Annotated in this window: 61 protein-coding genes, 2 riboswitches and 1 other annotated feature (1 of these 64 only partly in view); of the genes, 21 read left to right on the forward strand and 40 right to left on the reverse strand. The window is 34.7% G+C overall.

Annotated elements, in window-relative coordinates; translation table 11 throughout:
• The first annotated feature begins 196 nt into the window (after nt 1-196).
• Nucleotides 197-838, forward strand: a complete 642-nt coding sequence (gene cbpA, locus CAT7_RS02565) for a cyclic di-AMP binding protein CbpA (RefSeq protein ID WP_007721652.1) — start codon at nt 197-199, stop codon at nt 836-838.
• A gap of 49 nt (nt 839-887) precedes the next feature.
• Here cbpA and CAT7_RS02570 read toward each other — a convergent pair whose 3' ends face one another.
• The 16 genes from CAT7_RS02570 to CAT7_RS02645 all read right to left on the reverse strand — a co-directional run bounded on the left by CAT7_RS02570 (nt 888) and on the right by CAT7_RS02645 (nt 17084).
• Entirely contained in the window at nt 888-1379 is a 492-nt protein-coding gene (locus CAT7_RS02570; RefSeq protein ID WP_007721654.1) for a QueT transporter family protein, read from the reverse strand.
• A gap of 4 nt (nt 1380-1383) precedes the next feature.
• A riboswitch (PreQ1 riboswitch) is annotated at nt 1384-1429 on the reverse strand.
• Nucleotides 1430-1533: 104 nt separating this feature from the next.
• On the reverse strand, nt 1534-1884 hold the full coding sequence (locus CAT7_RS02575) for a type II toxin-antitoxin system PemK/MazF family toxin (RefSeq protein WP_007721658.1): 351 nt from the start codon (nt 1882-1884) through the stop codon (nt 1534-1536).
• 27 nt (nt 1885-1911) lie between these two features.
• Nucleotides 1912-2160, reverse strand: a complete 249-nt coding sequence (locus tag CAT7_RS02580) for a hypothetical protein (protein WP_007721660.1) — start codon at nt 2158-2160, stop codon at nt 1912-1914.
• Between the two features lie 294 nt (nt 2161-2454).
• Nucleotides 2455-2805, reverse strand: a complete 351-nt coding sequence (acpS, locus tag CAT7_RS02585) for a holo-ACP synthase (RefSeq protein WP_007721662.1) — start codon at nt 2803-2805, stop codon at nt 2455-2457.
• A gap of 324 nt (nt 2806-3129) precedes the next feature.
• The gene (locus CAT7_RS02590) at nt 3130-4713 is read right to left on the reverse strand and encodes a DEAD/DEAH box helicase (protein WP_007721664.1); all 1584 of its coding nucleotides are present in this window, start codon (nt 4711-4713) and stop codon (nt 3130-3132) included.
• A 488-nt stretch (nt 4714-5201) separates the two neighbouring features.
• Nucleotides 5202-5912: a Bax inhibitor-1/YccA family protein gene (locus CAT7_RS02595; RefSeq protein WP_007721666.1), complete on the reverse strand. Its 711-nt coding sequence runs from the start codon at nt 5910-5912 to the stop codon at nt 5202-5204.
• Between the two features lie 86 nt (nt 5913-5998).
• On the reverse strand, nt 5999-7387 hold the full coding sequence (locus tag CAT7_RS02600) for a UDP-N-acetylmuramoyl-tripeptide--D-alanyl-D-alanine ligase (RefSeq protein ID WP_007721668.1): 1389 nt from the start codon (nt 7385-7387) through the stop codon (nt 5999-6001).
• Nucleotides 7388-7489: 102 nt separating this feature from the next.
• Complete coding sequence (locus tag CAT7_RS02605; RefSeq protein ID WP_007721670.1) at nt 7490-8590, reverse strand: D-alanine--D-alanine ligase; 1101 nt, start codon at nt 8588-8590, stop codon at nt 7490-7492.
• A gap of 236 nt (nt 8591-8826) precedes the next feature.
• Nucleotides 8827-9594 carry a hypothetical protein gene (locus CAT7_RS02610; RefSeq protein ID WP_007721672.1) on the reverse strand — a complete coding sequence of 256 codons (768 nt, stop codon included), beginning with the start codon at nt 9592-9594 and terminating at the stop codon, nt 8827-8829.
• Between the two features lie 279 nt (nt 9595-9873).
• Entirely contained in the window at nt 9874-10149 is a 276-nt protein-coding gene (locus tag CAT7_RS02615) for a type B 50S ribosomal protein L31 (protein WP_007721673.1), read from the reverse strand.
• 139 nt (nt 10150-10288) lie between these two features.
• On the reverse strand, nt 10289-11584 hold the full coding sequence (gene rho, locus CAT7_RS02620; protein ID WP_007721674.1) for a transcription termination factor Rho: 1296 nt from the start codon (nt 11582-11584) through the stop codon (nt 10289-10291).
• A gap of 12 nt (nt 11585-11596) precedes the next feature.
• Nucleotides 11597-12868, reverse strand: coding sequence for a UDP-N-acetylglucosamine 1-carboxyvinyltransferase (locus CAT7_RS02625; RefSeq protein WP_007721675.1), 1272 nt, complete (start codon nt 12866-12868; stop codon nt 11597-11599).
• Between the two features lie 279 nt (nt 12869-13147).
• Nucleotides 13148-14005 (reverse strand): class II fructose-1,6-bisphosphate aldolase, encoded by an 858-nt coding sequence (gene fba, locus CAT7_RS02630; RefSeq protein WP_007721677.1) that lies wholly within the window; start codon nt 14003-14005, stop codon nt 13148-13150.
• A gap of 132 nt (nt 14006-14137) precedes the next feature.
• Nucleotides 14138-15736 carry a CTP synthase gene (locus CAT7_RS02635; protein WP_007721679.1) on the reverse strand — a complete coding sequence of 533 codons (1599 nt, stop codon included), beginning with the start codon at nt 15734-15736 and terminating at the stop codon, nt 14138-14140.
• Between the two features lie 254 nt (nt 15737-15990).
• Nucleotides 15991-16608 carry a DNA-directed RNA polymerase subunit delta gene (gene rpoE / locus CAT7_RS02640; RefSeq protein WP_007721681.1) on the reverse strand — a complete coding sequence of 206 codons (618 nt, stop codon included), beginning with the start codon at nt 16606-16608 and terminating at the stop codon, nt 15991-15993.
• Between the two features lie 44 nt (nt 16609-16652).
• Nucleotides 16653-17084, reverse strand: coding sequence for a DUF1934 domain-containing protein (locus CAT7_RS02645; protein ID WP_007721683.1), 432 nt, complete (start codon nt 17082-17084; stop codon nt 16653-16655).
• Between the two features lie 212 nt (nt 17085-17296).
• On the opposite strand from CAT7_RS02645, the gene CAT7_RS02650 reads away from it, so the two are divergent.
• From CAT7_RS02650 to yidA, 3 genes are read left to right on the forward strand one after another with little or no spacing between them, the layout of a single operon-like run.
• Nucleotides 17297-18166, forward strand: coding sequence for a lipoate--protein ligase family protein (locus CAT7_RS02650; protein ID WP_007721684.1), 870 nt, complete (start codon nt 17297-17299; stop codon nt 18164-18166).
• Entirely contained in the window at nt 18163-19557 is a 1395-nt protein-coding gene (locus CAT7_RS02655; RefSeq protein ID WP_007721690.1) for an HD domain-containing protein, read from the forward strand. The genes CAT7_RS02650 and CAT7_RS02655 overlap by 4 nt, the downstream gene beginning before the upstream one ends.
• Entirely contained in the window at nt 19554-20393 is an 840-nt protein-coding gene (gene yidA, locus CAT7_RS02660) for a sugar-phosphatase (protein WP_007721692.1), read from the forward strand. The genes CAT7_RS02655 and yidA overlap by 4 nt, the downstream gene beginning before the upstream one ends.
• A 56-nt stretch (nt 20394-20449) precedes the next feature.
• Here yidA and CAT7_RS02665 read toward each other — a convergent pair whose 3' ends face one another.
• Complete coding sequence (locus CAT7_RS02665; protein ID WP_007721694.1) at nt 20450-20629, reverse strand: 2-hydroxymuconate tautomerase; 180 nt, start codon at nt 20627-20629, stop codon at nt 20450-20452.
• A 165-nt stretch (nt 20630-20794) separates the two neighbouring features.
• Between CAT7_RS02665 and CAT7_RS02670 the strand changes: the two genes are divergently transcribed.
• Nucleotides 20795-21235: an organic hydroperoxide resistance protein gene (locus tag CAT7_RS02670; RefSeq protein ID WP_007721696.1), complete on the forward strand. Its 441-nt coding sequence runs from the start codon at nt 20795-20797 to the stop codon at nt 21233-21235.
• A 57-nt stretch (nt 21236-21292) separates the two neighbouring features.
• Here CAT7_RS02670 and CAT7_RS02675 read toward each other — a convergent pair whose 3' ends face one another.
• Nucleotides 21293-21757: an NUDIX hydrolase gene (locus tag CAT7_RS02675; protein WP_007721699.1), complete on the reverse strand. Its 465-nt coding sequence runs from the start codon at nt 21755-21757 to the stop codon at nt 21293-21295.
• Between the two features lie 1055 nt (nt 21758-22812).
• On the opposite strand from CAT7_RS02675, the gene CAT7_RS12265 reads away from it, so the two are divergent.
• Entirely contained in the window at nt 22813-22989 is a 177-nt protein-coding gene (locus tag CAT7_RS12265) for a hypothetical protein (RefSeq protein ID WP_007721705.1), read from the forward strand.
• Nucleotides 22990-23094: 105 nt separating this feature from the next.
• On the opposite strand, the gene CAT7_RS02680 is transcribed toward CAT7_RS12265, so the two are convergent.
• The 5 genes from CAT7_RS02680 to CAT7_RS02700 form a co-directional block, all read right to left on the reverse strand.
• Complete coding sequence (locus CAT7_RS02680; RefSeq protein ID WP_232208101.1) at nt 23095-23919, reverse strand: ABC transporter permease subunit; 825 nt, start codon at nt 23917-23919, stop codon at nt 23095-23097.
• A 22-nt stretch (nt 23920-23941) separates the two neighbouring features.
• Entirely contained in the window at nt 23942-24883 is a 942-nt protein-coding gene (locus tag CAT7_RS02685) for a hypothetical protein (protein ID WP_007721712.1), read from the reverse strand.
• Nucleotides 24884-25126: 243 nt separating this feature from the next.
• Entirely contained in the window at nt 25127-25675 is a 549-nt protein-coding gene (locus CAT7_RS02690) for a GNAT family N-acetyltransferase (protein WP_007721714.1), read from the reverse strand.
• 210 nt (nt 25676-25885) lie between these two features.
• Nucleotides 25886-26218 (reverse strand): hypothetical protein, encoded by a 333-nt coding sequence (locus CAT7_RS02695; protein ID WP_035019343.1) that lies wholly within the window; start codon nt 26216-26218, stop codon nt 25886-25888.
• 176 nt (nt 26219-26394) lie between these two features.
• Entirely contained in the window at nt 26395-27012 is a 618-nt protein-coding gene (locus CAT7_RS02700) for a stage II sporulation protein M (RefSeq protein ID WP_007721718.1), read from the reverse strand.
• Nucleotides 27013-27349: 337 nt separating this feature from the next.
• Between CAT7_RS02700 and CAT7_RS02705 the strand changes: the two genes are divergently transcribed.
• Nucleotides 27350-27565 (forward strand): hypothetical protein, encoded by a 216-nt coding sequence (locus CAT7_RS02705; protein ID WP_007721720.1) that lies wholly within the window; start codon nt 27350-27352, stop codon nt 27563-27565.
• Nucleotides 27566-27943: 378 nt separating this feature from the next.
• On the opposite strand, the gene CAT7_RS02710 is transcribed toward CAT7_RS02705, so the two are convergent.
• The gene (locus CAT7_RS02710) at nt 27944-28453 is read right to left on the reverse strand and encodes a DinB family protein (RefSeq protein ID WP_156780501.1); all 510 of its coding nucleotides are present in this window, start codon (nt 28451-28453) and stop codon (nt 27944-27946) included.
• Nucleotides 28454-28703: 250 nt separating this feature from the next.
• Nucleotides 28704-28853: a type II toxin-antitoxin system YafQ family toxin gene (locus CAT7_RS12670; RefSeq protein WP_007721723.1), complete on the reverse strand. Its 150-nt coding sequence runs from the start codon at nt 28851-28853 to the stop codon at nt 28704-28706.
• Nucleotides 28854-29163: 310 nt separating this feature from the next.
• Between CAT7_RS12670 and CAT7_RS12355 the strand changes: the two genes are divergently transcribed.
• The 3 genes from CAT7_RS12355 to CAT7_RS02725 all read left to right on the forward strand — a co-directional run bounded on the left by CAT7_RS12355 (nt 29164) and on the right by CAT7_RS02725 (nt 30377).
• Nucleotides 29164-29322, forward strand: a complete 159-nt coding sequence (locus CAT7_RS12355; RefSeq protein WP_007721725.1) for a hypothetical protein — start codon at nt 29164-29166, stop codon at nt 29320-29322.
• A gap of 560 nt (nt 29323-29882) precedes the next feature.
• A complete protein-coding gene (gene relB / locus CAT7_RS02720) occupies nt 29883-30104 on the forward strand; it encodes a type II toxin-antitoxin system RelB family antitoxin (protein WP_007721729.1) in 222 nt (73 codons plus the stop codon).
• Nucleotides 30105-30377 carry a type II toxin-antitoxin system RelE family toxin gene (locus CAT7_RS02725; protein ID WP_007721731.1) on the forward strand — a complete coding sequence of 91 codons (273 nt, stop codon included), beginning with the start codon at nt 30105-30107 and terminating at the stop codon, nt 30375-30377. It begins immediately after the preceding gene.
• A 367-nt stretch (nt 30378-30744) separates the two neighbouring features.
• On the opposite strand, the gene CAT7_RS02730 is transcribed toward CAT7_RS02725, so the two are convergent.
• Nucleotides 30745-31533: a GNAT family N-acetyltransferase gene (locus CAT7_RS02730; protein ID WP_198008038.1), complete on the reverse strand. Its 789-nt coding sequence runs from the start codon at nt 31531-31533 to the stop codon at nt 30745-30747.
• A gap of 489 nt (nt 31534-32022) precedes the next feature.
• On the reverse strand, nt 32023-32538 hold the full coding sequence (locus CAT7_RS02735; RefSeq protein ID WP_007721743.1) for a folate family ECF transporter S component: 516 nt from the start codon (nt 32536-32538) through the stop codon (nt 32023-32025).
• Nucleotides 32539-32579: 41 nt separating this feature from the next.
• Nucleotides 32580-32682: riboswitch (THF riboswitch) on the reverse strand.
• Between the two features lie 516 nt (nt 32683-33198).
• Nucleotides 33199-33454, forward strand: a binding site (T-box leader).
• Nucleotides 33455-33510: 56 nt separating this feature from the next.
• Here CAT7_RS02735 and CAT7_RS02740 point away from each other — a divergent pair.
• The 5 genes from CAT7_RS02740 (at nt 33511) to CAT7_RS02760 (ending at nt 40114) form a co-directional block, all read left to right on the forward strand.
• Entirely contained in the window at nt 33511-34584 is a 1074-nt protein-coding gene (locus CAT7_RS02740) for a methionine ABC transporter ATP-binding protein (protein WP_007721747.1), read from the forward strand.
• Between the two features lie 13 nt (nt 34585-34597).
• Nucleotides 34598-35278: a methionine ABC transporter permease gene (locus CAT7_RS02745; RefSeq protein WP_007721750.1), complete on the forward strand. Its 681-nt coding sequence runs from the start codon at nt 34598-34600 to the stop codon at nt 35276-35278.
• A 21-nt stretch (nt 35279-35299) separates the two neighbouring features.
• Nucleotides 35300-36121: a MetQ/NlpA family ABC transporter substrate-binding protein gene (locus CAT7_RS02750; RefSeq protein WP_007721752.1), complete on the forward strand. Its 822-nt coding sequence runs from the start codon at nt 35300-35302 to the stop codon at nt 36119-36121.
• A gap of 47 nt (nt 36122-36168) precedes the next feature.
• Nucleotides 36169-37365: an amidohydrolase gene (locus tag CAT7_RS02755; protein WP_007721754.1), complete on the forward strand. Its 1197-nt coding sequence runs from the start codon at nt 36169-36171 to the stop codon at nt 37363-37365.
• 199 nt (nt 37366-37564) lie between these two features.
• Entirely contained in the window at nt 37565-40114 is a 2550-nt protein-coding gene (locus CAT7_RS02760) for a vitamin B12-dependent ribonucleotide reductase (RefSeq protein ID WP_007721755.1), read from the forward strand.
• Between the two features lie 39 nt (nt 40115-40153).
• On the opposite strand, the gene mgsA is transcribed toward CAT7_RS02760, so the two are convergent.
• Nucleotides 40154-40582 (reverse strand): methylglyoxal synthase, encoded by a 429-nt coding sequence (gene mgsA / locus CAT7_RS02765; RefSeq protein WP_007721757.1) that lies wholly within the window; start codon nt 40580-40582, stop codon nt 40154-40156.
• A gap of 166 nt (nt 40583-40748) precedes the next feature.
• Between mgsA and CAT7_RS02770 the strand changes: the two genes are divergently transcribed.
• The 5 genes from CAT7_RS02770 (at nt 40749) to CAT7_RS02790 (ending at nt 48092) form a co-directional block, all read left to right on the forward strand.
• A complete protein-coding gene (locus CAT7_RS02770; RefSeq protein WP_007721759.1) occupies nt 40749-41273 on the forward strand; it encodes a type 1 glutamine amidotransferase domain-containing protein in 525 nt (174 codons plus the stop codon).
• 533 nt (nt 41274-41806) lie between these two features.
• A complete protein-coding gene (locus CAT7_RS02775) occupies nt 41807-44449 on the forward strand; it encodes a cation-translocating P-type ATPase (protein WP_007721761.1) in 2643 nt (880 codons plus the stop codon).
• Nucleotides 44450-44742: 293 nt separating this feature from the next.
• Nucleotides 44743-45564 (forward strand): glutamate 5-kinase, encoded by an 822-nt coding sequence (proB, locus tag CAT7_RS02780; RefSeq protein WP_007721762.1) that lies wholly within the window; start codon nt 44743-44745, stop codon nt 45562-45564.
• An 18-nt stretch (nt 45565-45582) separates the two neighbouring features.
• Entirely contained in the window at nt 45583-46827 is a 1245-nt protein-coding gene (locus tag CAT7_RS02785; RefSeq protein ID WP_007721764.1) for a glutamate-5-semialdehyde dehydrogenase, read from the forward strand.
• A 137-nt stretch (nt 46828-46964) separates the two neighbouring features.
• Nucleotides 46965-48092: an NAD(P)/FAD-dependent oxidoreductase gene (locus CAT7_RS02790; protein WP_007721766.1), complete on the forward strand. Its 1128-nt coding sequence runs from the start codon at nt 46965-46967 to the stop codon at nt 48090-48092.
• A 54-nt stretch (nt 48093-48146) separates the two neighbouring features.
• On the opposite strand, the gene CAT7_RS02795 is transcribed toward CAT7_RS02790, so the two are convergent.
• Nucleotides 48147-48977, reverse strand: coding sequence for a hypothetical protein (locus tag CAT7_RS02795; RefSeq protein WP_007721768.1), 831 nt, complete (start codon nt 48975-48977; stop codon nt 48147-48149).
• A gap of 234 nt (nt 48978-49211) precedes the next feature.
• Here CAT7_RS02795 and mscL point away from each other — a divergent pair, with 234 nt between their 5' ends.
• Entirely contained in the window at nt 49212-49622 is a 411-nt protein-coding gene (gene mscL / locus CAT7_RS02800) for a large conductance mechanosensitive channel protein MscL (RefSeq protein ID WP_007721770.1), read from the forward strand.
• Between the two features lie 116 nt (nt 49623-49738).
• Here the strand turns inward: mscL and rsmI are convergent, their stop codons facing one another.
• The 11 genes from rsmI to recR form a co-directional block, all read right to left on the reverse strand.
• Entirely contained in the window at nt 49739-50617 is an 879-nt protein-coding gene (gene rsmI / locus CAT7_RS02805) for a 16S rRNA (cytidine(1402)-2'-O)-methyltransferase (protein WP_007721772.1), read from the reverse strand.
• Nucleotides 50595-50951, reverse strand: a complete 357-nt coding sequence (locus tag CAT7_RS02810; protein WP_007721773.1) for a GIY-YIG nuclease family protein — start codon at nt 50949-50951, stop codon at nt 50595-50597. Before CAT7_RS02810 ends, rsmI begins: the two co-directional genes overlap by 23 nt.
• On the reverse strand, nt 50938-51690 hold the full coding sequence (locus CAT7_RS02815; protein WP_007721776.1) for a tRNA1(Val) (adenine(37)-N6)-methyltransferase: 753 nt from the start codon (nt 51688-51690) through the stop codon (nt 50938-50940). Before CAT7_RS02815 ends, CAT7_RS02810 begins: the two co-directional genes overlap by 14 nt.
• A gap of 92 nt (nt 51691-51782) precedes the next feature.
• On the reverse strand, nt 51783-52769 hold the full coding sequence (locus tag CAT7_RS02820) for an NAD(P)H-quinone oxidoreductase (protein ID WP_007721778.1): 987 nt from the start codon (nt 52767-52769) through the stop codon (nt 51783-51785).
• A 158-nt stretch (nt 52770-52927) separates the two neighbouring features.
• A complete protein-coding gene (locus CAT7_RS02825; RefSeq protein ID WP_007721780.1) occupies nt 52928-53272 on the reverse strand; it encodes an initiation-control protein YabA in 345 nt (114 codons plus the stop codon).
• 53 nt (nt 53273-53325) lie between these two features.
• On the reverse strand, nt 53326-54312 hold the full coding sequence (gene holB, locus CAT7_RS02830) for a DNA polymerase III subunit delta' (RefSeq protein WP_007721782.1): 987 nt from the start codon (nt 54310-54312) through the stop codon (nt 53326-53328).
• A gap of 11 nt (nt 54313-54323) precedes the next feature.
• Complete coding sequence (locus CAT7_RS02835) at nt 54324-54653, reverse strand: cyclic-di-AMP receptor (RefSeq protein ID WP_007721783.1); 330 nt, start codon at nt 54651-54653, stop codon at nt 54324-54326.
• Between the two features lie 22 nt (nt 54654-54675).
• The gene (gene tmk, locus CAT7_RS02840) at nt 54676-55311 is read right to left on the reverse strand and encodes a dTMP kinase (RefSeq protein ID WP_007721785.1); all 636 of its coding nucleotides are present in this window, start codon (nt 55309-55311) and stop codon (nt 54676-54678) included.
• A 103-nt stretch (nt 55312-55414) separates the two neighbouring features.
• Nucleotides 55415-56845 (reverse strand): aminotransferase class I/II-fold pyridoxal phosphate-dependent enzyme, encoded by a 1431-nt coding sequence (locus CAT7_RS02845; RefSeq protein WP_007721787.1) that lies wholly within the window; start codon nt 56843-56845, stop codon nt 55415-55417.
• A 22-nt stretch (nt 56846-56867) separates the two neighbouring features.
• On the reverse strand, nt 56868-57107 hold the full coding sequence (locus tag CAT7_RS02850; RefSeq protein WP_007721789.1) for a YaaL family protein: 240 nt from the start codon (nt 57105-57107) through the stop codon (nt 56868-56870).
• Nucleotides 57108-57133: 26 nt separating this feature from the next.
• Nucleotides 57134-57671: the 3' portion of a recombination mediator RecR gene (gene recR, locus CAT7_RS02855; RefSeq protein ID WP_007721795.1), read on the reverse strand. Its footprint extends 59 nt past the window's final position; only the last 538 of its 597 coding nucleotides appear in the window; the start codon falls outside the window, past its right edge; the stop codon is at nt 57134-57136.

The raw sequence follows: 57671 nt of genomic DNA on the forward strand, positions 1-57671 counted from the left end.
TCATTTCACTTATTTATTGAATTCTTTTTTTATTATAGAATGCCATTTACTTTCAGACAAGTTAATCTTACTATTATCTATCTGCTTTAGATCTCTAAAGAATTTCTTCATCCATTTCTAAAAGCATTGGATACCTTATCTACTATATGTTATTATCAAATTAAATAAACCAATCCTTAAAGGAGGATATACAAACATGCTTATAAAATCACTTTGCATTCCTAAAAAGAAACTAACTACAGTAAACGAAACTGTAACCCTTCAAGAAGCTATCGATATACTTGAAAATTCAGGTTTTCGATGTGTACCTATCTTAGATGAAACGGGAACAATCTTTAGAGGAAATATTTACAAAATGCATATCTATCGTCATAAAGCTAACGGTGGAGATATGAATTTACCAGTGACGCATTTATTAAAAAATGCTACAAAATTCATTTCTATAAACGCATCCTTCTTTAAAGTCTTTTTCTCAATTAAAGAATTGCCTTATATTTCTGTACTAGATGATGATAATCGCTTTTACGGAATTTTAACCCATAGTTCATTACTAAATATGTTGCAACAATCATGGAATGTTAACACAGGTAGCTATGTATTAACCATTGCTTCAACTGGTCTAAAAGGCGATTTAGCAAATATGACAAAAATCATTAGTCGCTATTGTTCTATTTCAAGTTGTATCACATTAGACGTTGAACAAGATGAATTAGTTCGTCGCACTATGATCACTTTAGAGTCTGGCGTTACAAAAGATGTCGTTAAGCAATTATCTGCTTCTCTAAGCAAACGAGGCTTTCGTGTTGTTGAAATAGAAGATTTAAAGAATATTGGTTAAGCCGTTTATTCGTTAAAAAAAGCTAAATGCTGATGCATTTAGCTTTTTTCTATCTTTCTATTCTTTCATTAAAATGAATTTTTTTATCAATATAGATCATAACTGGCATACCAATCCCCATTACAACCAGTTCTCCAATCGCAACAGTTAAGTAGCTAAACCAAAACGGCAATTGCAACGCTAGATATAATTCCCATGCTATTAGCGCTGAGCCAATAGTGAAAACAATTGTATTTACACTCATTTTTACCCAAACGTTCGTTATCCTTCTCGTTAGTCCACTCATGATAAGCAGTGAAATCAGTGTGTGCGCAACACCAAATACTAAGTCATAAATAACCATAGGTGAAAAAATAAGATTGGATATCAAAACTCCACCAACTATCCCTATGATGTATTTTTTATTAAATACGGCTAAATGATTCAACATTTCCGCGACGCGAAATTGAATTGCACCAAAAGACGTAAAGGCTAATGACGCAGTAATCGCCACGTATAGCGCTGCAACTACTGCGTTTATTACTAAACTTTTAATTTTCATTTTATTCCTCCTAGTTTTTTTTCGTGGGATGGTCAACGAACCACGTTTTTACAACCTTCATAGCATACCACTTAACACTTAGTTTTTCAATTTGTTTGAAAAAAGTAAAAAAAAGCATTCGTTCATTCACGAATGCCACATATTATTTATTTTTTTACACCTGACCTGATAATCCAACACTTATCGCCAAGGCATCATCAATTTTTTTCATCATTTTAAAGTCTAATTGAGTCACTTTTTCACGTAATCGTTGTTTATCAATTGTTCTTATTTGTTCTAATAAGACAACAGAATTTTTTTCAAGATTATACTCTTCTGCTGATATCTCAACATGGGTAGGCATCTTTGCCTTTTGGATTTTAGCTGTTATTGCTGCGATAATAACGGTTGGACTGTAATGGTTGCCTACATTATTTTGAATAATCAAAACTGGTCGCATCCCACCCTGTTCCGAACCTACAACTGGCGATAAATCAGCGTAATAAATCTCTCCCCGTCTTACCATAGGTATTTTCCTCCTTATAACACCTGGTTAGAATTGGGCACCGACCTCTTTTTCACAAACTTCAAATTCATCACAAATATCAAGATTGATACGAGACATCTCTGCATATCCTTTACGCATGGTATCATAGACTATTAAATTCTCTTCTAAAAAATAATTCATAACCGAATTAACAAATTCATTTTCATCAATATTTGCAATAGAGCAATATTCTTTAACTACTTTGTAAACTCCTGGCGCTAAATTAACTTTCATTATGTTATCATTTTCATCCATTACCCCATACCTCCTAAAAGATTACCTTTTCATACCCCATAAAAAGGATTCACTTCAAGAACATGGTAACATGAAATGATAATCATTGAAACCGCAACCTTAATAAAAAATCAAATTTCACTTTATAGACAAATCTGATTTTATCTTTAGGTACCTTAAGGCGTTAACTAACCTATTTCATTGTTTTCTAACTGGAATTACTCCAATTAAATTTCCACTTAAAAACTTTAAAACAATTATATGTATGACGAAATCCCTATTAAACGGTTGCTTCGTTTCCTCGTTTCCCCTTTTCTATTTTTCTAAAATAATTTGTGCGGCAACAATTGTATCTGTGTGAGTAATGGAAAGAAATACATTTCCTTGAAAAGGACATTTTTCAACTACAGGTTTACCATAATTATCTGGTATTATTTCAATATCTTGAAAACCCAACTTCCCAATTCCTGTTCCCATCGCCTTTGAAAAAGCTTCTTTCGCTGCATATCTCCCAGCTAAAAACTCCATTTGACGATTACCTTTTAGCCTAGAAAAAATTTCCATTTCTGCTGGAGTAAGTACTCGGCTAGAAAAAGTTTCTCTTTTTAAATAAGCTTCCTTTATACGAGTGATTTCTGCTATATCTAACCCGATACCTACGATCATGTTACACACCTCTTTTATGCCTTTATCAATTTTCTTACTCACGTAAGTTATATTCTATAATATTAAGCTAATCTTATCAACAATATTTATTGTGTCACTTGTAAAAGGTAATTATTTCCACTTGCTAATGATCTATTTTAAATCAAATACTCATTTTTTTACAGACTCTATAATTCTTAGTGTGAATAGACGAATTTAGTTCATACTCACCATTCGAGAGGAATAGGTTTGCTTGTAGCTCAGCGGTGTATTTAAGTCTCAAATAGTAGGTAGTAGAAAAAACAAAAAAGACCAAGACAATTGTCTTGATCTCTTTTAACTAATTTAGTCTTTATCACGAATAGTAAATTTACGTTCTCCGCCTGCATTACGACGGTTATCAGTAGACTTTCCACGACTGTCTTTACGACGGCTGTCGCTTCCGCTACGTTTTGAATCTTTATTCCATTTTCCGCCTGCACTTGAGCTTGCGTTACCGCCACCACGACGTTCAGAAGGTTTTCCACTACGACTACTTCCGCCACGGTATCCACCTTTACTGCTACTTCCGCCACGATTGCTTCCGCCGCCATGACTTCCGCCTTTACGACCAGGTAATGGACGCTCTGGAGTAATTTTAACTGGAACTTCATCAGCATCTTTTGTTACACTCTTCAAGAATGCAGCAGCAAGATCTTCAGCTGTATAAGTTTCTAATAATTGTGCAGCAGCTTTTTCATAACGATCCAAGCCATTAGCATCAACAATAGAACCTACTTCGTCAATTGACGCTTTAATTTGTCCTTCAAAAGCTTCAGCATTTGTTGGTGGACGCAATGGTGTCATTGCTTTTTTAGTTAAGTCTTCAATAACACGTAAATATCCCATTTCATTAGGTGTAATAAATGTTACAGAAACACCCTCTTTTCCTGCACGACCAGTACGTCCAATACGGTGAACATAGCTTTCTGGATCTTGAGGAATATCATAGTTATATACGTGTGTAACTCCGGAAATATCTAATCCACGAGCTGCTACGTCAGTTGCTACTAAAACATCTAATTTACCTGTTTTAAAAGCTTTTAAAACGCTCATACGTTTTTGTTGAGAAAGGTCGCCATGGATTCCTTCTGCGCGGTATCCGCGAGCTTCTAATCCACGAGCTAATTCATCTACACGACGTTTTGTACGACCAAAAATAATTGTTAATTCTGGTGTTTGAACATCAAATAAACGAGTCATAATATCAAATTTTTCGAAGTCTTTACAACGTACAAAAAATTGTTCAATTAAACTATCTGACATTGTAGTTGCTTTGATTTGAACATGTTCAGGTTCTTTCATAAATCTTACACCAATGCGTTTGATAGCTGGTGGCATTGTAGCAGAGAATAACAATGTTTGACGTTCAGCTGGAACTTCATGAATGATTGTTTCAATGTCATCGATGAATCCCATATTCAACATTTCATCCGCTTCATCTAAAACTAGTGTTTCAACATGTCCTAATTTCAACGTTTTACGTTTGATATGGTCTAATAAACGACCTGGTGTACCAACAACAATGTGTGGTGCATCTTTTAAAGCACGGATTTGGCGACTGATATCAGCTCCACCATAAACTACTTGAACACGGACTTTTTTATCGCGGCTTAAACGGAATAATTCTTCTTGTGTTTGGATAGCTAATTCACGAGTTGGTGCAATAACTAATCCTTGTACATTACGGTTGTTTACATCAATTTTTTGTAACATTGGTAAACCAAATGCTGCCGTTTTCCCTGTTCCTGTTTGTGCTTGCCCAATAACGTCTTTTCCTTCAAGTGCTAGTGGAATCGTTTGTCCTTGGATTGGTGTTGCTTCCTCAAATCCTAAACGTTCTACTGATTTTAATAATTCAGGTGCTAATCCTAATTCTGAAAATTTCAATATATTTCCTCCCAATTTTAAAACCTTAAAGAGAGATTTTTGCGAAATACAGGCACCTTCATTAGTTTAATCAATGCACCTGTTTGCTGTAACTCCATATAAAAACTCGATGTTCGTTCGGTCGAATGTACACCAAGTTTTTCATTTCATATAAAAAACTTGAATTTTTTCCAAGTTTATCTGCTTATCTAGTTTCACAAAACCCTCGATGGCTTCATTTTTTATTAAAGATTATTCTTCAATCTAAACCATTCTATCATGTATATTTTTGTTTATCAATTGATTTGGCCTATTGTTTTTATGAACACGTTTCCTTTAAGCTTTTTCTTTCGATTCTATGAGTTCACTTGCTTTAGTCTGCGCTTTCACAATCTTTTTGCTCATCTTATTGACATAATCTTTGATAGAACTCTCTACAAAAAAAGAAACTAAAAAAAGGTTTTTCACCTCTCTTTTAGTTTCTTTTAACTACTTGAAGCGGTCTATCATTAATCTCTTCCGCCACCAAAAATACGTAACAATCCAATAAAGATATTAATAAAGTCTAGATACAAACTCAATGCTCCACTAATAGCTAACGCACCTAAATTTTGTTCGCCTGAATAGCGCGTATAAAGATCTTTTAATTTTTGGGTATCATAAGCTGTAAAGCCGATAAAGATGACAACAGTAATAAAGGATAACACCATATCAGCTGGGCCACTTTTCAGGAAGAAACCATTCACTAACATAGCAATAATCAAACCGATTAACGCACCTCTTAATTGTCCTCCTAAAGTTGTTAAATCTTTTTTAGTTGTAAACCCGACTAAACTCATACCTGCAAAAGATGCAGCTGTGGAGATAAATGCAGCCCCAATGCTCCCTAGATCATACATTAGGAAAATAGAAGATAGTGTAATTCCATTGATAACTGCAAAGGCAATAAAACCAATGATTGACGCACTTGCCGATCTTAACTTAGCCCCATTCGAAGCTAACTTCATAACTAACGCTATCTCAGCAATAAAAAAAGCTAACATTCCGAATCGAGTACCAAATACCAAGTTTAAGATAAATGAACTTTGCGATGCATAAAAAGCGGTTATACCTGTTATTGATAAACCTAATGTCATATAAATATATATTGAAGCAAAAAATTTAGACAAACTTGTTGTATTTACTGCTTGATTAGAAACTTCTCTTCTAGGTGTATTCATGCTAATTAAACCTCCTAATTTATTCGTTTGTAATAGTATAGCAATTTTTTCTGATTAGTCACTCAGTCTTTAGACATATTTTTATATTAATCTTGTAGTGCCCTTACAACAGAAAGTAAATCTGTACCCAAACTTGATTTTATGAGCACGTAATCTCCAGGCTCGATTTGTTCTTTTGCCAGTTGAATCAGCGGTTCTTTGTCACCAGTAAAGTAAAAAAGGTTGTCGTTTGCGAACGTTTCTTGTAAAGATTCATAAAGTACACTCATTTCCTCACCGTAAAGAATAACCTTTTTGATTTGGTTTGGATTTAGAGACTCCTTAATGCTTAAGTGCAACTCTGAAGAATGCTCTCCCAATTCTAACATATCACCTAAAATCACAATTTTCTTACCTTCGTTTTCAAAAGTACTAAAATTATCTAACACAGCTTTCATAGCAGTGGGATTCGCATTGTAAGCATCATTTAAAATACGACTCCCATTTATTCCAACCAACCATTCCGTTCTATTTTTAGTTAACTGAAATTTGGCAAGTTTTGGAGCTGATTTTTGGATAGGTACACCTAAAACTATTCCTGCCATCAATGCGGCCAATGCATTGTTTACATTGTACGTTCCTAATACAGGCAAACTTATCGTCATATCAGGGGTTTCATTTGTCGTAAAACTAGTTTGATTCATTTGTGCATCTATATTTAATGGGTATAAATCATTTTCAGCAGCTGTTCCAAATGTTTTTAATTGTTTATCTGTCAAAAAAGTGACTCTTTCTTGCAGTAACGGTTCTTCACCTGGATAAATTAATACACCATTCTCTTTCAAGCCTGAACTAATTTCCATTTTGGCATCCGCGATACCCGCTCTCGATCCAAAAAACTCAATATGTGACTCACCAATCATGGTTATAATAGCTACATCTGGCTCCGCTAGATCTGATAACACTTTAATTTCTCCAGCATGATTCATTCCCATTTCTAAAATAACTACTTCAGTATCTATCGGCATTTCAAGAATCGTTATTGGAAGACCTATGTGGTTATTAAAGTTTCCTTGTGTTTTATGCACCCGATATTGACTAGATAATACTGCATCCGTCATATCTTTTGTAGTCGTTTTTCCGTTGCTTCCTGTAATTCCAACAACTTTTGGATTGACTTTAGTTAAATAAAATTTAGCCAAATCTTGTAAAGCTTTTAATGTATCTTCCACTTGAATGACAGGAAAATCAGCTGCCACTTCAAACGGCAAATCTTTTAATGATTTACTCCATAGAGAAGCTCTAGCTCCATTTTCAATGGCTTTTAAAATAAACTGATGTCCATCATTATTTCCTATTAATGGCACAAATAACGATTCTTTTACTAATTTCCGAGTATCAAAATCAACTGAAATTATTTCTTGATCAGACCACATGCTGGTATCATTTAACGCTCCAACTGCTGCTGCAATTTCTTTTATCGTTAAAGAAATCATAATTACGCTCCTTTTAAGTTTAATAAATCACTGAACACTATCTGTTTTGAAAGAAATAGAGACCGGAAAACGTATCCCAGCCTCTATTTCTAGCAACAAGTTTTATTGCTCATGATTTTCATTTTGAAAAGACAGTCGTTCTTGATGTCTTCTTAAAGCTAATTGAATCAATTCCTCAACTAAATCACCGTAATTTAATCCAGTATTTTTCCATAAAGTAGGATACATACTAAATTGCGTAAAACCTGGCATAGTATTTACTTCATTGATAAATACTTCATCATTGCTTGTTAAAAAGAAATCACACCGACTCAAGCCACTTCCATCTAGCGCTTGGAAAGCACGTACTGCGTATTCGCGCAAACGCGCATTAACATCCTCAGAAATTAATGCAGGTATTTGTAGCACTACGTCATTGTTGATGTATTTCGATTCATAGTCATAAAAGTCAACGCTTTTCACTAATTCTCCAGGAACTGAAATATGAATATCGTCATTTCCTAAAACAGCGACTTCAATTTCTCTAGCTTCAATTCCTTGCTCAACAACAACTCTCCGGTCATAACGCAAAGCTAATTCAATTGCGGCAATTAATTCATCACGGTTTTCGGCTTTGCTGATTCCAACACTTGATCCAAGATTTGCCGGTTTTATATACATTGGATAAAATAAAGTACCTTCGCATTGTTTGAAAACAATTTCCTTATCATTTAGCCATTCAGCTTTTCTTACTGGCACATAAGGGACTTGTGGTAAACCAGCTTGTTGAAAGAGTTGCTTACTAATAATTTTATCCATACCGCAAGCACTTGCTAAGACACCAGCGCCTACATAAGGCATACTGATAACTTCAAATAACCCTTGAACTGTTCCATCTTCTCCATTAGGTCCATGTAAAACTGGAAAAATAACAGCATCTTCTTCTTTTAAATCAGAAGGTTGGATAATCATACCTTGCGATTGTTGATTGTCATCAACTGCAAATTGTACGTTATCCGAAACAGCTAATTTTAAGGCATCTGAAGCCACAATATCGCTTGCTTGTTTAACAATTGCACCTTTTATCCATTGACCACTTCTTGTAATATATATAGGTTGCACTTCATAGTAATCATAATATACTTCTTTAATAATAGAAAAGGCAGTCAGAATTGAAATATCGTGTTCTGCACTCTTTCCTCCATATACTAGAAAGATTTTCATTTTAGTTATCCTCCGAATTTACTTAGGTATATTTACCTCAGATTCTTTATAATTCAAAAATTATTGTAACATATTTTTTTACAGAAAAATAGCACACCTATTAGAAACAACTATTCTTATCTAACGTGTATATTATTTTTAAACATTCCAAAAAAAGCCCTTTGTGCAACTTATCCGATTACTCTGTTATAGCGTTACAACAGCGTAGTCTGTTTAGTTACCTCATAGGACTTTTCTTATAGCGATTGTATGTTTTTGACTTCTTTGAAAAACCATTTTTGGTTTTTTTCACTAAAACACAGGTTACCTAATAAATTTTTCTCTAGAAAATCGCGATCAACAAAGTTTAAACGATCTTCTGCTAAGTAAACAGGAATCTCATATACTTCTTGTTTTATTGTTAGATTTTTAAATGAAAAAACAACGCCTTCTTTGAGCAATGGGAACATATCCTTAACTTTAGAAACTGGAATACACGTAATTTTTTTCACTTTTTTGAAAAGAAACACATTTTTTTTCTCATTTACTTTTTTTTCTAGGTTGTTTGTTATATTGACCGACAAAACATTATAAAACCGATCTAAATTCCGGTAATACACTTTGGTCATTCCTTTAGGTAAGGTTAAATGGATATAATTATTTTGTAATTTATAATAGAAAGGTGAGTGCAAATGTGTATGGGCATGTGCAATATATAATAACTCAGAAATCTCAACGGGGGATAATTGCCTCATTAATTCAACACTTTCGAAATCAATCCATTTAGGAGGAGTATCGATTGTATGTTGGCTTTGCTCGAAGTATTCTTGAATTTTTGCTATTCCTCGAATCATGCGAAAACCAGTATGAGGGTCATATTCCCCAATACCTTTAGGAGCATTTAGCAATAAAATATTCTTAGGCGGTTTCTTAACGGCATCTTTGTATTCATCCATCGTGATGCCTTTACTCAATACAGCATTTGCAATAGTATCTAAATGAACATAAGTAGATTCTGAAGGCACTATACATTTCTCCCCTTGTCTTTTTCTCTTCTTCATTGTACTACTTATACACCAACTAATCTGTATCATTTAGATAATATTCTGGTTACAAAAAAGCTATGTAACCGTTCTATTAAGACAGTACCATGACAATTACGTTTGTTATAAAAATTCAAACTTTTATTATTTATTTTATTGAAAATTTATGAACACCTTTCTCAATACATCTGAAAAAAGCTTTTAAGTAAACAAAAAAAGAGCGTGGGACAAATTGTCCTGCGCTCTTTTTGAAAGAAAAAATTATTTTGCTTCTTCTTCTTGTTTGTTTGCATCTGCAATACCATATTTTTTGTTGAAACGGTCCACACGTCCGTCTGCTTGTGTGAATTTTTGACGTCCTGTATAGAACGGGTGTGAGTCAGATGAAATTTCGACACGGATCATTGGGTAAGTAGAACCGTCTTCCCATTCAACTGTTTCGCTTGAATTTTTAGTAGATCCTGATAAAAATTTATATCCTGTAGTAGTATCCATAAATACAACTTGTCTGTATTCTGGGTGAATTGCTTTTTTCATATATAAATCTCTCCTTATGCCCTGATGCATTTGCTGTATCAGAGTTAATTTTTGTCTTTAGACAACATTAGCATAATAACATATTTCCCAATTCAAAGCAACATTTTTTATTAAATTTCCAACTGAAAAAAAACCACTTTTAGCGCTGAGAATTTCTAGTATTTCTTGTTTTAGTGATGGTTTTATCCGTGAAATTCTCAAAAAACTCTTCGTTGTTTTTTGATTTGCGTAAGGCTTTTATAAATTGATCTGTTAAATCTAAGGCATCTCCTGTCATTGTATGGCGCAATTTCCAAATCATATCTAATCGGCTATCTTCCAACAAAAGTTCTTCTTTTCGTGTACTAGATTTTTTGATATCAATAGCTGGAAAAATACGGCGTTCTGCAAGTTCTCTCGATAGATGCAGTTCAGAATTCCCAGTTCCTTTAAATTCTTCATAAATCATGTCATCCATGCGACTTCCAGTATCTACTAAAGCAGTTGCTAAAATTGTTAAGCTGCCACCTTCTTCAATATTTCTCGCTGCTCCGAAAAAGCGTTTTGGTCGATACAACGCTGCCGGATCCAACCCACCACTTAATGTTCTACCGCTTGGTGGAAGAACCAAGTTATAGGCACGCGCTAATCGCGTAATACTATCCATTAAAATAATAACGTCACGTCTATCTTCTACCAATCGCATAGCTCTTTCTAACACTAATTCTGTTACACGCACATGATTCTGTGGTTGCTGATCAAAAGTTGAAGAAACAACTTCTCCTTTAACACTTCTTTCAATGTCCGTCACTTCTTCTGGACGCTCGTCAATCAGTAAAATGATCAATTCAGCATCAGGATAATTTTCAGCGATTCCATTGGCAATTTCTTTCAACAGAATTGTTTTTCCGGCTTTTGGAGGCGCAACGATCAATCCACGCTGACCAAAACCTACAGGAGCTAAAATATCGATCATTCGATTTGAAATTTTTGTTTGTGACGTTTCAAGAGTGATTTGTTTTTCAGGATAAAGCGGTGTTAGTGCAGGGAAATGAGGTCGTTCCTTTGCATCTTCTGGATCTTTTCCATTTACGAGATTTACATGCATTAACCCATAGTAACGCTCTGATGGCTTAGGTGGTCTTGCTTTACCGGATACTTTATCCCCATTTCTTAAACCAAATCGTTTGATTTGAGAAGAAGAAATATAAATATCTTCTTTACTTGGTGTGTAATTGATTGGGCGCAAAAAGCCAAAATCTTGTTGAGCCATAATATCCAACACACCTTCGACAATAAAGAATCCTTGTTTTTCTTCTTGTGCTCGGATAACAGCCAATGCTAATTCCTTTTTGTTCATTTGACTGTAATAAGGAATTTTTAGGTCTTTTGCATAATTGTAAATTTCTTTTAACGTTTTCATTTCTAATTCGGTCAATGTTAATAAATCACTCATATTAGTTAACTCCTATTTGTTATCGTCTTCAATCATTTGGACATCTGCACCTAAAACTGTTAATTTTTCTACGATATGATCGTAACCCCGTAAAATATTTTCAACTCCAGTAATCGTTGTTGTTCCTTCTGCCATTAAGCCCGCGGTCACAAGACACGCTCCTGCTCTTAAGTCACTTGCTTCTACTTCCACGCCTTGCAACTGTTTTATTGGTCCTTCAATTAAAATCATATCGCTTTCAACACGGGCTTTTGCACCCATTCGTACCAATTCTGGTATATGTTTAACGCGTTTAGGGTAAATTGTATCCGTAATTAAAGAAGTTCCGGTTGCTTTTAATAACAGAGGAGTTAACGGTTGTTGTAAATCTGTCGCAAATCCAGGATAAGGAAGTGTTTTTACATTTATCGCTTTTAAATGAGTGGCTTCTTTTACTCGGATGCTGTCTTCTCCAATTTCCATTGGCACGCCCATCTCTTCCAGTTTGGCTACTAGTCCTTCCAAATGCTCTACAATAACATTTTTCACAAGAACATCTGACCCAGCTGCGGCTGCCATAGATAAGTAAGTTCCAGCTTCAATACGATCCGGTATAATTGTGTGCCTACACCCATGAAGCTCATCGACTCCGTCTATCCGAATAATATCTGTACCAGCACCTCTTACTTTTGCTCCCATATTGTTTAACAACGTTGCCACATCAATAATTTCCGGCTCGCGCGCTGCATTTTCAATAATTGTCTTCCCTTTTGCTTTCACTGCGGCTAGCATGACGTTAATTGTTGCACCAATTGATACCACATCTAGATACAGTCTTGTTCCAACTAAACCTTTTTCATCTGTTCTTAAATACATGGCTCCCATTTCATTATCTACAGTGGCTCCTAAAGCACGAAATCCTTTTAAATGTTGATCAATAGGGCGAGGTCCTAAGAAACAGCCTCCTGGTAGTCCAACTACCCCTTGTCCAAATTTAGTCAGTAAAGCCCCCATAAAATAATAAGAAGCACGTAGACTTTTTATTTTTCCATTTGGCATTGGAATAGAAACCATATTTGTTGGATCGATAGTCAGCGTTGAGCCATCAAAAGTAGTTTCTACTTTCATTACATTCAGAATATCAATTAATGAATGGACATCTTGGATATCTGGTACACCTTCTAAAACAACAGGTGAATCGGCTAATATCGCAGCTGGTATCAAAGCAACTGTACTATTTTTCGCTCCATTGATAGTCACTTCTCCTGATAACTTTTTCCCACCATTAATGATTAATTTCTTCATGTTATACCTCCATTTTTTCTTCTAAAAAGCTAATTTTCTTGAATCAGCGGACAATCAACCGAGTTTTTATCGCCGCTTAAATGCCCTAATTTAACGAATTAATTTTATCGAACTTAATCAACTCTATTTCGATAACGAGTTTAGTAATTCCAGCCTTTTTTCTCTATTTAAACAGGCTAATTCAATCTTACTATAACTCAAAACAACTTACAATTACTATATCTTTTAACCAAACAAAAAAGTCCTTGCCTAAAAGGCAAGGACTTTTTCGTTATTTAATTAAGCTTTGTTTGAAGATCCAAATCTTTGCATAGTTTCTTTAACTGTAGAAACAATTGCAGTTTTACCTGGTGCAATAACTTTACGTGGGTCATAAACTTTATCGTCAGTGTTTAATTTTTCACGTACAGCTTTTGTCCAAACTTGTTGTAATTCAGTGTTAACATTAATTTTAGAGTGACCATTTTCAATAGCTTTTTTAATTTGGAATTCTGGGATTCCAGATCCACCATGTAATACTAGAGGAGCTTTAGTTAAGTCAGAAATAATTTTCATTTCGTCAAAACCTAGAACAGGTTCGCCTTCATAATCACCATGTACTGATCCTAAAGCAGCAGCTAAAGCATCGATCTTAGCTTCAGTTACCATACGTAGACATTCTTGAGCGTCTGCGTAGTTTACTCCACCAGTAACGCCATCTTCAGTTCCACCAACAGTTCCAACTTCTGCTTCTACTGATGCGCCTTTCGAATGAGCGTATTCTACAACTTTTTTAGTTTCTTCAATGTTTTTGTCAATTACAAATGCAGAGTTATCAATCATTACTGATGAAAAACCAGCATCAATTGCAGCTTTACAGCTTTCAAAAGAAGAACCGTGATCTAAGTGTAATGCAACTGGAACTGTAATGTTCATTGTTTCCATTAAAGCTTCAACCATTGCAGCTACAACTTTAGAGCCACCCATGTATTTTCCTGCTCCTTCAGAAACACCTAAAATAACTGGTGATTTTTCTGCTTCAGCAGCTTCTAATACAGCTTGTGTCCATTCAAGGTTGTTGATGTTGAATTGACCTACAGCATATTTACCTTCTAAAGCTTTATTTAACATATCTGTCATACTAACTAAACGACTCATATATTTTTTCCTCCTTAAGGAAATCTTTTTATTTACTAAGATACTCTTAGTCAACGATGCTATTATAACAATAAAACATGAAAATATCTAGATTTATTATAAACTTAACCAGTTTTCATGTCCCATTTGCTATCAGTTGCTTAATGCTGCTTTTACAAAACCTAAAAATAGTTTTTGTGGGCGATTCGGACGTGAGACAAATTCTGGATGGAATTGGCACGCTACATAAAATGGGTGGTCAGATAACTCAACAATTTCAACTAAGCGATTATCTGGTGACACACCTGAAAAGACTAAACCTTTTTCTTCTAGCATCGTCCGGTATTCATTATTGAACTCGTAACGGTGACGGTGACGTTCTTGAACAACGTCAACATTGTCATAGGCTTGAGCTGTTACAGAACCTGGTTTTAATTTACATGGATACAACCCTAGGCGCAATGTCCCTCCCATATTGACCACATCTTTTTGATTTAGCATCAAATCAATAATGTTATATGGTGTGTCTGGGTCAGTTTCTGCTGAATGCGCACCTTCTAAACCTGCAACATTGCGTGCAAATTCTACACATGCTAATTGCATACCTAAACAGATTCCTAAGAACGGCACTTTATTTTCACGTGCGTATTGAATTGCTAAGATTTTGCCTTCTAGACCGCGATCACCAAATCCACCGGGAACTAAAATTCCATCTGCATTTTTTAATTTACTTTCAACATTTTCTGGTGAAACTTCCTCAGCATTGATCCATTCTACTTCAATTTCAGAATCTACAGCATATCCTGCATGGTTTAAAGATTCAATAACTGATAAATAAGCATCAGGTAATTCAACGTATTTTCCAACTAATGCAATTTTTGTTTTCTTAGATAAATGCAATACTTTTTGTTCTAACGCAATCCACTCTGACATATCTGCAGGTGGTGCATCAATTTTCAAATGATCACAAACAATTTGGTCCATGTTTTGTTTTTGTAAATTTAATGGAATAGAATACAACGTGTCTACATCACGTGATTCAATAACAGCCTCTGGATTCACATCGCAAAATGAAGCTAATTTATCTTTCAAACTTTGTGGAACAGGTTTTTCTGTACGAATCACTAGCAAGTTCGGCTGAATCCCTAACCCACGTAATTCTTTCACACTATGTTGCGTTGGTTTTGTCTTCATTTCACCAGCTGCACCTAAATAGGGAATCAATGTTGTATGGATATACATAACATTATCTGCACCTACATCACTTTTCATTTGACGTAAGGCTTCTAAGAAAGGAAGCGATTCGATATCTCCTACTGTACCGCCAACCTCGGTTATCACGATGTCAGAGTCTGTTGTTTGACCTGCACGCATAATTTTTTCTTTGATTTCATTGGTAATATGTGGAATAACTTGAACGGTTGCTCCTAAATATTCCCCTTTACGTTCTTTGCGTATCACTTCAGAATATATTTTACCCGTAGTTACATTCGAATATTGATTTAAATTGATATCAATAAATCGTTCATAATGACCCAAGTCTAAGTCAGTTTCAGCCCCATCATCTGTTACGAAAACTTCTCCATGTTGATAAGGACTCATTGTTCCTGGGTCAACATTAATATAAGGATCAAATTTTTGAATGGTCACCTTCAATCCTCGGTTCTTTAATAAACGCCCTAGAGATGCTGCGGCAATTCCTTTGCCTATTGAAGATACTACTCCACCTGTTACAAAAATATATTTTGTCATTTTACCGGCTCCTTCTGACTGTATTAGAGTAAAAATAAAAGAATGATACTGGACACTTTCTGTTTTTCTTGGGTAGCAATGTATAATAAAAACAGAAAAGCTCCCTATCCATTAGTAGAATAGGGAGCTTTTGATTACTTATAGTTCCTGTCCCTTAAATTGAATTTAAGGGAGCCCAATATAGATAATACACATTTCTGTAGGAACCGTCAAGATATTCCTTTTAGTAACAAGTTGCCTTAGAAGAGTCCTTATTAATACTCGTCTTCGGTATCGTCTTCATCTTCGTCTTCGATGATGGTAAGATCGCCTTCAACACCATCAGGTAATTCATCTTCTTCGTCATCTGTACCTAATTCAGACAAATCAGCTTTGTATTCTCCAAGATCTTCTTTGTCTTCATCATCAATCATTACGCCATGTTCATCAACACTAACACGTCCACCGTAAGTAGTCGCATCGTCATCTTCTTCCTCTTCAGGAGAATCATCGTCTTCAGGATCGTCATCATTGTAATCAATATCATCTTCACCTGTAACAAATGCACTAGCTTTTTTGCGTTTTTTACGACGTGGAGCTTCATCTTCATTTCCTTGAGTCACTTCTTCATCGATGAAATCGATTGGGTACCATGAACGTAGTCCCCAGCGGTTTTCTCCTAAGGAAATAAAACTACCGTCAATATTTAAGTCTGTGTAAAATTGAGAAGTTGCAACAGCAAGTTCTTTTGAGTTTATGTTTAAGAATTCTTGTACTTCTTTTAGTAAAGCTGAGAAATCAAGGATTTCTCCTTTTTGATCTAAGATGGCATGAGCTACTTCAATCATTGACAATTCATTTTTGTTTTGCCCGTCAAATTGTGTTAATTTCACGAAAGCCACGTCCTTTCAACAGTCTATTCTTTATCATACAATATTTAAATAGTAAAAAGCAATTGTAATTTGTAATCTCCTAATTTTTCTTTTCCTAAAAACAAATCGTATTCAATGTATACTCTTCCAGAAAAGGGTTCATCTGTATAACTAATCTGCATATTTTTTGTCATTGTTTCAATACTGACTGCACCTTGTGGCGTACGGTAGAGGGTTTCAAATCTTTCGCCTTTATTGAATCGCATTCGTGTAGTCGTTTCACCTTTACGTGTAAGAGTAACGATTCCAGTCGGATCAATTTTAACCGTTACAGGAACGACTCCTGTTTCATAGGTCTCTTGGAAACGAATATAATAAGACGAATTCATTTGAACGACTTTACCAGCTTCGTCGAATACGTGTTTTTCAGTTTCATTGCCTTGAGAAATAATTGTCTCTAAATGTATTTGCGCTGCTCTTCCTTTTGATAAATCCAATTGTCTCACCTCATTATTTTTTATTCCTTATCTACTGTTCACAAAAGGTTTAGTAATTCTAGCCGCCTTTTTCATTTTATTGCATACCTATCTTATCATAGATAAAGCGAATATTATGCTTTTTTGAAACAGTTAAGGAAGAACACTGCAATAAAATTTGCTATAATAAGGAAGAATCGTTATTTATAATCAACCTAAAGGAAGTAAAACCAATGACAACTACTGAAAAAAAAGATTTTTTATCCAATCATTCTTATGAACTTTACGAAGCTACCACTATGCCTTTTCCCAATAAAACCATTTCTCACTTTGCATTAACAGATAGTTTATTGCGTTATGCTGGAAAGTACCAAAAGAACATTGTGCATTTTTGGCCAACTATAAATTTAGTTATTCTAGGCATGATGGATACAAAATTACCATATTTCAAAGACGCATTGGCGGTCCTTGAAGGGTACGGACAACCTTATATCGTTCGTAATTCAGGAGGTTTAGCAGTTGTAGGAGATGAGGGTGTATTAAATTTTTCACTTATATTGCCTGAAGATCCTCAGCAAAAAATGCCTATCAATACTGGATATGACTATATGATGCAGTTGATCAATGATGCCCTCAAACCATTTGGAAAAAAAAGTCTTGCTTACGAAATTAAAAATTCTTATTGTCCTGGAGATTACGATTTAAGTATTGATGGAAAAAAATTTGCCGGCATCTCACAAAGACGCTTAAAAAATGGTGTAGCCATTATGATCTACATCAGCGTAAACGGCAACCAAACGAAGAGAGCTGAAATGATTCGTGATTTTTATCAGGCAGGCTTAAAAGGCGAAACGGTCAAATGGCATTTTCCATCAGTAGATCCTGCTGCAATGGCTACATTAGAAGATTTACTCGGCATTTCTTTGACTGTAGCTGAAATGAAGAATTTGATTTTACACACGCTTCTTCAAAACAACTGCACGATTGTAGCCGGTGAGTATTCTTCAGAAATTATAGCCGATTATAATGAAGGCTTTGAAAAAATGATTCGCCGCAACCAGCAAATGCTCGGCAATTCAATTGATAAGGAGTTAAGCGAATGAGCGACCTTTATGATGATAAATTTTCACTGCCTATCGAACACGTATTACGTGATCCAGTCCATGATTATATTCATGTTCAAAATCAGATTATTTTAGATTTGATCAATTCAAGCGAATTTCAGAGATTACGGAGAATCAAACAATTAGGCACCTCTTCTTTAACTTTTCATGGTGCAGAACATTCGCGTTTCACTCATTCGTTGGGTGTCTATGAAATTGCTCGTCGAATCTGTGATAAATTCAAGCGAAATTATGCTACTCAAACACCCGGTGATGGCGGTTGGGATGATAATGAACGTTTAGTTGCCTTATGTGCAGCATTGTTACATGATATTGGACATGGACCCTATTCTCATACATTTGAACATATTTTTAAAACAGATCACGAAGAGTTTACTGTAGCTATTATTAACTCTCCAGAAACGGAAGTTCATAAAATTTTAGCTAAAGTTAGTGAAGATTTTCCGGAAAAAGTTGCCAGTGTTATCCAGAAAACCTATCCTAACCCGCAAGTGGTACAACTTATTTCTAGTCAAATTGATGCTGACCGGATGGACTATTTATTGCGTGATGCCTATCATACCGGTGTCAATTATGGTACATTTGATTTGACGCGTGTGCTTAGAGTGATTCGTCCTTACAAGGATGGAATCTATTTTCAAGTGTCCGGTATGCATGCAGTTGAAGATTACATCGTCAGCCGTTACCAAATGTACATGCAAGTCTATTTTCACCCTGTTTCGAGAGGTATGGAAGTCATATTAGACCATTTGTTAAACCGTGCAAAAAAAATGTATGTTGATCCAGAGTTCCATTTTACCGATCAACTAAACTTACTTGTGCCTTTTTTTGAAAACAACTTCACTCTTAAAGATTATCTAAAATTAGATGATGGTGTTTTAGCCACTTACTTTACATTATGGAAAGAAGAAAAAGATCCTATTTTAAGCGATTTGGCTACACGTTTCCTAGATCGCCATCCCTTTAAGTCCGTTAAATTTTCTAGCACAACTGATATGGCTTTGATCGAAGAGCTGAAAAGTATTATTCGTGAAGCTGGATACGATACAGACTATTATACAGCTATCAATAACAGTTACGATCTTCCTTATGACTTTTACCGGCCTAATCAAGATACTAACCGCACACAAATAGAATTAGTTCATCAAGATGGTACATTGGTTGAACTTTCTAAAGTAAGCGAAATTGTTTCTTCTATAACGGGAAAGGTCCGTGGCGATGAACGTTTTTATGTACCAAAAGAATTTTTAAAACCAGGAATATCAAATGAAATCACTTTATTTGAACATTTATACGATGAATTTAATCGTTATATTAAGAACGGGGCCATTATTGACCCAAATAAATTAGTGGAGGACTCACCTAAATGACTATAGAATTAATTGCCATCGATTTAGACGGCACATTGTTAACACCCGAAAGAAAAATAAGTACTAAGGTTAAAGAAACCATTAAATTGGCTAAAACCAAAGGGATTAAAGTTGTTATTTGCACTGGCCGCCCTTTACCTGGTGTAAACTCAATTCTCGCAGAATTAAATTTAGAAGAAGAAGGCGATTACGTCATTACTTACAATGGCGCATTAGTTCAGCAATCACATAATGGAAAAGCTATTGCTCATCACACATTAAGTTTTGAGGATTTTCTGAAAATTGAAGAAATGAGTCGTCAAGTCGGAAGCCATTGTCATACAATTGATGAAAAATACATTTACACTGCTAACAAAGACATCAGTCCATACAGTGTAAGAGAATCCTTTTTAGTCAATATGCCGATTCGATTCCGCACAGTAGCAGAAATGGACCCAACAATAGAAATCAGTAAAATGATGATGATTGATGATCCTGACGTTCTTGATGCGGCCATTGCTAAATTTCCAAAAAGTTTTTATGATGACTACACTGTTTTAAAAAGTGAGCCATTTTATCTAGAAGTGTTAAACAAATCTGCCAGTAAAGGTCAAGCACTAAAAGATCTAGCACAAATTTTGTCTATTCCTCGTGAAAATATCATGGCTATTGGAGACAATGAAAATGATATCGATATGATTGAATACGCTGGAATGGGTGTAGCCATGGGCAATGCTATTGCTAGCGTAAAAGACGTAAGTGATTACATTACTGATACAAATGAACAAGACGGTGTCGCTAAAGCAATTGAAGCCATTGCTTTTGAGAACAGTCCAATTCATAATTCCTCAAAATAATCGAAAAAAAACAAGCTATGAGGATATACTACAACTCATAGCTTATTTTTTATTATTTAGCCTAATAATTTCCCACCCACAGCGTAGTTGGTTTTTTTCATGTCTTCAATAATAACATGAACTTTATCTTCTGTTGCTCCAGTGTTTTTCACTACGGCTTGTGTAATATCTTTAACTAGACCAGCTTTTTGTTCTGCGGTCCGTCCTTCAACTAATTCAACATGTACAAATGGCATATACCTCTCTCCTTTCTCTATATTCTCTTCTAATTTTAGACCTATTTTTTTTCTTTTCAACTAATTTTTTCTTTAGATCAATGCTCTTAAACAGATGATTAGAGTTTTAATCCAAATGTTAGTATACTTAATACGTACGATAATTTAGAGAGGAGATTTACAACTATGACAGATTCAAAATTAATGTATCAAACGACAGCAATTAATACTGGTGGACGAAATGGTGAAAGCCATTTACCTGATAAATCATTTTCTGTTCGTGTTTCTACTCCAAAAGATATGGGTGGCCCTGGACAAGGAAGTAACCCAGAACAATTATTCGCACTAGGCTATAGCGCTTGTTTCAATTCAGCTTTAGAACATATGATGAAAGAAGAAAAAGTAACTGGTAAAAGCCAAGTTACTGCAACAGTTGAATTGCATTCAGACCCAACTGATAACGGGTTTAAACTTGCAGTTAAACTAGAAGTTGGAATTGAAGGCAAAGATGACGCAACTACGAAAGAATTAGCAGAAAAAGCGCATGCTTTTTGTCCTTATTCAAAAGCTACAAGTGGAAATATTGATGTAACAGTAACAGCCGTTGCTTATGAAGCAGATAAATAAAACAATGATTAAGGGAGTTGAGACGGTCGTCTCAACTCCCTTTTAGTATTTTCATTCTTATATAGATTGACCCATCTTTAGATAATGTTTTTCATATTGTTCTACAGCCCATTTATGGCTGCCTCTTTTTAATTTAGCTATGGCTTCAGGAATGGACACCCATTCTAATTGATTGAAATCTTCTAGTGGCTCACAAATAGGTTTCCATGTTTTAGCAATATAAAAATATGCAGGATTGTGGTAATGCTGGTGGCGGTGTTTGGAGTAATAATACTCTTCTGCTTCACCGATAAACTGCCCAACTTCTATTTCATATCCTAATTCTTCCATTGATTCACGTTGAGCCGTTTCTTCATGAGTCTCATTTTTCTCGATTTCTCCACCTGGTAATAAATATGAGCCGTTTGGAGGTGAAACGAGTAAGATTTTTTTACTTTCTGAGTCAAAAATCACAACATGTACGCCAATACGGGTACGATAAACTTGATTATCCAACTTTAGTCCAAATGTTTTCATTGTCATTTCGCTTCCCCCTCCTCATCGTATCCTCATTTTGAAATACTTTTCCTCATTATACACTATTTTACAACTAATTAACTACTCTATTTGTGTTTAACCCATAGATTAAAATTTCTAAAAATCATGGTATACATTAATCTGTTTCCGGGTAACATTAACCTAAAGACCAGTAAGATTTAAGTAAAAGATAACACCACAGATTCAAGCTTTTTAGTTAGTCATTAACGTCCATAAACATGAAACCTAATTCTTCACCTGTGAAAGATATATTAATAGGTAAATTAATAGTATAATAAATGTTATTGAAAGCGTTGTTTATTCTCGGATATTAATCTGTAAATTTAACAATCTATAGTTTTTGAAAATAATGAATGGTGCTTACACAACAGTAAATATAAGTACTACATTATTTTTGCTTTATTATGTTGAATGCATTTTGAAATAAAAATTAGTTTAAGTCATACTAGAATTTGAAATGAGGCTTTTTCATGAGAAATTACATAGTTACTGCTTTTTTATCGATAGTAATACTAGGCAAACTAATTGGGATAATTAATATTTTTTTAGGGAGATATCAATCTATTTTTGTAAGCTACTTTACTATAGCGCCTATTGATTCATATTAAATTAATGATATACCTAGAGACAAACAGAAGAAATTTAAAATTTTAGCTATTTTAAGTGGACTCATAGATATATTGCTTTCTGTAATTATTATCCTAGTTATATCGAAAGTAGAAACAGATATTATTCTACTTTTAGCTTTTCTTATCTATGCAAATTCTACTTTTTTTAGCAAATATAGTAATCAAATATTACAACTCAACTAATCAAAAATCCCCATTCATTTTATTGGAAAACAAAATATTTTTTATTTAATGATCCATAATTAACTTACTTTTCAAGTAATAAATTGGGTTAACAACGCTAGTCACTTATGTAGGATAGTAAGGAAAAATTTAATTAAATAAACTAGTATCAATTAGGGTATAAATATTTAATGGCAGTGAAAATGAAGCGTCAGAGCTTATTTTATTCAATTATTAGGAGGCTCGTAAATGTCTGTAAAATTAGCTATTCAAACCATTTTAAACTTCTTTGCACTTGATTTAATTTTTAATCCTGTCGTTGGCTCTATCTTACCTATTAGTGGTTTAGGAGTTCTTTTAAGTTTTGTATATTGGGGTTTACTTTTGATTTCATCTCATCAATTAGCTGTTTTTCTAAAGAAATAAAAAAACATCACGCTGATGAAACCTTGATTGATTTTCCTATTGCACAATATTTATTTTTTAGATCATACTATTGAATAATAAATAATTATAGTGAATTAGGGTTTATTATTTTTTGTAATTAAAAAAATGGATGGTTCTAAAAAAAAGGCTCATAAGAACATACGGAAACAACAATAAAAATAAATAACTGATAACCATTGTTTGAGGGCTAGTAGTGTTAGAAGGTATAAACTGCGTATTTCTTAAGCCAGTTAATAGTCCTCCTGTATTGAATTGAATTTCAATAAAAAGCATTACAGTAATCATTTCTAGATAAATAAATTTCATAATGTTTTCTAAAAAGGGTAGTAAATTTGGAATAACATAAGAAAAGAATAACTTATACTTAGGATACCCTAGCGATTTTGCGAAGACAAAATAATTAGATTGATAAACATCTTTAATATACGGAGTCATATATTTAACCAGAAAAATAATCGGGAAAATACTCAGTATAACTAAAGGAATAATTATCGCGGGTTCCCTGGGCGTACCAACTGTTTTAAATAGATAGATGGAGGTTTCTTTATAGATAACGACACTCAGCCAATGGACAAAGAACACTATGCCAAGCACAGGTAAACTCTCAATGTCTTCTAGATACCTTATTAATCTCAATACCGTTTTATTCTTCATTTTCGGGAAATAATAACTGTAAATAAGTAGGGAAAATAACGTTATGGCTAAACTAGCACTGATTAATTTTAACGTATAGCCACCGTTAGTATGTTGATAAGTAATGAATAGGTCAGATAAGTATTGATATGTAAAAATTTGAATAATGGATTCTTTTACCATTTCCAATAACAACTTTAGATTTCCAATGTTTAAAGGTAAGGAATAGCTTAAAGAAACAAGCAGAATAATACCAGCCGGTAAGGTAATAAGCAAAATAGTTTGCTTCATAATTTTTTTAAATAGATTGATTCTGCATCCCTCCCGTTAAAGATCGCTTGATACCATTGAGCAAGAGAATAAATCCGCCGTAAAAAGCTAACGGAATGAGCACCGTCCATGGAGTACTAGCTAATCGATTGATATTCTGTCCAATTAGACCACTCCATTCGTTAGATATGGTTGCGGTATATTTAGTGCTTGCATCTAACTGGGTTTCTAAGGAACCCCCTAGATAAAGTTGGAAATAAGCTAAATAAATAAAAAGAGCTAAATTTTGTGTTAAGATTTTAAAAAACAAATTCAATGTAAGTTCAGTTAATTGTGGTTTAAAATAATATCCAATCATTCTAAACTTAGAACTCCCTAATGTCTGACTAGCAAAGGCAAAATCTTGTTTGAAAAGAAAGCTCAATTCAGAATGATAAAGTTTAACCAAATTAGGAATTCCTACAAGAAATAAAATGGATAATTGAATCATTACAAATTTAAAATTAGCTGAAGGTTGAACATTATCAGTATTAAAGAGTAATGCATTAGAATAAGGTCCTATTAATAGCAACAATAAAAATGGCTTAGGAATTAATGTAAACAGCTTATCAAAATAAGAAAATAGAGGCAGCACAACTTTTGAGCCTAATTTATGAAGAGTCAGAATAGTTATAATTAAACTACTGAATATTTGAGCAGTACTTAATAATAACCCAATAAAAAAAGTGTATTTAAAGCCTTGAATAATCTTAGCAAAGATAGTAAATCCTATGATATCTGTACCAAATGGTAGAACTTCAAGAGGAGTGAAAGGCGGATACTTTACTTCTCCATTTATCCTAATACTTTCTACACGGAGCGTTAAAATTTTTGATAATAAGGGTTCATACAAGCAGCTAAGAAGTAAAAAAAATAACACGACTGAACATAATATCCATAACGTTAAATTTTTATTTTTCAATGAATTCATAAAATAATAATTTCCTCCTTCATTTTCATGAGTATATCTTAATTTAACAAGGTTTCGATTATTTTTGATATTTGTCCTTATTCTTCGATATAACAAAGATTATAAACAAGAAACATACTAAAGTTAATGCCATATAAAATGCACTCCTCCTGTTATGAATACGTAGTTAAATACTTAGCTTAAAGATAACAAGTTTTATTTTTTATAAAACAAGAATTTTCGATACATGAAATTCTATATTATTTATAAATTTGATACATAGTATTCAAATTTATAAATACAATAATAAAGAGTAGTAACTTCTTTGTTTTTGAGGAATTTCAACTTTTCATTTTTGGTAAATTTATATCTAAATCCACATTTTTCGACAACTCTTTTAGAGTTACCATTAAAATCAAAATGGCCACACCAGATTAAATCTAACTCTAACTCAGTAAATGAATATTTGATTAATTCATTTACGGCTTCCGGAACAATATTTTTTCCCCAGTATTTAGGATTTAATACATAACCTATTTCTCTTTGTTTTAAATCAGTAATGGTATGATCTGGTTTCCTATCATGAAGTCCTATACTTCCAATAACTTTATTCTCTGATTCTAAAACAATCGCATATGTATCTTCATCTTTGATAAACATCTCTATTATTTCTTTGCTTTCTTCTTCATTTTTATGAGGTGGCCACCCAGCACTAGGTCCAACTAATTCATTACGTGCATATTCGTATAGGTCTTTGCTATCTTTTTGTTGCCATTCTCTTAATATTAATCTCTCAGTTACTAATTCTTTCATACCTCTCCTCCTCATTAAAAAAATTTAGTTTTCAAGATTAATATATGAAATTCCATAAAGTAATGTATCTAGAACCTGATACCTCAAATGCTAATTTCAAAGTTGGATCGTATCAATCATTCTCAATCGCATTAATTGTTTGTCGAATGACGCTACACTTTTTACTAAAGTCTCTTATGTAAGTTTTTTTCTTTTCGAAGTTCAAAAATTTTATTTTTCATGGCTACTCATTTTACGACTATAAATCCAGTAATATATAAAATAACTAACAATCGCAATTAACAAATAAAACAACTCCGGATAATTAAACTCTACCATTGCTAAACGATTATTATCCAAGTTAAAAAAATTGAAAATAAAGTCAATAATGAAAAACATCATTAGTAATAACCAACTACTCACAATCGCTTTATGTTTAATCAACTGTGATCGTTCGTCATTCTTTTTACTTGTGATACCGTATTCATTATTTCCAGTCAACCAACCATTAATAAAAAACATAATTACACCAACTGCTAAAGTAACTATCCACCTGATAAACAATCAAATCACCTCACTAAAATGTATAAAACTATTTCCACTTGACTTTACAATAATGACTTCTTAATGTCAAAAACTTTTTACATACAATAGGAGTACCATTTTACTAAGTTGGACAGTTTGTTGAATATTGAGTAAATCGGATAAATGAATGTATCCAAGATTTTGCTAAATAAAGATTACTTTCCATTGAAAAAAGCGAATAATATCTCTGCTAAATACGTCTCCAAAAATGCAGCGATAATCATCATTGGGAGAATAAATAGAACATATATTTTTACAGCTTCTAAACTCCTATTTTTAAAAGATATTTTCACTTTATTTTTTTTGAAGATATTTTTAATTTTTATTCGAATAAACTGATTCAACTCATACAAAATAGCTGCGAATAGACAAAATGCAAAAACCTCAACAATATAATATGGCATACTTGAAACGAGTACCTGCATTCCTTTAACTGCATCAACTTCTAGTATGATCCCAAAAGCAATACCTATAATAGCAGAAGGTATAATGATATTTAGTAGGTATAAAAATTGTATTGGAATTATAGACAAAATTAGCATCTGTAGAGGGACCTTAAAACCATTATTAAGGATAAAAGCCTCTACTTTTTGTATCCCATTTAATTGGATAAGCTGTTCATTATCGCCTATTGACTCAAATATTTTTATAAAATCAATTTTCAAACTGAGCATGTACGTTATTAAAGCTATAACTAGTGATAGACTTGTTAGAAATAAAAAGAACTTACTAGCTCTTTTAAAAATCGTTTTATTTGATAAGTATAAAAGCATATTTCTCCTCTTCGTTTGAATTATTAATATATTGTTTGATTTTAACCTATTTTTTTTGGGGTTACTACAAGATTTTTTGTTAAGCAGTCTACTCTTACATACATAAAAATAAATAAAACAATAGATCATGCAGCAAAAGAAAATGATAATTGTAGACTTAACAATGATAGAATCTAATTAAGTCGATGTTACTCATGCATATTTCCAATGTAGAACCGTTTAATACGGTAGCGAGTTGACTAAGTTAATAGACAGTTATTTTTTTGTCGTTGTTTTGCTTTATCAGCATACCTATTACAATTATTTTTTGATTATACTTATTAAAGGGAGGTGACTTATGAGTTTGTTTAAAAATATGATAGAATTTAAATGGCCTATATTACTGTTTGAAGTAATTTTTTTGATTGGTGGAATTTTGCTAATAACTACCGGAATTAAAATACAAAAACAAAGCAAAACCTCAGCTCTAATTAGTATAATTGTAGGGACACTAATTACATTAATTTCACTTTATATACTCTTTTGGACATTTATCGTTGGATATAATTCTTAACTAGCTGGGATATGATAATTCTAATTACTTAGATACATATAACTAGATAGCATCGTGTATCTGGAACTTTGGCATGTTATGAATTTTTTCGATAATTAGAAATAATTTCTGAGTAAGTTAATTCATTTTTCCGATGAACTAAATTGCAACTCCTCTTCTTTCGTATTAAAATATATGTACAAATGAAGAGTGGTTGATTCTAATAACTGGAGTATCTTTAAGAATTAATAATCAAAAAGACTAATTAATCAAAAAATCCGACTACTTTTTAAGTGGCCGAATTTTTTTCTTTTTATTTAGATTGAGTACTTAAGAAAGCAATTGCAATACTATCTTATTGAGTGACTGAAATTAATACTTATGTTTCTAGACACTCTATTATTTATTAATCACCAAACGACGCGTATAAACGGCTTGTCCTGAATGCATAACGGCATCATCAATAATAGAAACAAGTCGAGCTTGCTGAGTTACCGGTGGAGACCAATTTTCATCAACAATTTTATCTAAAGTATCTTCATTTATATTATCTAGATAATCCTTTGCTAATTTGATACTGGCATCTAAATAATCACTTAAGAGTTCTTTGTCAGAAACGGTGACTTGTTCAGCTTCCTCTGATGTATGTTGGTATTCAGGCGCATCATCTGGGAATGGCAAATCAAAACGCTTATTCCACCCTTTACTTGTATACAGTGCTTCTTCGCTTTTTAAATCAGAAATCTGCATATCAAGTTCGCGAGCAGTATGCCAAAAGAGCCAAGTTACTGATTTAATTAAAGGATGTGGCATTTTATTGGCCTCTTCTACTGTCATTTTATCTAGAGTTTCTTCAAAACGTTCTTGAACACGATCTAGTAGTTCTACTTGTATAGTTGTCATCTCTATCACTCCTTGAAGTCATTTTACCACCAACTAAACGATTTGCTAATTAAAACTCCTGAAAGAAAAAAATGAATGTTTCTATATTATCAAATAATCTAAAAGGTAAAAGCAGTTCTCAATTGCTAGAGGCTACTTTTTAATCTTATTCTTTTGTTTTTATTCGACTTAATTTTTTGATAAAAATAAAAAGCAGTACCAGATCCGTAAATAAAAAACGTAATGATTATTGCTTTTTTAAATCATTTAATCCTTTTTAGAAAAGGGCGCAGTATTCTTCATCAGGTAAGTGCACTCCTTCAACGATTATTTGCATAACCGTTTTTAGTTTTTCAAGATTGGTATTTCGTTTCTTTAGTCTTTTCAAGTCTTTTTTGAATTTGGTTGTCTGCTTCATTTCTAACATTATGGTAAACCACTTACAATAACGGGCTTATATCCCTCAAGGTTTTATTTCCTTAACAATCTCTGTTTTTATACATTTCTAATGTGTTTTTTTTGAAGGTGCAATTTAACATTTGAAACTTTATCCTTAGTTTAGTCGACATAGCACCACTATAACTTAAAAAATTATAGTGATTTTTCATTAATTAGACGTTATCATGAGTAGTAATTAATACTAAAATTGCTTAATGACATAATAGAATTTAATAATTGTGATTCAGTAAAATCTATTGTTATAACAAACTTAGCCTATTAGACGAAAGGACACTATTATGAAAAAAATAATTAAGTTTGATGATAAGATGCAAACAGGAGAATACGAGTTAACACAAAAACCAGGTGAAAACTTTAATCCTGAATTCAAACCTGAACTGACTCCAAAAGAACTGTTAGAGTTGGGTGTCTTTGGTGGAAAGTATATGACTGATTGAAAGGATGAATTTCCAAGGGATTGGTTTGAGAAAGCTAAATTATCACCTAATAAGAAAGATATTTCCTTAAACTATTATCAAGTTGATGCGTCCTTACCTTTGAAGACATGGCAAGAAAAAGGATGGATCCATTCAGGCGATCCTCGAGGTTGGTTTCAATGGTATTGTCGTTACTACTATGGACGTAGATTACCTGAAGAAGATCAAATCCAAATTAAAAGATGGAAAGCAATAAAAAGACATGTAGGAGCTATCAAAAAAAACTGTGAAAAAAATGATCAGAGTTGTAGAAAAAAGCAAAGGCAGACTCTTCTTCATTGGGCATATGATAGCAGGAAAATCTGATAAGTGTTTTATATAAGAAAAATGTTAAGATTGACATAAAATAATACATGCAATTAGATAGAATAGTGTATCCATAACCTTGATAGGTTATGGATTTTTTTGTGCTAATTAGAGTTAATTTTTGAGTGCGCTAATCCATTTTATAGAGAAAATAAATTGAAACTCCTCTTCTTTTGTAATACAATGTACATACAAAGGAAGAGGAGTTGATTCTAATGACAGTAGTATCCTTAAGAATTGATAACCAAGAAGAACAATTAATCAAAGAATATGCTAAAGCTAATAATATCTCTGTTTCAGCTTTATTTAGAAATGCTGTTTTAGAAAAAATAGAAGATGAGATTGATTTGAGTTTATATAACCAAGCTATGTCTGAGAACAAAGAAAATCCGCAAAGTATTTCTTTTGAAGATATGCTAAAGGAGTTAGCGGATTAAATGAATTCAGGTTATCAAATAATGTTTGAAAAAGGAGCACAAAAGGCTTTAAAAAAGATGGATAAACACCAATCTCTTTTAATTATGGGATGGATTCAAAAGAATCTAGTGAATTGTACAGATCCTAGAAAACAAGGTAAAGGATTGACTGCCAATCGTTCAGGAGAATGGCGGTATAGAATTGGAGATTATCGCTTAATTGCCGATATCAATGATGATACAGTCACTATTTTAATGTTAGAGATTGGCCATAGGAAAGATATTTATAAATGAACGATTAGCATTAAGTACTCAAAAAAAAAATCGTATTTTCAATAATATTTTGTTGAGAAGCTTGAATTAGAAATTGCGTTTCTAGACACTTTTTCATTTCTTCAACAAGCATTAAAATAGAGCTATTAACGGGCACATAAACGTTTGCTAATGGCATAATGATTACCTGATGTTTGTTATAAGTAATAATGAATAGCAGGTGCTCAAGTGTTGCCTATACTTCTTTCAATACATGAAATTGCTTAGAATCGTGTATTAAAAACCTTGCTAGTATAAGCCTTTTATTATTCGCTCTTTTTCATGAAAAATACTATTTATTCTATGTAAACGAATTAATCGATAGGTAGCGTATTACTTTTAGTCACTATTATTTATGAGGTTGATAGAGATAATAATCTTGCGAATGTACCACTTTAAATCCTACGGTTTTATACAATCCTAAAGCATGGTCATTTTTTGTTTCAACTTCTAGGTGTACCGAGAAGCCATCCGAAATTTGATCCTTAATAACTTTCTGCAACACTTTTCTACCTATTCCTTTACCTTGATATTCTGGCAAAATAGAAAAGAAAGATATCCAAGTCTGTTTATCTGTTCGCTTTAAACGGAGTTTTCCTACTGTTTTTTCATTTATTTCAATCATTAGCATATCGTCAGTCTCCGCTGATAGGGCATCTTCTTTAGACATACCAAAAGCTTCAATAGATAAACGTGTACTTATATCTAAATCTTCCACGGTTGCTTTTCGAAGTGTTAAATCTTCTACTGGTTCTGGGATACGGTCTTGCCATTCCATTTGGTGCTCCGTAAATTTATAAATAGCACCTTGTTTATTCAAAAAAAACTTTGCGGAGTGTGACTCAGAAGGTGCGTTTAATAAAATTTCTTTATAGCCATTTTGTAGTGCAATTTCTAGCCCTTTTTTAAACAAAGAACTGAATAGCCCTTTTTGTCGTTCATTTGGCTTTACCATGCCACATACTTCAACAGTGGATCCAAAAGGATATAGAGCTAAAAATGCAACAAGCTCTCCTTTTTCATATTGAAAAAAATCAAGTTGAGTAGTGTCGCGATTTTCCAACATATCCCAATTAAGTTTTAATTGAAAATTTCCTTGAGTTTCACATTCTTTTTGTAACTTTTTAACATCATGCAATTTTTGTATCGTCAACAAAGTTAACTCCTTTATAATTTTTTAAGTTTGTAAGAAAAACTCATGACAGAGTGCAAAATCAAATAATCACTATATAAGTTTATTATACAATAAAAATAGAAGCTTAATTCTAATAGAACATTTTCTTATGTTCTATGTATATAAGAATAAAAAGGATAATACACTATTTTACATAAAATCGTGTGTTTATTTCGCGTAATGATTAGACATTAAACACGTAACAAGAAATCAACGAATTTTTATTTTTTTTGAGAAGAAACAAGATCTTTTTCCTCCTTGTATGCCACTTTTCTTTATCATACCGAAAATAATAGTAGGTTTCTACAATATATTAACTCAAAAATTGATTGGAATTTCCGGTCAGAGCAACACTATACCCATTTTATCTAAAGCAGTATATAGACGAAAAAAAGACAGCTTAACTTTAAGCTGTCTTAGTTTGGATGTTGTGTTGTTTAGTCTACTTAGAATTTAGTCAATTCCTATTGTTTTCCGCAATGTTTTATTCTGTACAACAAAGTACAACAATGCGATGTTAATGGGTGCTAAAATAAGGTTTTGTACTAACCTCGTTGGGAAAATTACAAAGATAGCTTTATCAAGCATGATTGTTAACCAAATTGTATTCAAACCCAAATTCACAAAAATGGTAACCAACAGTATCGCTAAAATAATTCTCTTTAATGATTTAGGTTTCTTGTAAAGAACCAAACCATAAATCATTCCTCCGACAAATGCTGATAAGGTAAAACCTGGAAAGAACACTCCCCCACCAAATAATATCGTTCCAATTAAATCTGTTATTGCTGAAGTCATTCCAGCTATCCAAGGACCATAAAGCATAGCGATAATAGCAATCGGTAAAAAACCAAAACCAATTCGAACGATTGGGGTTTCAATCGAAATGAACTGAGTTAAAACGATTTCTAACGCCATTAATAACCCTATTATTGAAACACTTCGTGCATCATACTTATTCTTACTCATTTTGAAGATCTCCTTTGAAGAGCTCCACACATAAAAGCTTATGCAGCGAATGCAGAAACAAAACCGCAAATTGCCTAAACAATCTTTCGTTCGCGGGCAACATCCCATCCCAGCGACACTTAACGCTTTATTTCCTACTCTGATAGATTACCTAAATTCGTTTTACCTCTTTTAGGCAAATTCACTATAGCACATTCTACCTATTTGGTATAGTAGCGAAATTTTCTTTGCTAGGGCAAATTATTATTTAATAAAATTAGTCATTGACATTTATTTTTTAGTTCTGTATATTAAGAACAAGATAAGAATTATGAAAAATAAATGATAAAACACTATGAAAAGAAGAGTACGTTTAAATTCGTCTATACAAGAGAACCCAGTTAGTTGCTGAAAATGGGGTAGTCAAATTGAACCGAAGATGGTCTTTGAGTGGAGTTAGCGAATCACTTGTGTAAAAGTGTTAGCTTGCTACGGGAACACCCGTTACAGTGTCACAGTATAAGCAGACAAAATAGTCTGATGTACTGGTTAAGGTAAGTATAGTAATATACTTATAAATTAAGGTGGTAACACGAAGCAGATAACTGACTTTCGTCCTTACAAAGAAACAGATTCGTTTGTTTCTTTGTAAGGACTTTTTTATTTTCATCAACTACATAACTAAACGCAATGAAGAGAAAAGTATTTTCACAGAATGCAACAACAGAGAGCCTGAATGCTGAGAACAGGTTTGCAGGAATGAAAAGAAAATGGCCTCCGAGCAGGATACCGAGTGTTTTAAACATAAGGCTATCATGGGTGCACCCATTACAGTGCTAGAGTATCAGAATTAACTTTCTCGTACTCGATAAGGAGTTGTTTGTGAAAACAACTCAAAAAAAGGTGGTAACACGACGTTAAAGCGTTCGTCCTTTAATCTACAGCAGTAGGTTAATGGACGAACGCTTTTTTCTATTTTAAGGAGGAATTCATATGATTACATTAAACAATGTAAGTGTCACATTTGCAGGGAAAGAAACGACCATAAAAGCAGTAAAGGATGTTCAGTTGACCGTTAATAAAGGAGACGTCTTTGGGATCGTCGGCTACAGCGGAGCGGGAAAAAGCACTTTAGTCCGCACCATCAATCTTCTTCAAAGACCCACAGAAGGATCAGTAATTGTTTCAGGTCAAGATTTATTAAGTTTAAAACCAAAGCAATTGCGAGCTGCTCGAAAAAAAATTGGCATGATTTTTCAACATTTCAACTTAATGGGGTCACGAACAATCGCTGAAAATGTAGCTTATCCTTTAAGAAAATCGGGATTAGCTAAAACAGAAATCAAAACAAAAGTAGCTGGACTATTAAAATTAGTAGGATTAACTGAAAAAAGCGCTGCTTATCCTTCTCAACTATCCGGCGGCCAAAAACAACGTGTAGCTATTGCCAGATCTTTAGCCAATGATCCTGAAGTCTTATTGTGCGATGAAGCTACAAGTGCTTTGGATCCAAAAACGACCCTTTCGATTCTAGAATTATTGAAAGAGTTAAATCAAAAATTGGCATTGACAATTGTCATCATTACTCATGAGATGCAAGTTGTAAAAGAAATTTGCAATAAAGTAGCGGTTATGGAAAACGGTCATGTCGTTGAAGAAGGTGATCTTGTCACTATTTTTACAGAACCTAAAGAAAGAATCACAAAAGAGTTTATCAATACCGCAACCCATGTTGAGCAAGCTTTAGAAACCATTTTGAAACACCCTACTTTACTTGATTTGCAACCAAATGATGTTTTAGCCACGATTTCTTATGTTGGCGAAAGTACTAGTGACCCATTGATTGCTACATTAACGACTCGATTTGGTGTTACAACCAATATTTTATTTGGAAATGTGGAATTTTTGCAAGAAACACCTGTCGGTAATCTTATTGTTGTGTTAAGTGGCGAACCTAGCTTTCGTGACAAAGCTATTGCTTATTTGAAATCAAAAAACGTAAAAGTAACTTTGATACACCGGCAACACCAAGTTATTCCATTAAAAAAAGAAACCACTATTATCTAAGGAGTGAATGAAAATGACCGAATTTCTTACAACCTATTTTGAAAATGTTATCCCTTTAAAAGATGAAATTATTGAAAGTACTTTACAGACACTCTACATGGTAACTGCAACAGCTTTGATAGCCGGTGTACTTGGTTTGATATTAGGGGTCATTCTTGTGGTAACGGATCGTCGGGGCATCTTAGAAAGCCCTCGTCTTTACAATGTACTTGATCAAATCGTCAACCTCTTTCGCTCTTTACCTTTTATTATTATGATGGCTTTGGTTGTCCCCTTAACTCGCTTGATTGCCCATACATCTATTGGTACAACAGCTGCTATCGTCCCTTTGGTTATCGGAACAGTCCCTTTCTTCGCTAGACAGATTCAAAACGCTCTATTGGAAGTTGATCCCGGCGTCATAGAAGCTGCACAATCGATGGGATCCAGCCCATTAGAAATTATTTTCCGTGTTTATTTAAAAGAAGGTTTGACAGCCATCATTCGTGTCTCTTCTGTTACAATCATTAACTTGATTGGTTTAACCGCTATGGCTGGAGCAATCGGTGGCGGCGGATTAGGGAATTTAGCTATAGCTAGAGGGTATAATCGTTTCCAAAATGACGTAACATTCGTCGCAACCGTTATTATTTTGATCATTGTTTTTATTAGTCAATTGATAGGAAATACTTTAGTTAAAAAAACGAGTCACTAGATGACATTGGAGGAATTTATGATGAAAAAAATTAAAAAAGGCTTTTTAGGGTTAACGTTAGCAGTAGGACTTCTTGTAACGACTGCTTGTGGAACAGATGCTTCGAAAGCAGAAGAAACTGAACCGATTAAAATTGGTGTCGTTGGCGAGGTAAATGAAGTTTGGGATTTTGTGAAAGAAAAATTAGCCGCAGACGGTGTTGAAATCGAACTGATTAAATTTTCAGATTATGCTACACCAAACGTAGCTCTTGCTGAAGGTGAATTAGATTTAAACTCTTTTCAAACAAAAATTTTCATGGATTCTTTTAACGAAGACCATGGAGAAAATCTAGTCGCTATCGCTGATACGGTTATCGCTCCTCTTGGTATTTATTCATCAAGTATTCAAGACATTTCCGAGATAAAAGAAAACGATGTGATTGCCATTCCAAACGACGTTTCAAATGAAGGTCGTGCTCTGCTCTTACTTCAAACAGCTGGTTTAATTGAGGTTGATCCTTCGAAAGGTCAGATCCCTGTAGTCGAAGACATTACCTCTAATCCTTTAAACTTAACCTTTGAAACATTAGATTCTTCTCAAACTGCTCGTGCTTTAGATGATGTGACTGCTTCCGTTATCAATAGTGGAATGGCTGTTGATGCAGGCTTCATTCCAACTGAAGATGCTGTTTTCTTAGAACCGGTTACTGAATCATCGGACCCTTATTACAATGCGATTGTTTCAAGAGAAGAAGATAAAGATAATGAAGTTTTCAAAAAGATCATAGAAGCTTATCAGGCTGAAGATACAAAAGAAGTGATTGCCGAAACATCAAAAGGCTCTTCTATTCCAGTATGGTAAATGAGTACAACTAATAACAGTAAACAAATTTGAGAGGACGATGAATTATGACAACAGTAATCACTCAATCTACATTACACGAAGAAGTTCAACAAGGAGCTCCAGAGGTTATTGCGTTACGCCGCTATCTTCATCAACACCCTGAACCAAGTTTAAAAGAATATGAAACGATTAAATTCATCAAAAATGAATTAGATAAATTAGCAATTCCTTACGAATCTGTGGGTGAAACAGGAGCTCTCGGGACTATTATAGGTAAAAAAGGACCTGGTAAAACAATTCTTTTACGGGCAGATATTGATGCTCTTGAATTAGAAGATGCTAAAGATAAACCTTATAAATCAACTAAGAAAGGCTTGCATCATGCATGCGGTCATGATGGTCACACTTCTGCTTTATTAGGGGCTGCAAAAATCTTAAAAACGCATGAAGCGGATTTTTCTGGCACAATCAAATTAGCTTTCCAACAAGCGGAAGAAATCGGCGCTGGCGCAAGACAATTTGTGGCTGGCGGATTCGTCAACGATGTGGATCAAGTTTTTGGTATCCATGTCGACTCTTCTATCGAAACCGGAAAAATCGTTGCTACAGCTGGTCCAACAAATGCTTCTTGTGATATTTTCAAAATCAAAGTAAAAGGTGAAAGCGGTCATGCGGCTAGACCCGATTTAGGAAGAGATGCTCTTTTAACTGCTGCAGCTATTACAGTCGAATTACAAAGCATTGTTGCTCGTGAAGTGAGTCCTTTAGATAATGTTGTGGTTGCTGTTGGCGTTCTAAACGCAGGAACTCGTTACAATATTATTGCCAATGAAGCTTCGATTGAAGGAACCGTACGTACGTTTAGTCACGAAACACGTCAATTTGTTTTAGCAGCTGTTGAACGCGTGGCACGAGATGTCGCTACAGCTCATCGTACGACAGTTGAATTTGAAAATTACGATGCTGCTGCTCCCCTTATCAATAACCAACTAGCTGCAAGTCGCGCGGCTCGTGTAGGAGCTGACATCGTAGGAAATGAGAATATTATTCAAGATAATCCAAAAAGTTTAGGAGCAGATGATTTTGCCGACTTTTTAGCTGTTGCGCAAGGCGTTTATGCTCGCGTAGGAACGAAAGATCCTGCTAACCCGGAAACTTGGTATGGGCATCATCATGAAAATTTTGATATTGATGAACGTGGGTTAGCGATAGCCACTGAATTACATGTCAGATATGCACTAGATTTTTTAAATGAACAATAATAAAAAAATATTTTCTAAAAAAGATTGAAGCGAGTTGTTTTCGCTTCTTTTTTCATTTTATTTTAAAAAAAACGAATTTTTAATCGTGCAATATCACTATATGTAGTGTAAAATGAATTATTGTTAACTAGATATAGGTGATTACATATTTTCTACTATTTATTTACAAAAATACATACTTTATTAAGGAGTGGTGTTCATGATTGCCAATAGCTCTACAAAAATGAAACAAACCATTAAAAATTTAAATGAAACTATTCCCGCTTTTCCTCAAGTTCATCCGATAACTGAAGATATGAACTTAACTTATAAAGGCGTTTCTCGCTTAGTCATGCTAGACCGGTATTCATTTAAAGATTTGTCCAAGTCTACTCTGTCTGTAGGAGATTTAGTTGTTTTAACCGTTAAAGCTGATCCAAAATACCCTACTAGAGGAACGGGTTTTGTTACACACATCAACCATTCTCAACACACAGCTTCCGTTTTAATTGATGAAGAATTCCGTGGAGCCATTGAAGACGAGTACGAGCAAAAAACTGGCATCATCACTTGTAGTTTAGATGTAATCGAAAAGCCGCTTGAAATTTTTTACGAACAAATCGCCAAAAGAAACGCGACTGGCTTAGCTGCCACAGAATCGACTCCTGAAAAAAGAGCAGCTGCTTATGCTACTTTTTATGAGGAATTAAAAAACTTGAATTTTATTCCTGCAGGACGTGTTTTGTATGGTGCAGGTTCAGAAACTGACGTTACCTATTTCAATTGTTATGTTATGCCATTTGTACCAGACTCTCGTGAAGGTATTTCAGATCATCGCAAACAAGTGATGGAAATCATGAGTCGTGGTGGTGGTGTGGGAACGAATGGCTCTACTCTTCGTCCGCGTCATACATTAGCTCGCGGTGTAAATGGAAAATCATCAGGAGCGGTCTCTTGGTTAGACGATATTGCGAAGTTAACTCACTTGGTAGAACAAGGCGGCAGCCGTCGTGGAGCTCAAATGATCATGTTAGCAGATTGGCATCCAGATATTCTTGAGTTTATTATTTCAAAAATGCAAAATCCTCGTATTTTACGTTATTTAATTGAAAATACAGCAGACGACCAAGTTAAAAAATTAGCTAATGAAAAACTAACCTTCACTCCTTTTACCGAACGTGAAATAGCTATGTATCAAAGTATTTTAAATTATAAGAATGTACCAGGTTATGGTGGATTTGATGCGACAATGATGAAAGAAACAGCTGACAAATTAAAAACAGGCGGTACTTACAGTGTTCATAATCCAGATTTCTTATCTGGAGCAAATATTTCGGTTTGTTTGACAACAGATTTCATGGAAGCTGTTGAAAATGATACGGACTATGAGCTTCGTTTTCCTGCCGTTGAATCATACAGTCCAGAAGATATGGAGGAATACAATGCTCATTGGTCGGAAGTTGGAGATGTCCGTGAATGGGAAGCTTCAGGACATGCTGTCCATACTTATCGGACAATAAAAGCTCGTGAATTATGGAAACTGATTACTATTTGTGCCACTTACGCTGCTGAACCAGGTATTTTCTTCATTGATAATGCGAATAAAATGACAAATGCTGCGGCTTATGGACAAAAAGTTGTTGCTACTAATCCTTGTGGCGAACAACCGCTTGCTCCCTACTCTGTCTGCAATTTAGCAGCTGTTAATTTAGCTGAAATGGCTGACAAAGAATCAGGAACAATCGATTTTGCCAAATTAAAACAAACCGTTCAAGTCGGTGTCCGCATGCAAGATAATGTGATTGATGCGACACCTTACTTCTTAGCCGATAATGAAAAACAAGCATTAGGGGAACGTCGTGTTGGTTTAGGCATAATGGGCCTTGCTGACTTACTGATTTACTGTGGCGTAGAATATGGGTCTCAAGAGGGCAATCAATTAATAGATAAAGTATTCGAGACCATTGCTGTGTCAGCTTATGAAGCTTCTATTGAATTAGCAAAAGAACGTGGCAGCTTTCCATTTTTAATTGGCGAAACTGATGCAGAAACAACTAACTTAAGAGAACGATTCCTTCAATCTGGTTATATGAAGCAAATGCCAAAACACATTCACGAAGGTGTACTGAAATATGGCATACGCAATTCGCATTTGTTAACCGTCGCTCCAACAGGCTCCACGGGGACTATGGTCGGCGTTTCAACTGGTCTTGAACCCTACTATTCTTTTAGTTATTTCAGAAGCGGACGCTTAGGTAAATTTATCGAAGTAAAAGCTGACATCGTACAAGAATACCTAGATCAACATCCAGAAGCAGACCCAGACAACTTGCCAAAACAATTTGTATCTGCCATGAGTTTAACACCTGAAGCTCATGTTGATGTTCAATGTACCATTCAACGTTGGATTGATAGTTCTATTTCTAAAACGGTCAATGCTCCCCAAGGTTATTCGGTTGAACAAGTTCAAAAAATCTATGAGCGTCTTTATAAAGGTGGCGCAAAGGGTGGAACAGTTTACGTAGATGGCAGCCGTGACACACAAGTATTAACGTTAAAGGCTGAAGAAACACTATGGGACGAAGAAACGTTTGATGAAAGTCCTTCTTCAGAACAAAAAACGATTCAAGTTGCTGCTATTAGCGATGCAAAGAATTATGGAAATGAAATTGGCGACACTTGCCCTATCTGTCGTCAAGGAACGGTAGAAGATTTAGGTGGTTGTAACACTTGTACGAACTGTAATGCTCAGTTAAAATGCGGCTTATAATTGAAAAGAGGCTCGGACGATTGGTCCGAGCTTCTTTTTTTATTCGTATTCTTCTAGTTCTTTTAACTGAGCTTCTCGTTGCGTTTTGCGCCATTCAATAAAGCCGTTTCCTAAACCTCTTAATAACACTTCACTCGTTCCAAGGTTTGTTGCTAATGGTATTTCATAGACATCACACAATCTTAATAAAGCAGAAATATCTGGTTCGTGTGGTTGCGCTGTCAAAGGATCTCTTAAAAATATAACCAGGTCTATTTTATTATCAGAAACATAGGCTCCTATTTGTTGATCTCCTCCAAGCGGACCCGATTTAAAGCGATGCACGTTTAAACCTGTTGCATCAATAATTCGTTGTCCAGTAGTTCCAGTAGCAAATATTTGGTGGCCTTTAATAATCTCTTTATAAGCTGTAGTCAATTTGACCATTTCATCTTTTTTCTTATCATGCGCAATAAAAGCAATATTCATCTATGACCAACTCCTTTCCTATCTTTATTCAATGATAACACTTACTTGAAAAAAAGATAAGGCTAAAACTCCATGTATTGTAACCTTAGAAGCCCTTTCACTTGAAGACCGTTTTTGTCTGCGTTACACTTATACTAGTTAAACTTTAAGGAAAGAGGGATTGTACATGGGAAAGAAAATTGCAACAGTAGTGACCAATTTATTTGAAGATGTTGAATTCACTTCGCCGAAAGAAGCTTTAATAAACGCAGGTCATCAAGTGATTACAATTGAGAACAAAGCAGGCAACACGGTTACAGGAAAAAAAGGAGACGTTGCTATCACCATTGATAAAGGGATTGACGACGTTTCACCAGAAGACTTTGATGCATTATTGATTCCAGGTGGTTTTTCACCCGATCAATTAAGATCTGACGATCGGTTTTTAGCGTTTACTAAGGCATTTGCTGATGCAAAAAAACCTATTTTTTCAATTTGTCATGGTCCTCAACTTCTCATTAATGCTGAAGTCGTCAAAGGTAAAAAGATGACCGCTGTTAAACAAGTTGGTGTAGACTTGATAAATGCAGGTGCTTTATTTGAAGACAGCGAAGTTGTACTAGACGAAAGTGGCATCATTTCTAGCCGTACACCTGAAGATCTTCCGGCTTTTAATCAGGCAATCGTACAGGCTTTAGCTGATGAATCATAAATAAGTAAACTTTAATTTAATTCCATTACGTTTTTCACTTTACTATCATAGGATATTTAACTGACTATGATAAACTGTAACAGTTGTTTAAATAAAACTAAATTTATTTTTCATTCTCTTTTCTCCCCCTATTGAAAAGAGACTTACCCCCTTTAGCTATCTCTTAATTGAGATAGCTTTTTTTATTTAGTCGACTCTCTCTTAATAAAATCCTAAAGATTTCATCCTATTTTCTTCATACTTTATCGTTATAGTTTACTTATACCAATAACAACCAACTTTTTATCTCTTGATAGTACCTTTCTCCTCCAAAGTGAAAGTAATCGCTCCTTTACCATCCCCTTCATTGTGGATGGTTTTTTTTTTGAAATTTAGTTTATTCCTTTTAAACTTATTTCATCTTACCGTTGCTGGCTTTTTTTGAATCTCCTAATTTGACATGATTTATTATTTCTTGGTATACTTAAAAAACAGACAAGTGGTTGCTTGTTTCTGACCGCTTTATCAAACACTATTATATCAGGAGGAATGTTATGGATTTCAGAACAAAAAAAATTAAATCTATTGTAACTCAGTTCAATAGTAACCCAGAAAAAGGATTAACCTCAAAAGAAGTAGAACAGCATAGAGAACAATATGGTGCCAACCAATTTGATGAAGAAGAAAGTATTTCTTTATTTTCAAAAGTTCTTGATCAATTAAAAGATGTCACAGTTATCATCTTGATCCTTGCTGGAATTATCTCAACGTACATTGCCATCACTGAACACCCCGATGATTTCTCAGAACCCATTGTTATCTTCTCTATTATTTTAATCAACGTTGTTATTGCTATCCGACAAGAAGGAAAAGCTGAAAAAGCTCTAGCTTCATTGCAAAATTTATCTGCACCACAAGCACGAGTGTTACGAAATGACCAAGAAGACGTCATTGATGCCACTGATTTAGTACCCGGAGATATTTTACTATTAGAAGCCGGAGATCAAATTCCCGCAGATGCTCGTTTAATTTCCAGCAGTGATTTACAAGTCGAAGAATCTGCTTTAACTGGTGAAAGCATTCCAGTTGAAAAAGACGAAAATGCTGAAATTGAAGAAAATAGTCCTGTTGGTGATGTATTTAATACTGTTTTTTCTGGAACATTGGTTACAAATGGTCGAGCAACAGCTATTGTTGTAGCTACCGGTATGGATACCGAAATGGGTTCTGTTGCGAATCTGTTGAACAATACTAAACAAGGAAAAACACCTTTACAATCTAGAATGGATGGTTTAGGAAAACAAGTAAGTGTGATAGCTTTAATTGCTGGGATTATTATTTTCACTTTAAGCTTCCTTCAAGGAGAAGCTTTTATCCTTAGCCTAATGACAGCTGTATCACTTGCTGTTGCAGCCGTTCCTGAAACCTTACCTGTTATCGTCACTATTTCATTAGCTAATGGTGTGAAAAACATGGTAGATCGCAATGCGATCATCCGAACTATCCCTTCCGTTGAAACTTTAGGTAGTGCTTCTGTTATTGCTTCAGATAAAACAGGAACATTAACTCAAAATCAAATGACCATTCAAAAGCTTTGGGCTTTTCCTCATGAACCAATAAATGTAAAAAATGAGTTTGGTGATGATGAAAAATGGGTTCTTAAGATGATGAGCCTAGCCTCAAACGCGACGATTGAAGATCGTGATGGCGAGGAAGTTATCAGTGGAGATCCTACTGAAACAGCGATTATCCGCTTACTACAGAAAAAAGGATTACAAAAAGATGATTTAGATGAATCTTATCCACGTGTACACGAGATACCTTTTGATTCTAGTCGTAAGTTGATGACTACCGTTCATGAGATAGATGGTCATTACATTTCCATTACTAAGGGAGCTTTTGATCGTTTACCAGTTGAATTTTCGTCTATTACAGATGAAGTAGGTCAAAATGCACGAGATATCCATGACTCATTTGCTAATGATGCTTTACGTGTTATCGCTGTTGGATATAAAACATACGATACACTTCCAGAGGATTTAAGTCCCGAAGAACTTGAAGATGGGATTATATTTGCTGGGATTGTTGGAATGATTGATCCTCCACGTGAAGAAAGTATTCAAGCCGTTAAAGAAGCTAAATCAGCTGGTATCAAGACGATTATGATTACTGGTGACCATGCTGCTACTGCTTCTGCTATCGCTAAACAAATCGGTATTTTTGAAGAGGGAGATAAAGCTATTACTGGGGTTGAACTAAGCAAACTTTCAGATGAAAAATTAAAAGAAACGATTCGTGATTATTCAGTGTATGCGCGTGTTTCTCCTGAAGACAAGATTCGAATCGTTAAAGCTTGGCAATCACATGGAGACGTTGTAGCCATGACTGGGGATGGCGTCAATGATGCTCCTGCCTTAAAAGCTGCTGATGTTGGAACAGCTATGGGAATTACTGGTACTGAAGTTGCTAAAAGTGCCTCAGACATGATTCTGACAGATGACAAATTTGATACGATTGTTCATGCTGTAGAAGAAGGTAGACGTGTTTATGAAAACATCAAAAAAACGGTCTATTTCTTGTTATCATGTAACATTTCAGAAATTTTCATTATGTTGATTGCGGTTATTATGGGATGGGGATTGCCTGTTATTGCGATTCAATTACTATTTGTCAATGTTGTAGCAGATGGAATCCCTGGATTTGCATTAAGTAGAGAAAAAGCTGATCCAACGATCATGTCTAACCGTCCTACTGCTAAAGGCGAGAGTATTTTTGCTAATGGTGGCTACCGGAACATCGCTATTGCCGCTATAACGTTTACTGTTACTACACTGATTGGATTCTATATAGGTTCATTTATTGATATCGGTTCTTCAATTGCCGCAAGTCATGTAGTTGGTCAAACGATGGCTTTCTTGATTCTAGGTTTTTCTTCTGTGTTGCATATTTTTAATGCCCGTACTAAAGAATCTATTTTCAAAGTAGGCATTACCTCAAATCTCAGCTTATTCCTATTAGCAATGCTTTCTATTGGGCTTATTGCATTAGTGGCTACTGTGCCATTCCTAGCTACTATTTTTGATTTAGTCGCTTTGAGTGTAACTCATTGGTTAATAGTTGCTGGGCTTTCATTAGCGATTCTTGTTGTTGTGGAACTTCAAAAATTTATGATGAGTAAGATGAATAAACGTTTTTAAGCTACCAAACCACTCTCAGTTCCCATAAACTTAAAGGAACTTAAGTATTTAGAAAATAGCACAATAAAAACGGCAAGCAAAAGATAGCTTAATCTTTTGGCTTGCCGTTTTTTTTATCTTTTTTCAAAAGCTAACCTGGACAGTACGTATACTTTTTTAACACCCTGATCTATTACTCCTAAAACTGAAACTAATCTTTCCTATATAAGAAAGATTAGTTTTTTGTACTAGAAACTGGTAAACTAAAAGAACTAAAACGGCTTATTTATTTAAGGTTATTAAGCATAGAATGGATGAAAAAAATGACGACTACTTCTCGAAAATTATTAGCTTCTTGCAAACGAATTGTTGTAAAAGTTGGTACTAGTACAATCATGTATCCTAATGGCACCATCAATTTACAACGCTTGGAAAAATTGGCTTTTGTCTTATCTGATTTGAAAAACCAGGGAAAAGAAATTATCTTAGTCTCTTCTGGCGCTGTGGGCGTTGGGCTTTCTCGTCTTCAGTTGACTGAACGGCCAAAAACAATTCCCGAACAACAGGCTGTTGCTTCTGTAGGACAAACTGAATTAATGAACCTATACAGCAAATTCTTTTTTGGCTATGGACAAATTGTCGGCCAAGTATTAATGACTCGCGATATAATCGAATTTCCCACTAGCCGATTAAATGCTATCAATACATTTGAGCAGCTTCTCTTAAAAGGGATCATCCCTATCGTAAATGAAAATGATACGGTTGCCGTTGATGAGTTGGATCATTTAACTAAATTCGGTGATAACGATCGTTTATCAGCTGTTGTTTCTGAGATTACGAGTGCCGATTTGTTGATTATGTTATCAGACATTGATGGTTTTTATAACAAAAATCCAAATGACGAACCGGATGCTATTTTATTTCATGAAATTCATACTATCACGGATGAATTATATACACTTGCTGGTGGAGAAGGTTCTCGCTACGGAACAGGCGGAATGTCTACTAAATTATTAGCGGCTAACCATATCTTGCAAGAAGGCAGCCAAATGGTATTGGCAAATGGAGAAGACCCTACCATTATTTTTAATATTATAGATGGCCAAGAAATCGGCACATTATTCTCAGCACATTAAATTTGAAAGGATGATTTTATGGAAACCTTAATTCAACTAGGTGAAAAAGCAAAAAAAGCCGCTCGTGCACTTGCAAGAGCCTCATCATCTGAAAAAAATGAGGCGTTAAAATTAATGAGCCAAGCTTTAGTGACTCATACAGAAACAATTCTTACAGCCAATACATTGGATTTAACCGCTGCTAAAGAAAATGGGATAACAGAAAATATGATGGATCGTTTAATTTTAACTCAAGAACGCATTGAATCGATGGCCAATGGAATTATTGAAATAGCTGATTTACCAGATCCAATCGGAAGAGTCGATGGGATGTGGAAAAATGAAGCTGGTTTAACCATTGGCAAACAACGTGTTCCCTTAGGTGTTATTGGGATTATTTATGAATCTCGTCCAAATGTGACTACGGATGCTGGTACTTTATGTTTCAAAGCTGGCAATGCGGTGATTTTACGCGGTGGTAAAGAAGCAATCCACTCAAACAAAGCCTTAGTCCGCATCTTGCAAGATGCGCTTGAGCCAACTATTTTTCCTTCTTCAGTCATTCAATTAGTTGAAGATACAACACGTGAAAGTTCTAAAGAGATGATGCGATTGAATCGTTACCTAGATGTTTTGATCCCTCGTGGCGGTGCAAAGCTGATTCAAACGGTTTTAGAAACAGCTACTGTGCCAGTAATCGAAACAGGTACCGGAAACTGCCATGTGTATATCGATAAAGACGCTCAATTAACGATGGCAACCGACATTATTGTTAACGCCAAATGTACCAGACCTTCTGTATGTAATGCCGCCGAGACACTATTAATCCATGAAGATGTAGCAGAAGCCTTTTTGCCTGTGATTGAAAAAGCTTTAGCTCCTTGGAATGTCGAATTAAGAGCAGATGAAAAAGCTCTTTCTTACTTAAAAAAAGCCATTCCAGCTACTCAAGATGACTGGGAAACTGAATTTTTAGATTTCATTTTAGCTGTTAAAGTAGTCTCTTCTTTAGATGAAGCGATTGAACACATTGATCGTTATAGTACGGGTCATTCTGAAGCAATCGTAACGGATGATTACGCTGCTGGTTTACAATTTCATCGCGAAGTAGATTCTGCTGCTGTTTACATTAATGCCTCTACTCGTTTTACAGATGGATTTGAATTTGGATTCGGAGCAGAGATTGGGATAAGCACTCAAAAGTTGCATGCGCGCGGTCCAATGGGGTTAAATGAATTAACTTCATCAAAATATATCATCTTTGGTGAAGGACAAATTCGTTAAAAAGCTATTTTCATTGAAAGAAGCAATTTTAAGGAATGAACTTAAAATTGCTTCTTTATCTATTTCTATCATATAAGAACGAGTATTTTCAATTACTAATACAACTATTTAATTGTATATATAAAGGATGAGGATCAATGACACAAACAAAACGAGTTGCAGTTATCGGTGGCGGTATCGTAGGAGCTACCGCTGCATTTTACCTTAGTAAAAAATATGATGATGTGGATATCTATGACGATGGTATGGGGCAAGCAACTTCTGCTGCTGCCGGAATTATTTGCCCTTGGCTATCTCAACGTCGGAATAAAGAATGGTATGAACTTGCTTCTAAAGGCGCTGCTTTTTATCCTCAACTGATGCATGATTTAAATGAACCTCTTTCTGATTCAGATATTTACCAACAGGTTGGAACGCTTGTCTTCAAAAAAAAGCCGAGCTTACTAAAAAAATTGGAGCAAATCGCTCTTAAGCGCCGAGAAACGGCTCCAGAAATTGGAGACATCGCCCTCTTATCACCCAAAGAAATCAAGGCGAAATTTCCACTATATGGTTTAGAAGAATCAGCTTTATTTGCTTCAGGAGGTGCACGCGTTGATGGCTCTTTATTAACAAAAAAATTGATTGATCAAGCCATATTTAATGGCGCCCGTCATTATTCTGAAAAAGTTATACTCTCACACTCACATCCATCTGAGTATGTTATTCGTTCTACGACTCAAACAAAAACGTATGATGCAGTTGTTTTAGCAGTCGGAGCCTGGTTACCTGAATTACTCAATCCACTTGGTTTAGAGGTTGATATCCGTCCTCAAAAAGGACAGTTGATTCAGCTTCATTTACAAGAAGACATGTCAAAATGGCCTGTTATTATGCCAGATGGCGAAAAAGACATTATACCTTTTTCAAACGGTAAAATTATTGTAGGAGCTACACATGAAAACGATGGCGGTTATGATCTAACACCCACTAAAGAAAAATTAGAACTTATGTTAGCTGAAGCTATTGAACTTGCTCCTGGATTGAAAAATGCGTCCATTACAAGTATCCGGGTCGGAACAAGAGCTTATACTTCTGACTTTGCTCCTTTTTTTGGAGCCGTTCCCAATTATCCTAACCTGTTTACAGCTAGTGGTCTAGGTTCATCGGGACTAACTTCAGGACCTTTAATCGGTCGTATGTTGAGCCAAATCATCTCAGGTGAACCGACTGACTTACCGCTTTCTGATTACCCTGTTGAGCAGTATATTAAAGAAATCCAATAAAAAAAGCAGAAGCCAGATAAATGAAAATGTCTGGCTTCTGCTTTTTTTATTGAGTTAAATTCCAGAGTCTGTTCCGCTGAATACAGCATATTCACCAGTTAATGGATCCATTTTCTTCAACTCTTTTGTTGCTAAATTGTATTCAAACATACCTACCATATTTGAAATTCCTACTCCATCTACTTCATGTGAATGACGAATTTCAACAGTATACGTTTGTTCATCTTTTTTAGTCGCATAAAATTGGTTGTCCTCTGGAGATATTCCAGTTAGCGCAACTATTTTATCCAGTGCTGCATTTACTTCTTCTTCAGGTGTTGCTTTAGTTGTTGTTTCTTTACTAGACTCTGCTACAGCAGCTTCTTTATCGGCTAACCAATTGCCAATTTCGTCATCAGAAACTGTTTTGATATCTTTACCTGTTGCTTTTGAAAATTCTGCAGCAGCTAAATCCGAAGTCCGTTCCGTTTTATAAGTTGATTTTTCTATCAGCGCTGTTGCTTCATCTGCCTTAGCTGCTTCAGCTTGAGCAAGCGTAATATCTTCGCTTAAACTAGTAGCTTTCGTTTCGATCTCACTGTACTCTGATAAGTCATTTTGAAGCAATAATCCGATTGTACCGGCTGCTTCATCATATTTTCCAGCTTCATATTGAGCTAATCCATCTGCATAAATTTCATTGTACTTTTCTTGTAACGAAACTTCTTCTGTTGATGAATCTACTACTTGCGAAGATGTTGATTCCGAAGTAATTGACTCAGATACAGTCGATTCAGACACTGTTGCTTCTGATGATGCACCTTCATTTCCATTACTTGTTCCACAAGCGCTTAAGGCTACCATACTTAAAGAAATGATTAATAGACGACTCCACTTTTTCTTCATATCTTTTCCCCCTTATAAAACTATTTCTTTTTTCATTATACCTTATTTTCTCCTTACTCCTCACTAATTTGCATATTCTTATTTTAAACTTTATCTTTATAATGGAGCTCTTTAGCAAATGAAATTTATCTGAACATTCTATGAATGAAAATGGACAATGAAAATGTTCTTGTGCTATAGTTGAAGTAGTACTAAATAATTTATCATTTTATCTTTATTAGGAGGTGAAAAAAAATGAAGAAATTTATGGACGAATTTAAAGAATTCGCTTTTCGAGGAAATGTTCTAGATTTAGCCGTTGGGGTCGTTATCGGTTCAGCTTTTACTGCCATCGTTACTGCTCTTGTTAGTTATATTATTATGCCTCTTGTTGGTATCCTTACTGGTGGAACAGACATTCAAGGTTTATCCGTAGAAGTCGGCGGTGCTAAATTAGAGTATGGTGCTTTCTTACAAGCAGTTGTGGACTTCATTCTGATTGCACTTGTTATCTTTATCTTTATTAAACTCATTAATAATGCTGCAAATAAATTTAAAAAAGAAGAAGAAGTTATTGTTGAGGAAATTGAAGTTCCTATAGCAGAACAATATCTTAAAGAAATTCGCGATTTATTAGCAGAAGATAAAATAAATCATACTAAATAGGTACTGAAATCTTTAACTCAATTTAACTAATGCTAAAAAAAGCATTTGCTTTCTTTCCGGAGTATGTATTCCGTAAAAGGGGCAAATGCTTTTTCTGTTAACCTATTTCTATTCTTTTAAAATTCATGAAAAGCTGCATAGACTTCTTGCTTCTTTAATCCTCTTAATTTCGCCACTTCTTTAATGGCATCTTTACTGGTAAATTCATTATCATTAATCATTAAATCAACGTGTTCTTTTAGCGACAATATTTCCCAGCTTGTGTCTTCTTCCGCTAAAAGCGTTCCTAAACTATTGCCTTCAATGATTAAACAAAATTCGCCTCTAATTTCATTTGTCATTGACCAGTCAATTGCTTCTTCAATAGTACCTCTTATAAATTCTTCATATCGTTTTGTCAATTCACGGCAACAAACAATCCGTCGTTCCATTCCAAAAACGGTTGACATATTTTTCAAGACTTCTTTTAAACGATGAGGCGATTCATATAAAATAATCGTTTCCGGCCGATGATTCAGTTCTTCTAAAGCAATTAGTTGATCCTTCTTTTTTCGTGGTAGAAAACCAAAAAAATAAAAAGGCTGCGGACTTATTCCAGATGCAATCAACGCTGTTAACCCAGCATTTGCTCCTGGTAAAGGAATGACTGGAATCCCAGCTTGGATACAAGCTACGACTAGTTCGTGTCCAGGATCACTGATAGACGGCATGCCGGCATCACTTACTTGGGCAATCGTCATACCTGTTTCTAATTTTTTAATTAGTTGGCTGATTCTTTCTTGTGTATTGTGTTCATGAAAGCTGATTTGAGGTGTTTTTATTTCATAATGATTTAGTAATTTTTGAGTAGTCCGTGTATCTTCAGAAGCAATCAAATCAACTTCCTGTAGTAATCTTACTCCTCTAAATGTCATATCCTCTAGATTTCCAATAGGAGTAGGAATAAGATACAAACTTCCGCCTTCAGTTTGCTCAAAACTCTTTTGACTCTGCATTTTTTTCACCTTCCTTTACTTCCATTTGTTGCATGTTTAATAAACAAGGATTTGTTGATTGAATGGGAAACACAACTCCATGGTTTATTAAATAATCTAATTTACTTTTCCGAATTTGTTTCTTAAAAGCATACTCTGCTTTTGTAGCTTCACTTCTAGTTCCATAACCCTCTGCATAAATCATTTTTACCGGCCTTCTTGTTTTGGGTTTTGTGTACTTCGCACCAATACCCTTGTTATGTTCTTGTTCTCTTCTTTCAAGATCTGTGGTATATCCGCCATAAAAGCTTCCATCTTGACAATATAAGACATAAAAATAACTAACGGATTCCATGTAGCATCGCACTCACTTCTGGTAAATAGTCGTTATCTTCATTGTACACAAAAAGTGGTGGCAATACGCGAAAGCCTGTATCTTTTCCATCTTTTATACCTTCAATTAATAATGTATTGGCTTCTTTTCCAACTTTTGGATAAACCAAACGCATTTTTTTAGGTGCAATTCGATATTTTTTCATTGTTTCTAAGATTTCGATTAATCGATCTGGACGATGAACGAAATAAGCTTTTCCATTCATTTTTAACAGCCCACTTGAAACCTTCATAACTTCATCTAAATTTGTATGCAACTCGTGTCTGGCAATTGCCAAATGGGAATTAGGATTTTTTATACTTTTTTCTCCCACCGCAAAATATGGCGGATTACACGTTAATGTATCCACCGTATCTTTCTTAATCCATTTGCTTGCATCACTTAAATCTCCATGTACAATAGAAACTTGCTTTTCTAACCCATTAACTTGAATGGTTCTATTGGCCATATCAACTAATCTTTCTTGTATTTCAATTCCTATAATCGGACTATTTGTTTTTTGACTGAGCAATAAGCCGACGACTCCATTTCCTGCACATAAGTCAACAACTTTTGCGCGATCATGTTTAGCTGGTTGAGCAAAATCTGCTAATAATACTGCATCTAACGAAAATGAAAAGACTGATGGGCTTTGGATAATAGATAAGTTATGACTGAGCAACTGATCCATTCGTTCATCGCCTTTTAACCACTGATTCACTATTGACACTTCCTTCAATTATCGTCATTTTCACTATAACTTATTAAGGTTCTCTCTCTAATATGAGTAAGTGAAATTCTATCTATATTTGCTTAATCTTCAATCTTCAAAATGATTTTTCCGCTATTTTTATTTTCCTCCATGTACTGGTGAGCTTTTGCTACCTCATCCAAAGGAAAAACGATATCTACAATAGGTTTAATCAAACCTTTTTCAAAATATGGTAAAACATTTTCAATAAATTCATTGGTTAATTGAGCTTTATAGTCATCACTTCTAGGTGTTAACAGAGTCCCCTTTAGAGTTATTCGTTTTTGCAGCAACATGCCTAAATTAACATTTTCAACTACTGCTCCACCCAACACCCCAATAACGACCCAACGTCCATCTGTTTTTAGACTGTTCAAATTTTTTTCCCAGTATGAAGCGCCGACAAAATCTAATATCAAATCAACGCCTTTTTGCTCAGTGTACTCTAAAACGAGTTGATCAAATTCTTCTTCTTTATAATTGATCAGTTTATCTGCACCGAGTTCTTTACAAAATTGTAACTTTTCAGTCGAGCCTGCAGTTACGATAACTTTTGCTTTAGTCATTTTTTTTGCCAATTGGATAGCTGCTGTGCCTACACCGCTAGCTCCCGCATGAATCAAGACTGTTTCTTCTGACTCCAATTCTCCTAACCAATAAAGTGTTTGATACGCAGTCAGAAAAACTTCTGGAATTGCCGCTGCTTCTTCAAAACTCATATTGTCCGGTATGCGAATGGCTCGATCTGCTGGCATAACGACATATTCTGCATACCCGCCGTGATTCACTAATCCAGCAACTCGTGTTCCTGGAACCAATTGATTGTTGGAACTATCCTGGTTTTCAACTACCACTCCAGCAACTTCAATGCCTAATATTGGATACGGTTCAGGCAATTGTCTATTTTCACGCGTCATGATATCGGTCCTATTTATCGCACTTGCTTTAACTTTTACTAATAGTTGTCCCATTTCAGGTTTTGGTATCGGTCTTTCTTGCATCTCTAATTCTTTAGAATTACCCGGTTTTTTTATTGATACAACTTTCATTACTTATACCAACTCCTTATTGTCATTTACTGTTACTTTATCATTTGAGTTGTACATTTCCAAATGGTTCACACTCCAACTAATATAACAGTAAATAACAAAAAACTTGTAGCCTTTTTTATCAGTACGGTTACAAGTTTTTTTATTAAATTCGTGTTTTATCTTCTTTCGCCATAAATGACATCTAAACAAAAGGCACAAGGTTCATCATTTACTCTTCTTGAACCATAAAATACGTTGCACACATGAAATCCATCTTCGTATAACTTTTCAAGATTTAAACGTGATTTGCTCATCTCTGGTTCTACAACTTCTTCATCTGATCGTTGCTGCTTTTCAAGATCACTCAAACGGTCTCTCAAGTGTTGATTTTCAATACGAAGAGTAGCATTTTCTTCGACCAATGTTTCAACCTCTTTTTTAATTTTAGAGATTTGATGGAGAGTCGTATCAGTATCAAGTTCTATTTGAGTAAAACTATCATATAAAGTTTTTTTGTCCATCCCTTATCACCCACTCTTTACTATGATCATCGCTTAAATCATCTTTTATACCTTTATTTCATTAATTGTAAAACAAGCTGTTCAAAAACACCTTGAGCATTGACATTGCTTTCTAGTTTTTTACGACTAAGCAAGACGTCTTCAATAGCTTGGATAATTGCTTTTCCTGTATATTCTGTTTTAATGTGATCCAGTTCTTTTTGATAACGTGCATACGCCAATACATCTAATGTGTGATAATGGATCATCAATACATCTCGGTAGGCTAATAAAATTAAATCTAACAACCTTCTATGTGCATCGCGGTCTTTGAAATGAGGCATAATAGTCGTTTGTACGTAAATGAAACTTTGGCTGTCTTTACTCGTAATCAGTGTAAACCATTTCCAAGTAATTTTCTTTGCCTCTTGAAACCATTCGTCTCCATTCATTTCAAGTGCTTCTTCTACACTATTGGTCAATTGTACCAATAAAGAAGCCTGATTAATAGAAAGTCCTTTAGTTTCAAGCTCTGCCATTAACTTTTTTTTAGTTAAAGCTTGAAAATGAACCAGTTGGCATCTAGATAAAATAGTTGGAAGAATCCGTTGCTTAGCTGTAGTTAATAAAAATGCTACTGCGCTCCCTTCAGGTTCTTCTAAAAATTTAAGTAAACTATTTGCAGCACCCGTTGTCATCTTTTCAACATCTTCAATTATAAAAATCTTTTGATGGCTTTCTACACCGCTTTTTGAAAATTCTGCTTTTAAATTACGAACTTGTTCTACTTTTATAGATAAGCCATCTGGAATGATCTCAATCACATCTGGATGTTGATGTTCAAAAACACGTCGACAATTTTGACATTTTTCGCAAGGGAGGTTTGCTTCCCCATCTTGGCAAAGCAAACTTGCGGCCAACCACAAACTCATCTCTTTTTTACCCGTTCCTGAGATACCTTCAAAAAGATACGCGTGTGCTAACTGTTTTTGTTGCACAGTTTTTGTGAATTGTTTGACTAGTACAGGTTGTAGCCAATTTAATTTTTCTTCGATATTCATCACGACCCGCTTTAAAATTGTTGGAATTGATCAACAGGTAACACAAATACAGTAGCCCCACCAACTTGAACTTCTACTGGATAAGGCATATTTGTTTCCATTGAAACATCTAAGCTGACAGGAGGAGTCATAAATTGTTCTCTTGACTGACAATTTTTACGAATGATATCTAATACTTCGTCCACACGTTCTTCTTCGATTCCTACAATAAATGTTGTATTTCCTGCTTTTAAAAAGCCTCCTGTTGTTGAAAGCTTTGTTGCTCTTATACCCGCATCTACAAATTCATTCGATAAACGTCCACCATCTTTATCTTGAACTATAGCTAATATTAATTTCATCGTAAATCGACTCCTCTTCTTTTTATCCTCTGATTCTTTTTATAATGGTCTCGTAACAATCCGCAACAACTTTTTCTAGCTCTTGACTGGCATCAATTTGAACGATTCGCTCCGACTGTTCTTTAGCAATTGCTAAATAGGCAGACCGAACTTTTTCATGAAATTCTAGTGTCTCTTGATCTAAACGGTCAAATTGACGATTATCTTTATTTTGATTGATCCGCTCCAAACCTAAATGGGCCTCTATGTCTAAGTAGAGTGTTAAGTCCGGAGAAAGATTATCTGTTGCAAACTGATTGATTTCAGCTACTTCCGAAATGCCAATACCACGAGCTACGCCTTGATAAGCTAGTGAACTATCCACAAAACGATCACAGATCACTACTTTCCCTGTTTCCAAGGCTGGAATAATCTTTTCTACCAAATGTTGCCTTCTTCCGGCTGCATACAATAATGCTTCCGTACGTATGTCCATTTCAATATTCTCTGGATTTAAAATAAGTTCACGAATTTCTTCGGCGATTCGACTGCCACCAGGTTCTCTTGTTGCAACAATTTCTTGTTGAATAGTTTCTACCAACATTGGAATAAGTTTTTTTATAACACTGGTTTTCCCTGCGCCATCTGGACCTTCAATTGTAATAAATATTCCTCTCACTATTCTAAGCCCCTACCTTCTTAATCTAGCTTTATAGCTACTTTCATTATACTGTATCTAAGACCTACAGTCTAATTGCTTTTCTTTATTGCTTGCGATAGAATCAATCATTTTCAGAAAAAATAAAAAGTTCCCTTTTATTTTCAAGTCCAACAACTCTCATTGACTGACTTAAGCAATATTCTACTTGTCTGATTTGTTCACTTGTTAATCGTTCCCCTTTTAATACAAGCGGGATTCCCGGTGGATAAGGTGTTATATTTTGTGCGGCAATTTTCCCTTGGGCTTCTTCCAAACGCGTTCGTTTAACTCTTCGCTTTTTTTGATTGTTGTAACTTAAATCTAGTTCCATATGAGGTGCCATTGACAATCGCTTTCTTCCTCTATCGACCCCATCACTTTCTGCCTGTTGCAGCAATTGAAGAGAGAAAGGTTCGCTAACTTCTGCTTCTTGTTTTAGTAGTGGAAACGTCAGCAAAACGGTATCTTCTTCTGTCTTTTCGCTAAAGATACCTTGTTCTTCTAGTTGAGTAGCCAATACTTCACCGCTATGTTTTGCCCAAGACACTCTCACTTTCAACGGGTCGTCACTTTGAAGTATTTCTAAACCTGCATTCTCAAATTGCTTTTTCCATCTATCACGATAGTCCAAGGTGGTTTCCAAGTCTTTTTCATTAAAAAAGGCTAAAAAGTAACGAGCATACTCCAAAGACAACATCAACGGATAAGACGGGCTGCTGGATTGAAGAATATGCAAATAATGTTCAATTTGGCTTTCAATAGAAAATGAAACATGATTTCCAAGATGCAAATACGCTGTTTGTGTAAGTGAAGGCAGCATTTTATGAGCAGACTGTACAACTACATCTGCTCCTAAATCTAACGCTGAGGCAGGGAAAGGAGCTCCTAATGTAAAGTGTGGTCCATGTGCTTCATCTACCAACACTAAACACTTTCTTTTTCTGGCATAATCAATCAATTCTTTGAGCGGGTATACCATACCATCGTATGTAGGATATGTTACGATTAAGGCCTTAACAGATGGATAAAGCTTAAAAGCCTCTTCCAATCTTGGTAAAGAAATTCCTAAAGGCGTTGCATCCAATTCATTCAGCTCAGGGGTTAAAAAAACCGGGTGTAATTCAGCTAATTCTAATGCATGAATAACCGATTGATGACAACTTCGATCAACAAACACTTGATCTCCTTTATTGGTCGATCCCATAATCATAGCTAAATTACCCACAGTTGAGCCATTTACTAAATAATAACTCTTTTTACTGCTGTATAACTCGCCTAGCAAATCTTGGCTTTCTTTTAAAACACCAACAGGTTCATGCAAATAATCTAATCCTGAAACTTCCGTCTGATCAAAAGATAGCATGGAGTGAAAAGAAGTTAATGATGGATCCCAGTTCATGCCATTCTTATGTCCCGGTACATGAAAAGAGACCTTTTCTTTTTTTTCATGTTGCTTTAATACATCAAAAAGAGGGCGACGATGCTGTTTTGCATCATCTTTTTTTCTATTCATCCTCGCTCCTCCTTATTTTTGGTTACTTACCCGATTCTAAAGTAGATGTATCGCCTTTAATGTGTCTATTTTTGGCTTCTTTAAATAAATAAAAATACTTTGCTTCTGCTAATTTTGTTTGAGCAAATAATAAACTATCTTTCTCAATGACGGAATATTCAATTTTTTTAGCGTATTCCCATTTTCCTTTTGTCTCGGTCATTAATTTTAGCAAGGCTGCATCGTACTCTTTTCGCAATGCATATTTTTTCTTAAATAGCATTTTTCAGCCTCCCTCCTAAATCCTGTTTAAAGTTCTCTACGCCCTTCAACTGCTTTTAATAGTGTAATTTCATCGGCATATTCAATGTCACTTCCGACTGAAAGACCGTGAGCTAAACGCGTAACTTTAATTCCTGCTGGCTTAATCAATCTTGATAAATACATAGCTGTAGCTTCACCTTCAGCAGTCGCATTTGTGGCAATAATCACTTCATTAATCTCGTCAGACTGCAATCGTTTGATCAGGCTCGGTATATTGATGTCTTCAGGACCAGTACCTTCTATTGGAGAAAGAACCCCATGTAATACATGGTAAACGCCATGGTATTCGCGCATTTTTTCTAAAGCCATAACATCTTTTGGATCTTCGACAACTAAAACGATACTTCTATCACGTGATTTATCTTGGCATATTTGACAAGGGTCATCTTCTGTAATTTGACCACAAATAGAACAATAATGCAGATCTCTTTTTGCACTAATCAAAGCCTTAGCAAAATCTGTTACATCTTCTTCACGCATATCAATTGTGAAAAAAGCTAAGCGAGCTGCTGTTTTCGCCCCA

It is taken from the genome of Carnobacterium sp. AT7 (assembly GCF_000171855.1).
Taxonomy (GTDB): domain Bacteria; phylum Bacillota; class Bacilli; order Lactobacillales; family Carnobacteriaceae; genus Carnobacterium_B; species Carnobacterium_B jeotgali.

Excerpts from the sequence above, each read along its gene's own strand:
- mscL (WP_007721770.1), top strand. The coding sequence starts at position 49,212 with ATGAAGAAATTTATGGACGAATTTAAAGAATTCGCTTTTCGAGGAAAT.
- CAT7_RS02690 (WP_007721714.1), bottom strand. The coding sequence starts at position 25,675 with ATGAAAGAATTAGTAACTGAGAGATTAATATTAAGAGAATGGCAACAA.
- CAT7_RS02675 (WP_007721699.1), bottom strand. The coding sequence starts at position 21,757 with ATGACAATGAAAACATTTGGACTAAAGTTGGATAATCAAGTTTATCGT.
- CAT7_RS02835 (WP_007721783.1), bottom strand. The coding sequence starts at position 54,653 with ATGAAATTAATATTAGCTATAGTTCAAGATAAAGATGGTGGACGTTTA.
- CAT7_RS02635 (WP_007721679.1), bottom strand. The coding sequence starts at position 15,736 with ATGACAAAATATATTTTTGTAACAGGTGGAGTAGTATCTTCAATAGGC.
- CAT7_RS02750 (WP_007721752.1), top strand. The coding sequence starts at position 35,300 with ATGAAAAAAATTAAAAAAGGCTTTTTAGGGTTAACGTTAGCAGTAGGA.
- CAT7_RS02570 (WP_007721654.1), bottom strand. The coding sequence starts at position 1,379 with ATGAAAATTAAAAGTTTAGTAATAAACGCAGTAGTTGCAGCGCTATAC.
- rho (WP_007721674.1), bottom strand. The coding sequence starts at position 11,584 with ATGAGTGATTTATTAACATTGACCGAATTAGAAATGAAAACGTTAAAA.
- CAT7_RS02760 (WP_007721755.1), top strand. The coding sequence starts at position 37,565 with ATGATTGCCAATAGCTCTACAAAAATGAAACAAACCATTAAAAATTTA.
- CAT7_RS02795 (WP_007721768.1), bottom strand. The coding sequence starts at position 48,977 with ATGAAGAAAAAGTGGAGTCGTCTATTAATCATTTCTTTAAGTATGGTA.
- CAT7_RS02770 (WP_007721759.1), top strand. The coding sequence starts at position 40,749 with ATGGGAAAGAAAATTGCAACAGTAGTGACCAATTTATTTGAAGATGTT.
- CAT7_RS02785 (WP_007721764.1), top strand. The coding sequence starts at position 45,583 with ATGGAAACCTTAATTCAACTAGGTGAAAAAGCAAAAAAAGCCGCTCGT.
- cbpA (WP_007721652.1), top strand. The coding sequence starts at position 197 with ATGCTTATAAAATCACTTTGCATTCCTAAAAAGAAACTAACTACAGTA.
- CAT7_RS02705 (WP_007721720.1), top strand. The coding sequence starts at position 27,350 with ATGAGTTTGTTTAAAAATATGATAGAATTTAAATGGCCTATATTACTG.
- yidA (WP_007721692.1), top strand. The coding sequence starts at position 19,554 with ATGACTATAGAATTAATTGCCATCGATTTAGACGGCACATTGTTAACA.
- acpS (WP_007721662.1), bottom strand. The coding sequence starts at position 2,805 with ATGATCGTAGGTATCGGGTTAGATATAGCAGAAATCACTCGTATAAAG.
- CAT7_RS02755 (WP_007721754.1), top strand. The coding sequence starts at position 36,169 with ATGACAACAGTAATCACTCAATCTACATTACACGAAGAAGTTCAACAA.
- CAT7_RS02625 (WP_007721675.1), bottom strand. The coding sequence starts at position 12,868 with ATGAAGAAATTAATCATTAATGGTGGGAAAAAGTTATCAGGAGAAGTG.
- CAT7_RS02595 (WP_007721666.1), bottom strand. The coding sequence starts at position 5,912 with ATGAATACACCTAGAAGAGAAGTTTCTAATCAAGCAGTAAATACAACA.
- CAT7_RS02790 (WP_007721766.1), top strand. The coding sequence starts at position 46,965 with ATGACACAAACAAAACGAGTTGCAGTTATCGGTGGCGGTATCGTAGGA.
- CAT7_RS02745 (WP_007721750.1), top strand. The coding sequence starts at position 34,598 with ATGACCGAATTTCTTACAACCTATTTTGAAAATGTTATCCCTTTAAAA.
- fba (WP_007721677.1), bottom strand. The coding sequence starts at position 14,005 with ATGAGTCGTTTAGTTAGTATGACAGATATGTTAAATAAAGCTTTAGAA.
- CAT7_RS02700 (WP_007721718.1), bottom strand. The coding sequence starts at position 27,012 with ATGCTTTTATACTTATCAAATAAAACGATTTTTAAAAGAGCTAGTAAG.
- CAT7_RS02725 (WP_007721731.1), top strand. The coding sequence starts at position 30,105 with ATGAATTCAGGTTATCAAATAATGTTTGAAAAAGGAGCACAAAAGGCT.
- mgsA (WP_007721757.1), bottom strand. The coding sequence starts at position 40,582 with ATGAATATTGCTTTTATTGCGCATGATAAGAAAAAAGATGAAATGGTC.
- CAT7_RS02685 (WP_007721712.1), bottom strand. The coding sequence starts at position 24,883 with ATGAATTCATTGAAAAATAAAAATTTAACGTTATGGATATTATGTTCA.
- CAT7_RS02600 (WP_007721668.1), bottom strand. The coding sequence starts at position 7,387 with ATGATTTCTTTAACGATAAAAGAAATTGCAGCAGCAGTTGGAGCGTTA.
- CAT7_RS02575 (WP_007721658.1), bottom strand. The coding sequence starts at position 1,884 with ATGGTAAGACGGGGAGAGATTTATTACGCTGATTTATCGCCAGTTGTA.
- CAT7_RS02580 (WP_007721660.1), bottom strand. The coding sequence starts at position 2,160 with ATGGATGAAAATGATAACATAATGAAAGTTAATTTAGCGCCAGGAGTT.
- CAT7_RS02740 (WP_007721747.1), top strand. The coding sequence starts at position 33,511 with ATGATTACATTAAACAATGTAAGTGTCACATTTGCAGGGAAAGAAACG.
- CAT7_RS02615 (WP_007721673.1), bottom strand. The coding sequence starts at position 10,149 with ATGAAAAAAGCAATTCACCCAGAATACAGACAAGTTGTATTTATGGAT.
- CAT7_RS12670 (WP_007721723.1), bottom strand. The coding sequence starts at position 28,853 with ATGTTAGAAATGAAGCAGACAACCAAATTCAAAAAAGACTTGAAAAGA.
- relB (WP_007721729.1), top strand. The coding sequence starts at position 29,883 with ATGACAGTAGTATCCTTAAGAATTGATAACCAAGAAGAACAATTAATC.
- CAT7_RS02775 (WP_007721761.1), top strand. The coding sequence starts at position 41,807 with ATGGATTTCAGAACAAAAAAAATTAAATCTATTGTAACTCAGTTCAAT.
- CAT7_RS02650 (WP_007721684.1), top strand. The coding sequence starts at position 17,297 with ATGACAACTACTGAAAAAAAAGATTTTTTATCCAATCATTCTTATGAA.
- rsmI (WP_007721772.1), bottom strand. The coding sequence starts at position 50,617 with ATGCAGAGTCAAAAGAGTTTTGAGCAAACTGAAGGCGGAAGTTTGTAT.
- CAT7_RS02735 (WP_007721743.1), bottom strand. The coding sequence starts at position 32,538 with ATGAGTAAGAATAAGTATGATGCACGAAGTGTTTCAATAATAGGGTTA.
- CAT7_RS02665 (WP_007721694.1), bottom strand. The coding sequence starts at position 20,629 with ATGCCATTTGTACATGTTGAATTAGTTGAAGGACGGACCGCAGAACAA.
- CAT7_RS02845 (WP_007721787.1), bottom strand. The coding sequence starts at position 56,845 with ATGAATAGAAAAAAAGATGATGCAAAACAGCATCGTCGCCCTCTTTTT.
- CAT7_RS02820 (WP_007721778.1), bottom strand. The coding sequence starts at position 52,769 with ATGAAAGTTGTATCAATAAAAAAACCGGGTAATTCTAAAGAATTAGAG.
- proB (WP_007721762.1), top strand. The coding sequence starts at position 44,743 with ATGAAAAAAATGACGACTACTTCTCGAAAATTATTAGCTTCTTGCAAA.
- CAT7_RS12265 (WP_007721705.1), top strand. The coding sequence starts at position 22,813 with ATGTCTGTAAAATTAGCTATTCAAACCATTTTAAACTTCTTTGCACTT.
- CAT7_RS12355 (WP_007721725.1), top strand. The coding sequence starts at position 29,164 with ATGAAAAAAATAATTAAGTTTGATGATAAGATGCAAACAGGAGAATAC.
- CAT7_RS02810 (WP_007721773.1), bottom strand. The coding sequence starts at position 50,951 with ATGGAATCCGTTAGTTATTTTTATGTCTTATATTGTCAAGATGGAAGC.
- CAT7_RS02850 (WP_007721789.1), bottom strand. The coding sequence starts at position 57,107 with ATGCTATTTAAGAAAAAATATGCATTGCGAAAAGAGTACGATGCAGCC.
- holB (WP_007721782.1), bottom strand. The coding sequence starts at position 54,312 with ATGAATATCGAAGAAAAATTAAATTGGCTACAACCTGTACTAGTCAAA.
- CAT7_RS02825 (WP_007721780.1), bottom strand. The coding sequence starts at position 53,272 with ATGGACAAAAAAACTTTATATGATAGTTTTACTCAAATAGAACTTGAT.
- CAT7_RS02605 (WP_007721670.1), bottom strand. The coding sequence starts at position 8,590 with ATGAAAATCTTTCTAGTATATGGAGGAAAGAGTGCAGAACACGATATT.
- CAT7_RS02670 (WP_007721696.1), top strand. The coding sequence starts at position 20,795 with ATGACAGATTCAAAATTAATGTATCAAACGACAGCAATTAATACTGGT.
- CAT7_RS02655 (WP_007721690.1), top strand. The coding sequence starts at position 18,163 with ATGAGCGACCTTTATGATGATAAATTTTCACTGCCTATCGAACACGTA.